The 56339-nt window shown below is 64.8% G+C and carries 52 protein-coding genes (2 of these 52 only partly in view); 31 read left to right on the top strand and 21 right to left on the bottom strand.

Going from position 1 to position 56339, the window contains the following annotated elements; genetic code table 11:
- The 5 genes in view from J5251_RS02135 to benA are tightly spaced (at most 53 nt apart) and all read right to left on the bottom strand, a layout consistent with a single transcriptional unit that may run on beyond the window.
- Positions 1-1836, bottom strand: the 5' portion of a protein-coding gene (locus tag J5251_RS02135) for a helix-turn-helix transcriptional regulator (RefSeq protein ID WP_208575041.1). Its footprint begins 840 nt before the window's first position; only the first 1836 of its 2676 coding nucleotides appear in the window; it begins with the start codon at positions 1834-1836; its stop codon lies beyond the left edge, outside the window.
- Positions 1837-1889: 53 nt separating this feature from the next.
- Positions 1890-2714 carry a 1,6-dihydroxycyclohexa-2,4-diene-1-carboxylate dehydrogenase gene (locus tag J5251_RS02130; protein ID WP_208575040.1) on the bottom strand — a complete coding sequence of 275 codons (825 nt, stop codon included), beginning with the start codon at positions 2712-2714 and terminating at the stop codon, positions 1890-1892.
- Entirely contained in the window at positions 2711-3745 is a 1035-nt protein-coding gene (benC, locus tag J5251_RS02125) for a benzoate 1,2-dioxygenase electron transfer component BenC (RefSeq protein ID WP_208575039.1), read from the bottom strand. Before benC ends, J5251_RS02130 begins: the two co-directional genes overlap by 4 nt.
- A 28-nt stretch (positions 3746-3773) precedes the next feature.
- A complete protein-coding gene (benB, locus tag J5251_RS02120) occupies positions 3774-4307 on the bottom strand; it encodes a benzoate 1,2-dioxygenase small subunit (RefSeq protein ID WP_139007136.1) in 534 nt (177 codons plus the stop codon).
- A gap of 24 nt (positions 4308-4331) precedes the next feature.
- Positions 4332-5747, bottom strand: coding sequence for a benzoate 1,2-dioxygenase large subunit (gene benA, locus J5251_RS02115; protein WP_208575038.1), 1416 nt, complete (start codon positions 5745-5747; stop codon positions 4332-4334).
- A gap of 318 nt (positions 5748-6065) precedes the next feature.
- Between benA and catA the strand changes: the two genes are divergently transcribed.
- Together catA and J5251_RS02105 are read left to right on the top strand one after the other, a co-directional pair.
- The gene (gene catA, locus J5251_RS02110; protein ID WP_139007178.1) at positions 6066-6914 is read left to right on the top strand and encodes a catechol 1,2-dioxygenase; all 849 of its coding nucleotides are present in this window, start codon (positions 6066-6068) and stop codon (positions 6912-6914) included.
- Positions 6915-7158: 244 nt separating this feature from the next.
- The gene (locus J5251_RS02105; RefSeq protein ID WP_208575037.1) at positions 7159-7872 is read left to right on the top strand and encodes an NUDIX hydrolase; all 714 of its coding nucleotides are present in this window, start codon (positions 7159-7161) and stop codon (positions 7870-7872) included.
- A gap of 18 nt (positions 7873-7890) precedes the next feature.
- Here J5251_RS02105 and J5251_RS02100 read toward each other — a convergent pair whose 3' ends face one another.
- Complete coding sequence (locus J5251_RS02100; protein ID WP_139007180.1) at positions 7891-8229, bottom strand: antibiotic biosynthesis monooxygenase family protein; 339 nt, start codon at positions 8227-8229, stop codon at positions 7891-7893.
- Positions 8230-8307: 78 nt separating this feature from the next.
- Between J5251_RS02100 and J5251_RS02095 the strand changes: the two genes are divergently transcribed.
- Positions 8308-8529, top strand: coding sequence for a PLD nuclease N-terminal domain-containing protein (locus J5251_RS02095; protein WP_208575036.1), 222 nt, complete (start codon positions 8308-8310; stop codon positions 8527-8529).
- Here J5251_RS02095 and J5251_RS02090 read toward each other — a convergent pair.
- Positions 8526-9131 (bottom strand): flavin reductase family protein, encoded by a 606-nt coding sequence (locus J5251_RS02090; protein ID WP_139007182.1) that lies wholly within the window; start codon positions 9129-9131, stop codon positions 8526-8528. The genes J5251_RS02095 and J5251_RS02090 overlap by 4 nt on opposite strands.
- Positions 9132-9195: 64 nt before the next feature.
- Here J5251_RS02090 and J5251_RS02085 point away from each other — a divergent pair, with 64 nt between their 5' ends.
- The 5 genes from J5251_RS02085 to J5251_RS02065 all read left to right on the top strand — a co-directional run bounded on the left by J5251_RS02085 (position 9196) and on the right by J5251_RS02065 (position 15754).
- Positions 9196-10074 (top strand): LysR family transcriptional regulator, encoded by an 879-nt coding sequence (locus J5251_RS02085; protein WP_208575035.1) that lies wholly within the window; start codon positions 9196-9198, stop codon positions 10072-10074.
- A 109-nt stretch (positions 10075-10183) separates the two neighbouring features.
- On the top strand, positions 10184-11167 hold the full coding sequence (locus J5251_RS02080) for an ABC transporter substrate-binding protein (protein ID WP_348272956.1): 984 nt from the start codon (positions 10184-10186) through the stop codon (positions 11165-11167).
- Positions 11168-11194: 27 nt separating this feature from the next.
- Positions 11195-12835, top strand: a complete 1641-nt coding sequence (locus J5251_RS02075; protein ID WP_139007185.1) for a thiamine pyrophosphate-binding protein — start codon at positions 11195-11197, stop codon at positions 12833-12835.
- A gap of 153 nt (positions 12836-12988) precedes the next feature.
- On the top strand, positions 12989-13969 hold the full coding sequence (locus J5251_RS02070; protein ID WP_208575034.1) for an ABC transporter substrate-binding protein: 981 nt from the start codon (positions 12989-12991) through the stop codon (positions 13967-13969).
- A gap of 228 nt (positions 13970-14197) precedes the next feature.
- A complete protein-coding gene (locus tag J5251_RS02065; protein ID WP_208575033.1) occupies positions 14198-15754 on the top strand; it encodes an acyl-CoA synthetase in 1557 nt (518 codons plus the stop codon).
- Positions 15755-15805: 51 nt separating this feature from the next.
- On the opposite strand, the gene J5251_RS02060 is transcribed toward J5251_RS02065, so the two are convergent.
- A complete protein-coding gene (locus tag J5251_RS02060) occupies positions 15806-16417 on the bottom strand; it encodes a PadR family transcriptional regulator (protein WP_208575032.1) in 612 nt (203 codons plus the stop codon).
- A gap of 196 nt (positions 16418-16613) precedes the next feature.
- On the opposite strand from J5251_RS02060, the gene J5251_RS02055 reads away from it, so the two are divergent.
- The 3 genes from J5251_RS02055 to J5251_RS02045 are packed head-to-tail and all read left to right on the top strand — an operon-like array spanning position 16614 to position 20160.
- On the top strand, positions 16614-17708 hold the full coding sequence (locus tag J5251_RS02055; RefSeq protein ID WP_171059501.1) for an aromatic ring-hydroxylating dioxygenase subunit alpha: 1095 nt from the start codon (positions 16614-16616) through the stop codon (positions 17706-17708).
- A gap of 33 nt (positions 17709-17741) precedes the next feature.
- Positions 17742-18755, top strand: coding sequence for a PDR/VanB family oxidoreductase (locus tag J5251_RS02050; protein WP_208575031.1), 1014 nt, complete (start codon positions 17742-17744; stop codon positions 18753-18755).
- A gap of 58 nt (positions 18756-18813) precedes the next feature.
- Positions 18814-20160, top strand: coding sequence for an MFS transporter (locus J5251_RS02045; protein WP_208575030.1), 1347 nt, complete (start codon positions 18814-18816; stop codon positions 20158-20160).
- A 117-nt stretch (positions 20161-20277) separates the two neighbouring features.
- Here J5251_RS02045 and J5251_RS02040 read toward each other — a convergent pair whose 3' ends face one another.
- Together J5251_RS02040 and putP are read right to left on the bottom strand one after the other, a co-directional pair.
- Positions 20278-21561 (bottom strand): MFS transporter, encoded by a 1284-nt coding sequence (locus J5251_RS02040; protein WP_208575029.1) that lies wholly within the window; start codon positions 21559-21561, stop codon positions 20278-20280.
- Between the two features lie 182 nt (positions 21562-21743).
- Positions 21744-23252, bottom strand: a complete 1509-nt coding sequence (gene putP / locus J5251_RS02035; RefSeq protein ID WP_279633607.1) for a sodium/proline symporter PutP — start codon at positions 23250-23252, stop codon at positions 21744-21746.
- Between the two features lie 422 nt (positions 23253-23674).
- On the opposite strand from putP, the gene J5251_RS02030 reads away from it, so the two are divergent.
- From J5251_RS02030 to J5251_RS02015, 4 genes are read left to right on the top strand one after another with little or no spacing between them, the layout of a single operon-like run.
- Positions 23675-25054, top strand: coding sequence for an extracellular solute-binding protein (locus J5251_RS02030; RefSeq protein ID WP_208575027.1), 1380 nt, complete (start codon positions 23675-23677; stop codon positions 25052-25054).
- A 4-nt stretch (positions 25055-25058) separates the two neighbouring features.
- Entirely contained in the window at positions 25059-25991 is a 933-nt protein-coding gene (locus J5251_RS02025) for a carbohydrate ABC transporter permease (protein ID WP_208575026.1), read from the top strand.
- A 3-nt stretch (positions 25992-25994) separates the two neighbouring features.
- On the top strand, positions 25995-26927 hold the full coding sequence (locus J5251_RS02020; RefSeq protein ID WP_208575025.1) for a carbohydrate ABC transporter permease: 933 nt from the start codon (positions 25995-25997) through the stop codon (positions 26925-26927).
- 27 nt (positions 26928-26954) lie between these two features.
- Complete coding sequence (locus tag J5251_RS02015; protein WP_208575024.1) at positions 26955-30077, top strand: alpha-mannosidase; 3123 nt, start codon at positions 26955-26957, stop codon at positions 30075-30077.
- Here the strand turns inward: J5251_RS02015 and J5251_RS02010 are convergent.
- Positions 30074-30682: a cob(I)yrinic acid a,c-diamide adenosyltransferase gene (locus J5251_RS02010; protein ID WP_208575023.1), complete on the bottom strand. Its 609-nt coding sequence runs from the start codon at positions 30680-30682 to the stop codon at positions 30074-30076. The genes J5251_RS02015 and J5251_RS02010 overlap by 4 nt on opposite strands.
- Positions 30683-30789: 107 nt before the next feature.
- Here J5251_RS02010 and J5251_RS02005 point away from each other — a divergent pair, with 107 nt between their 5' ends.
- Positions 30790-32487: a BCCT family transporter gene (locus tag J5251_RS02005; RefSeq protein ID WP_208575022.1), complete on the top strand. Its 1698-nt coding sequence runs from the start codon at positions 30790-30792 to the stop codon at positions 32485-32487.
- Between the two features lie 157 nt (positions 32488-32644).
- Here J5251_RS02005 and J5251_RS02000 read toward each other — a convergent pair whose 3' ends face one another.
- Positions 32645-33679 (bottom strand): NAD-dependent epimerase/dehydratase family protein, encoded by a 1035-nt coding sequence (locus tag J5251_RS02000; RefSeq protein ID WP_208575021.1) that lies wholly within the window; start codon positions 33677-33679, stop codon positions 32645-32647.
- 113 nt (positions 33680-33792) lie between these two features.
- On the opposite strand from J5251_RS02000, the gene J5251_RS01995 reads away from it, so the two are divergent.
- Positions 33793-34341 (top strand): acyl-CoA thioesterase, encoded by a 549-nt coding sequence (locus J5251_RS01995; protein WP_139007201.1) that lies wholly within the window; start codon positions 33793-33795, stop codon positions 34339-34341.
- Between the two features lie 57 nt (positions 34342-34398).
- Here the strand turns inward: J5251_RS01995 and J5251_RS01990 are convergent, their stop codons facing one another.
- Positions 34399-36012: an AMP-binding protein gene (locus tag J5251_RS01990; RefSeq protein ID WP_208575020.1), complete on the bottom strand. Its 1614-nt coding sequence runs from the start codon at positions 36010-36012 to the stop codon at positions 34399-34401.
- 129 nt (positions 36013-36141) lie between these two features.
- Positions 36142-36792 carry a LysE family translocator gene (locus tag J5251_RS01985; RefSeq protein ID WP_139007203.1) on the bottom strand — a complete coding sequence of 217 codons (651 nt, stop codon included), beginning with the start codon at positions 36790-36792 and terminating at the stop codon, positions 36142-36144.
- Between the two features lie 115 nt (positions 36793-36907).
- Between J5251_RS01985 and J5251_RS01980 the strand changes: the two genes are divergently transcribed.
- Positions 36908-37363, top strand: coding sequence for an Lrp/AsnC family transcriptional regulator (locus J5251_RS01980; protein ID WP_139007204.1), 456 nt, complete (start codon positions 36908-36910; stop codon positions 37361-37363).
- A 53-nt stretch (positions 37364-37416) separates the two neighbouring features.
- On the opposite strand, the gene J5251_RS01975 is transcribed toward J5251_RS01980, so the two are convergent.
- Positions 37417-38268 carry a LysR family transcriptional regulator gene (locus J5251_RS01975; protein ID WP_139007205.1) on the bottom strand — a complete coding sequence of 284 codons (852 nt, stop codon included), beginning with the start codon at positions 38266-38268 and terminating at the stop codon, positions 37417-37419.
- A 68-nt stretch (positions 38269-38336) separates the two neighbouring features.
- On the opposite strand from J5251_RS01975, the gene J5251_RS01970 reads away from it, so the two are divergent.
- The 3 genes from J5251_RS01970 to J5251_RS01960 all read left to right on the top strand — a co-directional run bounded on the left by J5251_RS01970 (position 38337) and on the right by J5251_RS01960 (position 40596).
- Positions 38337-39245, top strand: a complete 909-nt coding sequence (locus tag J5251_RS01970) for an EamA family transporter (protein ID WP_139007206.1) — start codon at positions 38337-38339, stop codon at positions 39243-39245.
- A 67-nt stretch (positions 39246-39312) separates the two neighbouring features.
- Positions 39313-39495 (top strand): PspC domain-containing protein, encoded by a 183-nt coding sequence (locus tag J5251_RS01965; protein WP_139007207.1) that lies wholly within the window; start codon positions 39313-39315, stop codon positions 39493-39495.
- 111 nt (positions 39496-39606) lie between these two features.
- Entirely contained in the window at positions 39607-40596 is a 990-nt protein-coding gene (locus J5251_RS01960; protein ID WP_139007208.1) for an LLM class flavin-dependent oxidoreductase, read from the top strand.
- Between the two features lie 25 nt (positions 40597-40621).
- Here the strand turns inward: J5251_RS01960 and J5251_RS01955 are convergent, their stop codons facing one another.
- A complete protein-coding gene (locus J5251_RS01955) occupies positions 40622-40816 on the bottom strand; it encodes a 2-hydroxycarboxylate transporter family protein (RefSeq protein WP_276608414.1) in 195 nt (64 codons plus the stop codon).
- A 269-nt stretch (positions 40817-41085) separates the two neighbouring features.
- Between J5251_RS01955 and hpaE the strand changes: the two genes are divergently transcribed.
- Both hpaE and hpaD read left to right on the top strand, forming a co-directional pair.
- Positions 41086-42606, top strand: a complete 1521-nt coding sequence (gene hpaE / locus J5251_RS01950) for a 5-carboxymethyl-2-hydroxymuconate semialdehyde dehydrogenase (protein ID WP_139007209.1) — start codon at positions 41086-41088, stop codon at positions 42604-42606.
- Between the two features lie 141 nt (positions 42607-42747).
- A complete protein-coding gene (hpaD, locus tag J5251_RS01945) occupies positions 42748-43821 on the top strand; it encodes a 3,4-dihydroxyphenylacetate 2,3-dioxygenase (RefSeq protein ID WP_208574682.1) in 1074 nt (357 codons plus the stop codon).
- Between the two features lie 102 nt (positions 43822-43923).
- Here hpaD and J5251_RS01940 read toward each other — a convergent pair whose 3' ends face one another.
- Positions 43924-44856 carry a LysR family transcriptional regulator gene (locus tag J5251_RS01940; protein WP_240793221.1) on the bottom strand — a complete coding sequence of 311 codons (933 nt, stop codon included), beginning with the start codon at positions 44854-44856 and terminating at the stop codon, positions 43924-43926.
- A gap of 154 nt (positions 44857-45010) precedes the next feature.
- Here J5251_RS01940 and J5251_RS01935 point away from each other — a divergent pair, with 154 nt between their 5' ends.
- The 5 genes from J5251_RS01935 to J5251_RS20240 all read left to right on the top strand — a co-directional run bounded on the left by J5251_RS01935 (position 45011) and on the right by J5251_RS20240 (position 51040).
- Entirely contained in the window at positions 45011-46381 is a 1371-nt protein-coding gene (locus J5251_RS01935) for an MFS transporter (protein WP_139006687.1), read from the top strand.
- A 52-nt stretch (positions 46382-46433) separates the two neighbouring features.
- The gene (locus tag J5251_RS01930) at positions 46434-47231 is read left to right on the top strand and encodes a 3-hydroxybutyrate dehydrogenase (protein ID WP_139006686.1); all 798 of its coding nucleotides are present in this window, start codon (positions 46434-46436) and stop codon (positions 47229-47231) included.
- A gap of 175 nt (positions 47232-47406) precedes the next feature.
- Entirely contained in the window at positions 47407-48186 is a 780-nt protein-coding gene (locus tag J5251_RS01925) for an electron transfer flavoprotein subunit beta/FixA family protein (protein WP_139006685.1), read from the top strand.
- 46 nt (positions 48187-48232) lie between these two features.
- A complete protein-coding gene (locus tag J5251_RS01920; RefSeq protein WP_139006684.1) occupies positions 48233-49213 on the top strand; it encodes an electron transfer flavoprotein subunit alpha/FixB family protein in 981 nt (326 codons plus the stop codon).
- Between the two features lie 54 nt (positions 49214-49267).
- A complete protein-coding gene (locus J5251_RS20240; RefSeq protein WP_244250761.1) occupies positions 49268-51040 on the top strand; it encodes a cytochrome b/b6 domain-containing protein in 1773 nt (590 codons plus the stop codon).
- An 85-nt stretch (positions 51041-51125) separates the two neighbouring features.
- Here J5251_RS20240 and J5251_RS01910 read toward each other — a convergent pair whose 3' ends face one another.
- The 3 genes from J5251_RS01910 to J5251_RS01900 are packed head-to-tail and all read right to left on the bottom strand — an operon-like array spanning position 51126 to position 53780.
- The gene (locus J5251_RS01910; RefSeq protein ID WP_139006683.1) at positions 51126-52316 is read right to left on the bottom strand and encodes an acetyl-CoA acetyltransferase; all 1191 of its coding nucleotides are present in this window, start codon (positions 52314-52316) and stop codon (positions 51126-51128) included.
- Positions 52313-53029, bottom strand: coding sequence for a CoA transferase subunit B (locus tag J5251_RS01905; protein ID WP_139006682.1), 717 nt, complete (start codon positions 53027-53029; stop codon positions 52313-52315). The genes J5251_RS01910 and J5251_RS01905 overlap by 4 nt, the downstream gene beginning before the upstream one ends.
- Positions 53030-53063: 34 nt before the next feature.
- Complete coding sequence (locus tag J5251_RS01900) at positions 53064-53780, bottom strand: CoA transferase subunit A (protein WP_139006681.1); 717 nt, start codon at positions 53778-53780, stop codon at positions 53064-53066.
- Between the two features lie 178 nt (positions 53781-53958).
- On the opposite strand from J5251_RS01900, the gene J5251_RS01895 reads away from it, so the two are divergent.
- Positions 53959-54747, top strand: coding sequence for an IclR family transcriptional regulator (locus tag J5251_RS01895; protein WP_139006680.1), 789 nt, complete (start codon positions 53959-53961; stop codon positions 54745-54747).
- 124 nt (positions 54748-54871) lie between these two features.
- Here the strand turns inward: J5251_RS01895 and J5251_RS01890 are convergent, their stop codons facing one another.
- Complete coding sequence (locus tag J5251_RS01890; RefSeq protein WP_139006679.1) at positions 54872-55381, bottom strand: CBS domain-containing protein; 510 nt, start codon at positions 55379-55381, stop codon at positions 54872-54874.
- Positions 55382-55611: 230 nt separating this feature from the next.
- On the opposite strand from J5251_RS01890, the gene J5251_RS01885 reads away from it, so the two are divergent.
- Together J5251_RS01885 and J5251_RS01880 are read left to right on the top strand one after the other, a co-directional pair.
- On the top strand, positions 55612-56295 hold the full coding sequence (locus tag J5251_RS01885; protein ID WP_240793219.1) for a hypothetical protein: 684 nt from the start codon (positions 55612-55614) through the stop codon (positions 56293-56295).
- Positions 56296-56325: 30 nt separating this feature from the next.
- A protein-coding gene (locus J5251_RS01880) for a Gfo/Idh/MocA family protein (RefSeq protein ID WP_240793218.1) crosses the window boundary here: on the top strand, positions 56326-56339 show its 5' portion. The gene runs 1036 nt beyond the window's last position; only the first 14 of its 1050 coding nucleotides appear in the window; the start codon lies at positions 56326-56328; the stop codon falls past the right edge of the window.

The following is a 56339-nucleotide window of genomic DNA, read 5'->3' as shown; positions in this document are numbered from 1 at the left end:
CCAGTGGAGCAGCGGCCGCAACAGATCCAGCTGTGCCCGCTCCAGCTTTGCGGTCGCGGCCCCGACGGTGGCAAGGGCGGCGTCCCAGTCACCCAGCATGAAATGGGTCCGTGCCAGCCAGGCGCTGGCCCACAACGAGATGCGCAGCGATCCGGACCGGTACTCTGTGGGCACGGCGGCCTCCAGCTGCATCCGCGCCGTTTCCGGATCGTCCAGCGCCAGCCGGGCCCAGCCGCTGCCCAGCAGGACCCGCTGGCTATGGGCGCCGGGAGGGGCGTCCGCGAGCACATGCTCATAGTGTCGGCGCGCGGCTTCGGGTTGGCCGGAGGCAGCAAGCCCCAGACCGATGATCGCTTCGGTCTCGATAGCGATCGGGCTGCCGGGCGCCGCCAGCTCGACGGCACGAGTGGCCCATTCGATGATGTCGGCGCCCCGCCAGCGGGCCAGCGCATGAATGACCTGGCGCTGGGCGATCTGGGCGCCGATCGCCGGGTCCTCGGGCGGCCGGCGCTTCCAGGCATTGTCCAGATGGAACTGCGCCTCGGCTTCCCGGCCGCGGCAGACGGCCAGATAACCCAGAACGCCGTCGCGCTCGGCCGTAGCGGGCATGCTTTCAAGCGCCGGAAGCAGGCGGATGGCCTGGACCAGCCGTCCGGCACCGACCAGGGCATCGGCCGCCCGTACCAACCGGCCCTGCCGGTTGCGCGCCTGCGTGCTGAGCCTGCTGGCCTCCAGCAGCGCGTCGGCGGCGGCCGCCCACGCTCCGGTCGAGGCTTGGCTGGCCGCAAATTCATCCAGTTTGCCCGCCAGCTCGTCGTCGGCGGCTGGAGCGGACCGCGCCAGGTGCCACAGGTGCAGGGCCTCATCAGGCAGCACCTCAGCGGCGTGGCGGTGCAGCTCGGCACGACGCAGTCCGGACAGCTGATCATAGACCGCGGCCCGGAACAGCGGCAGCCGGAAGTCGAGCAGGTGCGCATTGTCGGAAAACTCGGTCCGCAGCAGGCCTGTCGCCACGGCGGCATCCATGACGGCCAGAGGATCGGAAACCCCTGCGATTGCGGCGATGTCGAAAAGGTCTCCGGACTGGCCGATGATTGCTGTCGCCTCGATCAGTGCCCGGACTGCGGCGGGAACTTCTGCGAGCTGGTGCGCCACCTGGGCCGCGACGGCCGTCGAGGCCGGCAGCCGGCTGAGACCGTCCACCGCGGCACGTGCGGGCAGTTCCGGCAGCAGCTCGCAGACATAGCCGGGCAGCCCGCCGGTGTGGCGGCGGATCTGCTGCGCGGCAGGCCCGGACAGCTCCCGGCCGGTGAGGTGCTCGTGCAGCTCGCGGATTTCACCGGCGGACAGCGGCTCAAGCAGCAACCGGGTGATCCGGTGGCCGGACAGGTGGCGCGCCGTGGCGCGGTCGATCGCGGCGGTGCTGTCGAGGGTCAGCAGGACCAGCAGCGGACCCGAAGCCGGGTCTTCCGCCAGCTGGAGCAGCTCATGAATAGAATCGGCGTCGACCCACTGGATATCTTCAAGAACGACGGCGGCCGGTCCGTCTTCCCGGAGCCGGCCGAGCAGGTCCGCCGGATCGCTGCCCTGCGCCAGACGGACCAGGCCGGACCGGGGTGCGGACTCGACCCATTGCAGTCCGCCGGAGCGCAGGACCCGCAGTTCCGGATGGCCAGCCAGGAATTTTTCCAGCACAGCGCTTTTTCCAATGCCGCCGGGGCCGGACAGGACCACGGTCCTGGACCAGCCCTGCTTAACGTCCTGCAGGAGCTCCCCGAGAACGGAGAGCTCCTGCAAACGCCCGACAAAGAGGCTGTCGTAACTCCGGTAAACCATTGCCTACGAGCTTAGCCCGCCCGAGCTTAGCCCGATGGCGCCGAGGGCACCGATCAGCCCAGATCGCCGCCAGCCACGGGCAGGATGGTGCCCGTAATGTAGGACGCTTCGTCCGAGGCCAGGAAGACGATGGCCGCGGCCTGCTCGTCCAAGGTGCCGTAACGCTTGAGCAGCGAGGAATTCACCGTCTGGTCGACGATCTGCTGGTACCAGGCCTTTTCCTGTTCCTGCTCCGGTTCGGGTCCGCGCTTGACCTTGCGGGCCGGGGCCTCGGTGCCGCCCGGGGCCGTGGCGACCACGCGGACGCCGTGCTGCGCGGCTTCCAGAGCCAGCGACTGGGTCAGGGCATTGACGCCACCCTTCGCCGCCGCGTACGGCGCCCGGTTCACGCCGCGCGTGGCCACCGAGGAAACGTTGACGATCACGCCGGCGCCCTGTTCGATCAGCTGTGGCAGAGCCGCGCGGCAGGTCCACAAGGTGGGGAACAGCGAGCGTTGGATTTCCTTCTGAATCTCCTCGGCGGCATAGTGCTCGTACGGTTTGGCCCAGATGGTGCCGCCGACGTTGTTGATCAGCACGTCGATCCGGCCGAAGGCGGCGACGGCTTCAGACACAGCCGACTCCGCGCCATCGAACCGCTCCAGGTCGGCCGTCACGCTGCTGGCTTTGGCGCCGTTGGCACGGAGTTCCGCAGCCACCTCATGGACCAGCTCGGCGCGGTCCACCAGTACGACAGCGGCGCCCTCCGCACTGATCCGGCGGGCCACGGCCAGCCCGATGCCTTGCGCGGCGCCGGTAACGACGGCGATCTTGCCCTCGAACCGGCCCGGGAACACCTTGGGCGCACCTTCGGGCGTTGCCTCCGGGACACTGGTCATGCCGAGGCTCCGACCAGGTCCGCTGTGGGTGCCAAGGCGAACTTTTCGGAGTAGAAGTTCGCCGGGGTGATGCCTTCGGACTTCAGGTAGCCGCGCACTGCCTCGACCATGGGAGGCGGGCCGCAGAGGTAGACATCGACGTCGCCATCATTAACATGCGTCGGCTCGATCAGCGCGGTCACATAGCCCTTGTTCGGGGCCTCACTGTCCGGATCCGCCACGCAGTAGTCCCAGGTGAATCCCTCGATCGTCTCGGCGTAGTGGCGCAGCTTGTCCAACTCCACCAGATCCGCATCCGTGGTCACGCCGAGAATGAGATGTACCGGCTGGCCGGGCGCCGTCGTCGTCATGGTTTCGAGCATGGCCAGCAGCGGGGCCAGGCCGGTGCCGCCGCCGAGCAGCAGGGCCGGGCGCTTGGGCTCGCGGAGGAAGAAACTGCCCATCGGGCCGGTGAACTCCAGGGTGTCTCCGACCTTGGCCTCGTCGCTCAGGTAGGTGGACATGGCGCCGCCGTCGGTGATCTTGACGAGGAAGGAGATCTCTTCCACGTCCGGGCCGTTGCTGAAGGAGTAAGAACGCTCGACGCCGCGGCCGGGCACCTGGATGTTGACGTACTGGCCGGGCAAGTAGGACAGCGCGGCGCGGTCGCCGACGGACATGCTGAAGCCGATGGTGGTCGGCGAGTAGCGCTTGATGTCCGTGACGGTGCCAGTGTGCGTGCTGGCACCGGTCTTGGCCATGTCCGAGGTGGTGGGGATCTGCAGCACCAAGTCGCTCTTCGGCGTCATCTGGCACGGCAGCGCGTAGCCGGCGTCCGCCTCGTCGTCGGTGAGCGCCTCGTCAATGTAGTCGCCGCCGTCGTACGTACCGGACTCGCAGAGGGACTTGCAGGTACCGCAGGCGCCGTCGCGGCAGTCCAACGGAATGTTGATACGGGCCTTGTACGAGGCGTCCGCGACGGTCTCGTTGGGACCGCAGTTGATGAAGCGGGTGACGCCGTCTTCGAAGCTCAGTGCAACCTTGTAGGTCATGGGGGTGTTCCTTTCCGGATGCTTTGGATCAGATGTGGTAGATGTCCACGACGTGGTGGATGTAGTCGTTCTTCAAGACGACCTTCTTCTTGGTGATGACGGGCTGGCTGCCGCTGCAATCGAGCGTGTAGAAGGAGGTGCCGAAGTAGGTGTCCACGTTGTTGTAGCGGTAGTACAGGGTGAACCAGTTGAAGCGGATGTCGATGACATCGCCCCGCTGTTCGATGATTTCGACGTTGGTGATGTTGTGGCCGGTGCGCGGTTCGGGCAGGCTGGTGGCACTGGAGCGGTCGGTGCGGATCCGGAAGACCCGGTCCTCCAAACCGCCGCGGTTGGAGTAGTAGATCAATGAGATCTCGCGCTGCGGATCTTCGGTGAGCTCGTCGTCGTCGGCCCAGGCGGGCATCCAGAACTCGGCGTCGGGATGGTAGCAATCGAGCCACTTCTCGAACTCGCGGTCATCCAGGAAGCGGGCTTCCCGGTACAGGAACTGGCGGATCCGTTCGAGTTCGACCGCCTGTTCTTCGGCGCCCAGGGGGGTGGTGGTTGTTTCGGTGCTCATGATGGTGTTCCTTCCGCTCTCGCTCTAGTGTCCGCAGCCAGTTGACGTGCCGGCCTGCGCGGCGGCGGGGTTCGCGGCGCGTTCAGCGGCCTCGCGTTCCTCGGCCGCGACGGCGGCGCGCATCGTCTCGGCCCAGTAGCTGTGCTGGACGGGGTAGAGACCCTCATCTTCGGTCTTGGCGCCGCTGGAGATCGGGTTCAGGCCGATCTTCTTGGCCTGCTCGTCCGGGCCGTTGAGCTGGTGGGTCACGCCGCGGCTCATATCGTTCCAGGGGGCAGTTTCGGCCAGGTAGGTCTTCTGGCAGGAGCGGAACTCTTCCAGGTCGTCCGGGGTGGCCATGCCGGAAGCGTTGAAGAAGTCCTCGTACTGGCGGATCCGGTTCGCCCGCGCGGCGTCGGACTCGCCCTTCGGGGCGATGCAGTAGATGGTGACCTCGGTCTGGTCCACGGAGATGGGCCGGAAGTGGCGGATCTGCGAGGAGAACTGGTCCATGATGTAGACGTTCGGGTAGAGGCACAGGTTGCGCGAGGCGCCGACCATGAACTCTGCCTTCTCGGCGCCGAACTCCTGCGCGAGTTCTTCGCGCCGCTCGTACAGCGGGCGGTCTTCGGGGTTGCCCCACCACATCCACAGCAGCAGGTGGCCGTGCTCGAAGGAGTAGTAGCCGCCGCCCTGCTTGCCCCAGGTACCGGCGTCCATGGCCTTGGTTTCGTTGGCCGATTCGCCGGTCCCGCGCCGTGAGGTGGTGGCCGCATAGTTCCAGTGCGTGGCGGAGACGTGGTAGCCGTCGGCACCGTTCTCGGCCTGGACCTTCCAGTTCCCGTCATAGGTGTACGTGGAGGCGCCGCGCAGCACCTCGAGGCCTTCCGGCGACTGGTCGATCAGCATGTCCATGATCTTGGTGCTGTCGCCGAGGTGCTCCTCGAGGGGCTTGACGTCTTCCTTTAGCGAGCCGAAGAGGAAGCCGCGGTAGGACTCGAAACGGGCGACCTTGGTCAGGTCGTGCGAGCCGTCCTTGTTGAACTGCTCGGGGTAGCCGGCGTCGCGGGAGTCCTTGACCTTGAGCAGCTTGCCCTTGTTGTTGAACGTCCAGCCGTGGAACGGGCAGGTGAAGTTGTTGCGGTTATCGGTCTTGCGCCGGCACAGCATCGCGCCGCGGTGGCTGCACGCGTTGACCAGGCAGTTCAGCTCGCCGTCCTTCGACCGGGAAATGACCACCGGGGTCCGGCCGATGTAGGTGGTGAAGTAATCGCCCACATTCGGGATCTGGCTCTCATGCGCCAGGTACACCCAGTTGCCCTCGAAAATGTGCTTCATCTCGAGCTCGAAGATCTCCTCATCGGTGAAGATCTTGCGTTTGGCCCGGTGGATTCCGTTCTCGTGATCCTCGACGACGGCATCGTCCAGCGTCGCGCTGACATCGCTCAGTGCCTGGGTCATCTTCGTCTCCTTCATTTATGTCCGCGGCCACGCAACGTTGTGGTCGCTGTCACACGGGGTCTTGGCATTTAGCGACTACTCTTCCAGCCGGAGGCGCACCTCACACTAGGGGCGCCCCTAGGGTTGACCTAGGGTGAGATTGAAACGTTTTGCATCTTAATACAGCTACTTTTCGTATTTGTGCGTCCTAAATAATGTGGCTAGGGTTACAGGAACACGTTTTTCTGTACCGCCGCTCACTCAAAAGCGCCGGGCGTGGCTTGGGGAAAAGGGCCGCACCCGCGAGCGGTACCGCCATAGGAAAAGTAAGGAACCGACATGACACAGGAAACCCAGGCCACCGCAGCTGCCTCAGGCGCCAAGGCGACGGAGCGCTTTGCTGCCAACAAGAAGTTCGGCGGCGACACCAGCCAGGAGCGCGTCAACCTGCTGGCCTCGCGCCTGATCAAGGCCGTCAATGACACGGTGCTCGAAGAAAAGGTCACGTACGACGAGTACAACGCGCTGAAGGCGTGGCTGATCAAGGTCGGCGAGGACGGCGAATGGCCGCTGTTCCTCGATGTCTGGGTTGAGCACTCCGTCGAGGAAGTTGCCAACGAGAATCGTGAAGGCAACAAGGGCACCATCGAGGGCCCCTACTACGTGCCGGATTCACCGAAGCAGCAAACCCCGGCAACCCTTCCGATGCGCGATGATGAGCCGGGCACACCGCTGCTCTGGGAAGGCCGCATCACCAATGTCGACGGCGAACCGCTGGCTGGCGGCGAAGTGGAAATCTGGCACGCCGACGACCGGGGCTTCTACTCCCAGTACGCACCGGGCCTGCCCGAGTGGAACCTGCGCGGCACCGTCGTAGCTGATGCCGACGGTTACTTCCAGATCAACACCATGCAGCCGGCGCCGTACCAGATCCCGACCGACGGTGCTTGCGGCCAGCTCATCGCTGCGGCCGGCTGGCACGCCTGGCGTCCGGCCCACATTCACGTCAAGGTGAACGCACCGGAGCACCAGGAAATCACCGCCCAGCTCTACTTCGTCGGCGATGAGCACCTCTCCGACGACATCGCCTCGGCCGTCAAGCCGGAGCTCATCCTCGATCCGCAGGACAAGGCGGACGGCACCGGCCGCGAAGTCACCTACAACTTCGTGCTGGACCCGGCCAAGTAAACCTGGCCCAGACTGAGCAGCACCGCGAACGGAGTGATCCGTTCCCGGTGCTGCTGCATTTAAGCCTGCGAAGCGGATGTGTCCGGTTCGCCAGCCAGTCCTGCCATTCGGCGTCGTTCTTCGCCGCATCCCAGGAATGCGCCATCATGGATCGAGAGTACGCGCTGTTTCTGCATTGTCTGCGATACGGTCAAGCTGATACCGACAGTTGACGCCGCAGTGGCGGTAGTGGAAGGGACCGGCAATGACTTTAGTGGGGTCTGCGGCGACAGTCGTGCTGCTGCGCGATTCCCTGGCCGGACCGGAAGTGCTGCTGCTCGAGCGGCCCCGGCACACCGGTTCCTTCGCCGGCGCCTGGGTCTTCCCGGGCGGACGGGTCGATCCGGAAGACTACGCGGGTGCTTCCGCGAATGCCGATAACGACGACGGCGCGTACAGGCCCGGGGATGAAGCACACGAACTGGCCGCCGCCCGCCGCGCCGGAGTGCGGGAAACGCAGGAAGAAACGGGCGTGGCGGTTCCGCCGGAGAGTCTGGTCCACGTGTCCTGCTGGATCCCCCCGACGGAGGCGACGAAGCGGCTCAAAACCTGGTTCTTCCTCGCGCCCGCCCCGGAGCAGGAGATACAGCTGAACGAGGGCGAGCTGATGGACTACGCGTGGCTAACCCCCGCCGAAGCCCTGCGCCGTCATCGGGAAGCAATCATGCAGTTGGTTACGCCGACCTGGGTGACACTTCACTCACTGCTGCAGGACTCGACCGTGGCCGGCGCCCTGGAGCGGGCGTCCTCGGGTCAACCGGAGACCTTTCAGAGCCGCCGCCTTGCAGCCAGCGGCGGCAGCCAGGTGATTGTCTGGGCCGGCGACGCCGAGTACGGGCAAGACACTCTCGCGGCACAGGCGACCGGCAGGCACCGGCTGACGATGAACGGCCTGAACTGGATCTACGAGCGGAGCTAGCCAGGGGAGCTCACGCAATCAGGCGCTGGCAGTGTTGCCCGCGCTGCCGCCGGATACCTTGTAGCTCCACAGCTCCGCGGACATGCCCACCGGCTTCTGCGCCGGCGCACCCTCGCCGCCTTCCTGCGAGTGGCCGTGGCCGAAAGCCTTCGAGCTCTTCCACGCCTCGAAGGACTCCTCGTCCCGCCAGCGGGTAATAACCAGCCAAGTGTTGCGCTCGTCGGTAGGCTGCAGCAGTTCGAAGCCCTCGAAGCCGTCCTGGTTGTCCACGGCGCCGGCGCGGGCCGCGAAGCGCTTGGCCAGCTCGTCTCCGGAGTCGGCGGGTACGGTTATGGCGTTGATTTTTACGATGCTCATGGGCCTATTATGCTCGGCACCCCTGACCATAGACTGGGTCCAGCCCTATATGACGGCCCTTTATGACAGGAGCGCATGATGGCACGTAAGAAAACGTGGAAGGAACTCAACAGCGGCCAGAAGGCCAAGGGCGCGCTGATGATCGGCATCCAGTTGGGACTGCAGGCCGTGGCGCTGAAGGACCTGAGGCGCCGCTCCGCCGCGGAAGTGAACGGGCCGAAGGCGGCCTGGGCGGCCGGGACGTTCGTCAATTTCCTTGGCCCTATTGCCTACTTCCTTTTCGGCCGCAGGAAGGCTTAGCTTTTCGGCCAGTCGCGGTAGGGGATCCGGTCGATCGTGACGATCGGCCCCAGCCGGCTCCATTCGTTGAGCCCCAGCCTGGCCAGCGGCTTCAACTTGCGTGCCTCCGGATGTTTGCCGTCCATCATCTCCTGATTCACGACGGCGTGGCTCACCTCCCCGAGGACCAGCCACGAATTGCCCACCGGGATGATCCGGTGCAGCTTGCATTCAAGCGCTGCCGGCGATTCCGCGACCCTCGCCGGATGCACGGTGCGGCTCGGCTCCATCGCCAGCCCCACGGCGTCGAACTCGCTGATGCCTGCCGGAAAATTGGTGCCCGTGCCGTTGATCTCCGCGAACAGGTCTTCCGAGGCGAAATTGACCACGAATTCGCCGGTGGCCTCCACGTTGTTCAGCGAGTCCTTGCGCGCCGTCGGGGTGAATTGGATGATCGGCGGATCGGTGGAGGCGACCGTGAAGAAGGAGTGCGGGGCAAGGTTGGGGACGCCGTCGGCACTGAGCGTTGAGACCCAGGCGATTGGGCGCGGGATGACCACGGAAGTCAGGAACTTGTAGAAGTCCCGGGGACCGAGGTCATCAGGGGAGAAATCAACTCGCATGATTTCATAACACCATGGCTATGCACATCCGCGTAGTGCTCGGTACCGACTGGAGACGGCGACGATGGACCTAAACCTGCTGCGCACGTTCCTCTCCGTCTACGAGACGGGCAGCCTGACCCTGACGGCGCGGGCGCTGTTTGTCACGCAGCCTTCGGTCAGCCACACCTTGGCCCGGCTGCGGCAGGAGCTCGGCGACGAGCTTTTTGTCCGCGGCGGCCGACGGATGGAACCGACACCGTTGGCGCGCGAACTCTACCCGGTGTTCCAGGAGTCGGTCGGCAGGATCGACCTCGCCGTCGAAAGCGTCAGGTCATTCGACCCTGCGACGTCGGCGTACCGGTTCCGGCTCTGCCTTTCGGACCTGGGTGAGCTGGGTTTCTTGCCTCAGATCCTGCGCAGGATTTCCGCCGAGGCGCCGGAGGTGGAAATCGAAGTGGTTCCGATGGAAATTGCACACCTCGCTGAGTGGCTGGCCAAGGGGTCGGTGGACGCTGCCATAGCGTCCTGGCCCATCAGCGGCAGCTTCGAGAGCGTGCTGTTGAAAAGGGAAAACTATGTCTGTCTGCTGCGCAAAGACTTCCCGCTGGCCGGTGAACGCCTCAACCTGGCGGAGTTCCTCGCCGCGGGACATGCCATCGTGGCCCGCAGCACGGGACACCAGCTCGCTGAGCAGGCCATGGACGCGCTGGGCATCGTCCGGCGTTCCACCGTCATGGTCCACCATTTTGCGGTCCTGCCCGCCATTGTCTCTGAATGCAATTTAGCTGCCATCGTCCCGGAGTCTATGGCGGCCGGGTGGCTGCAGCAGTGGCCGTTGAAAATCGAGAGTTTGCCCTTCGACGTGCCGCCCCTCGAAGTGACGCTGCACCGGCGCGCGGCGGACCGGGAATCGGCGGCGTTGGCCTGGTTCCATCAAGCGCTGCTTGACGCCCTCTCGTGACTATTAGCCCTATCTATTTCAACTAGTCATATTATTCAGTGGTGTCATGAACCATCGCTTCCTAGACTGAAGCCGTCTGTGGACCTTCAGCTTCAACACAAGGGAGTGCATGATGAAACGACTGGGTGCCGCAATTTCCGCTGGAGCCTCGCTGGTCCTTTTGACCGCGTGCGGTTCCGGCTCGATGTCGGGGGCCGACAGCGGGCCTGCCAGCAGCGCTGCGGCCGCGGGCCTGACCGAGGTGACCGTCGGCGCGATCCCCATCGGCGACGTCGCACCGATCCACTTGGGCAAGGCGAAAGGCTTCTTCGAAGAGGAAGGCCTGGAATTAACCATCGAAAACACCACGGGCGGCGCGGTCGCGGTTCCCGGCGTGGTCAGCGGCAGCTTCGACTTCGCCTTCGGCAACACCGTCTCGCTGATGGTCGCCCGTGACCAGGGGCTGGACCTGAAATATGTCGCCAACGGAACAACGACGGCGGGTGGAGACGAAGGCGACTTTGCCGGCGTCGTTGTTGCAGAGGATTCGGACATTCAGACGGTCACCGACCTGGAGGGCAAGACGGTGTCGTCCAACAACCTCGCCAACATCGGTGATACTGCGGTCCGGACTGCGGTGGACAAGGCCGGCGGGGACGGTACCAAGCTGACCTTTGTCGAAGTGGCCTTCCCGGACGCGCTCGCTGCAGTGGAGAACGGGCAGGTTGATGCGGCGCTGATTCTGGAGCCTTTCCTGACGCCGGCGATCCAGAGCGGCGCCCGCGTGGTGTCCTGGCCGTACGCCGAGAGCCATCCGAACCTGGACATTGGCGGGTACTTCACCACTGAGCAGAAGATCGAGCAGGACCCGGAGATGGTGGAGAAGTTCACCGCAGCCATGAAGAAGTCAATGGAGTACGCGCAGGACAACCCCGAAGAAGTCCGCGAAATTATCGGCACCTATACGCAAATCGACAAGGACCTGCTGGACGAGATTGCCCTGCCGCGCTTTACCCCGGAGTTCCATCGGGACGCAGCCCAGACCCTGGGCGAAGCGGCCGTGAAGTACGGGACCATCGACAAGGCGCCGAACTTGGACGCGCTGCTGCCGTAGCCCACCAAACCATAGACAAGGATAGATATGAGAGTCGCAGAAGCTGTTGGACGCACCTTGGCCCAGTTGGGCATCGGACACGCATTCGGGGTCACCGGAAGCGGGAACTTCCACGTAACCAACGCCCTGATCGACGGCGGCGTGAAGTTTACGGCGGCGCGGCATGAGAATGGGGCGGCCTGTATGGCCGATGCCTACTCCCGCGCCAGCGGTCAGGTCTCGGTGCTCAGCGTGCACCAGGGCTGCGGACTGACCAATGCCATGACCGGAATCGGGGAAGCGGCCAAGAGCCGGACGCCTCTGCTGGTGCTTTCCGGCGAGACACCGCCCACGGATAAGGCCTCCAACTTCTGGATCGATCAGGAGGGTGCCGTTAGCGCCCTGGGGGCCAAGGTCGAGAGGATCCATTCTGCCCGGTCGGCAGTCGCGGACACGGTCCGGGCCTACCGGCTGGCCCGGGATGAGCGGCGGACGGTGCTGCTGAACCTGCCGCTCGATGTGCAGGAAGAGCAGATCGACTGGTCCTCGGATCAGGTGCCGGACATTGCGCCTCGGCTCGCCGCCGGCCCCTCGCCGGAAGCCGTGTCGCGACTGGCAGACCTGCTGGAGCAGGCCGAACGGCCGGTCCTCGTGGGAGGCCGCGGGGCCTTCGGCGCGAAGGCGGAAATCCGTGCGCTTGCAGCCAGGGCCGGCGCGCTGCTGACTACCTCTGCGGTGGGCCGAGGCTTGTTCAACCAGGACCCGTGGCACTTGGACGTGATGGGTGGCTTCGCCAGCCCGGTGACGGCCGAGCTCGTCCAAGGCGCCGACGTCGTTGTCGCCTTCGGCGCCAGTCTGAATCGCTGGACTTCCCGCAGCGGCTCCCTGCTGGAGTCCGCCACCGTCGTGCAGGTTGACGATACCGCCGAAGCCATCGGCTTCCACCGGCCGGTGCAACTGGGCGTGGTCGGAGATTCGGCTCTGGTCGCCGCAGCGGTGGACGCCGAACTGGAGAGGCGGGCGGTGAGTAAAACGGGCTACCGGACGGAGGACGTGGCGGTCCAGATAAAGGGCGGCGGGCGCTGGCGCGATGTCCCGTTCGATGAGATAGCGACAACGGAGACTATCGATCCCCGGACGCTGACCATCGCGCTGGATGACCTGCTGCCGATGGAACGAGTAGTGGTTCCGGACGGCGGAAACTTCAATGGCTACCCCGCGATGTTTTTCCAGATTCCCGATGAGCGCGGTTACTGCGTGCCGCTGGCATTCCAGTCGATCGGCCTGGCGCTGCCCTCCGCCATCGGTGCCGCACTGGCGACTCCCGACCGGATGGCGGTGGCTGGAATCGGCGATGGCGGTTTCATGATGAGCCTCACCGAACTCGACACCGCAGTTCGGCTGAAGCTGCCGATGGTCGCGGTGGTCTACAACGACAACGCCTACGGCGCCGAGGTCCACCACTTTGTCCACGAGGGCGCCTCAATGGAGACGGTGGAATTCCCGGAAACGGACATCGCCGCCGTCGCACGCGGTTTCGGCTGCACCGCGGTTACGGTGCGATCCGTCCAGGACTTGCAGGGTGTGCAGGACTGGCTGGATGGGGAGCGGACCACGCCGCTGGTGATTGACGCGAAGATCAGCTCCTTCCCGTCGTGGGTGCTGGCCCATACGTTCGGCGACGAATAGGGGGCATTCGCCCAAGGCGGTGCGTCACGATGCGGACAAGATCGCCTTGAAACGTTGACCGGCACTATGGCCATAGATATTGTGATGCGGGGCACACAATGAAGTCTTCGGCTGTGCCTTGCTTTGTTGGGAACCCGGGATTTGGAGAAGCAAGTGAAGAAACTTCGTGCAGCCTTTGCCCTGACAGCCGTGCTGGCCGTGACCGCCTGCGGCGGCGGCAGCCCTTCCGGCGAGGAAGGCGGCGGCGGATCGCCCGGTGCCGGCGGAGAGCTGACTCCGGTAAACGTTGGCGTCATCCCTATTGTCGACGTCGCGCCGATCTACCTCGGCGAAAAGGAAGGGTTTTTCGAGGAAGCCGGACTGGATCTTGAGCTGACCCAGGCGCAGGGCGGGGCCGCGATTGTCCCGGCCATCACCAGCGGGCAGATGGACTTTGGCTTCAGCAATGTCACCTCCCTGATCATTGCCCGATCCAAGGGGCTGCCCATGCAGATGGTCGCCAGCGGTTCGTCCACCAACGGGAACGAAAAAGAAGACTTTGCGGCCGTGATGGTCAAGCCGGACAGCGGCATCGAGGAGATCACGGATCTCGAGGGCAAGAAAATCGCGGTCAATACGCTGAACAACATCTCGGACTCCACCATCAGCGCCGCCGTCGAAGAGGCTGGCGGCGATCCTTCCACGGTGGACTATGTGGAAATGCCCTTCCCGGACATGCGGGCCGCGCTGGAGCAGGACAATGTCGACGCCATCGCCGCGGTGGAGCCGTTCCTGACCCTTGCACGGCAGGACGGGGCCGTTCCGGTTTTCTCCAACTACGCGCATCCGGTAGAGGATCTGACGGTGGCCGTCTACTTCACCTCGGACCAGATTGCCGAGCAGAAACCGGAAGTCACCGAGGCCTTCATTAGCGCAATGAAGAAGTCCCAGGCTTTCGCCGAAGAGAACCCGGACAAGGTGCGTGCAATCCTCCCCGAGTACACCCAGCTTGATCCCGCCGTCATTGAGGAGCTCACGCTGCCGAAGTTCGCACAGGAGGTGAACGCGGAATCCATCCAGGAGATTGCTGACATCTCGCTCAAGGGAGGTTTGATCGAGGAGATTCCGGACATGCAGGCACTGCTTCCGCGGTAAACGGAAGCACATCCGGTTCGCCGGAAGTCCAGCCAACGGGCACCGAAGCATCGTGTTTCGGTGCCCATTGCCGCGCCTGGGAAGCAAGTCGCAAGTGCTTTCACAACTATTGACTTTTTCAACGAATAAGTTCTACCGTGGGGATATCTTCCTGTGACTGCGCTCACGGGGTCTGTTGGCTGAGGGAAGTTTTCCGGTTTCGGAACATTGCGAAGGGTACGTGTAAGGATGCACAACCAAGGGTTGGGTTCATGGATTCACAAGCGCCGCGTTAAGTCTGCGGGCAAAACCGCCATCATCAGCAGTGCGGGCCAGTTGACGTATGACGAATTTGCGCTTCGCGTGGACCGCCTTGCCAGCGCCTTTGCCGAACGCGGTGTTGCGAAGGGTGAGCGAGTGGCCTACCTCGGCGAAAACCATGCGGCCTTCCTCGAGACGTTCTTCGCCTGCGGAACCCTGGGGGCAATTTTCGTCCCGCTCAACACACGCCTGGCACCGCCGGAGATCCAGTTCGCGCTGCAGGATTCCGGCAGCAGGGTCCTGGTCCATGCCCGCACGCTCGAGGGCCTCGCCGTCCGCGGAGGTAGGGAAACGGCAGTGACGCACCGGTTGATCGTCGAGGACGGGCTGACCGGCATGTCGCCGGACGAGGAGATCGAATCCGGCGCCGCCATCGAGCTTTTCGAGGATGCCATCGCTGCGGGCTCCGACGAGCACCGCGATGTGGAGGTCTCGCTGGGTGACCCGGCGATGATTCTCTACACCTCGGGAACCACTGGCCGGCCCAAGGGTGCCCTGCTGACGCACGGCAACATGACCTGGAACAGCTTTAACGTTCTGGTGGACTATGACATGGCCAGCACGGATGTGGCGCTGATGATCGCCCCGATGTTCCATGTCGCCTCGCTCGGCATGGGCGTGCTGCCCGCCCTGCTGAAGGGGGCCACGGTGGTCCTGGAGCCCAAGTTCGAGCCCGGCCGGACCTTGCAGTTGATCGAACAATACAAGGCGACGAGCATCAGCGGCGTGCCCACCACGTACCAGTTGCTCTGTGAGCATCCGGACTGGGACAAGACGGACATCAGTTCGCTGCAAAAGCTGACCTGTGGAGGCTCCGCGGTGCCGATGCGGGTGCTGGAAGCTTATGAATCGCGCGGCTTGTCCTTCACCGGCGGCTACGGCATGACGGAAACGGCGCCGGGAGCCACGAGCCTCGCGCCCAACAAATCGCGCGAGAAGGCCGGGTCGGCCGGACTGCCGCATTTCTTCAGTGACATCCGTATTGCGGATCCTGCCGGTAAAATCCTGCCCGCCCGCGAAGTCGGCGAAATCCAGATTTCCGGACCGAATGTCATCAAGGAGTACTGGAACCGGCCGGATGCCACGGCGGAGAGTTATGCCGATGATGTCTGGTTCAAATCCGGGGATATGGGCTATGTGGACGAAGAGGGCTACCTGTTCATTTCGGACCGGCTCAAGGACATGATCATTTCCGGCGGCGAAAACATCTACCCCGCCGAGGTCGAGCAGATCATTGTGGAGCTTGAGGCCGTCAGCAGCGTTGCGGTGATCGGTGTTCCGGATCCGAAGTGGGGTGAGGTGCCGCGGGCCATCGTGACCGTCCGGGAAGGTTTCAACCTGTCGGAAGCGGACGTCCAGAACCATCTGCGGGACCGGCTGGCCCGCTACAAGATTCCCAAGAGCGTGGTGGTCGTGGAGGACCTGCCGCGGACCGCCAGCGGCAAGATCCGCAAGGCCGACCTGCGCAAACAGTACTCCAGCTGATTCCGTCAGGGGAGTGAAGCTAGGACAGCTGATCCTGCCCGCCGGGCAGGGTCAGCTTTTCCTTGCGTCTGCGGTCTCCGGCTCCGTATACAGCTCGTCGATCAGGGCGAGGCCGCGGTTGGCCCAGGCGATCTCCTGCTCGGCCTGCGCTATCAGGCCCTCATAAGTGAACTTCTTGAAGGCGGCTGTCTTCCGGCGCTGCTCCGGCGGGACCTTGGCCAGGCGCCGGTTGAGCATCGGGCTGCCGCCTTCTTCGATTTCGCGTACCTTGTCGTGCCACTGCTGCAGCAGCTCCGTATGGTGCCGGATGTGCGCCAGTATCTGCTCTCGGGCCGCGTCCGGCTCCGCCCACTCCAGGTATGCGGCCTTCAAGTGTGCCGGGTCCCGTACTCGCGCGTAGTCCAAAGTTCCGTTCATCCAGGTCCGGAAGGCCTCCACGCCGGCTTCCGTGATGTGGTACTGCCGCTTCTTGCCGCGCTGGCCCCAGCTGATCTCCTCGCCTTCGAGCAGTCCGTCCTTCTCCATTCGCCGCAGCTCCGGGTAGATCTGCGAATCCGGTGCATGCCAGACATGGCCCACCGACGATTCGAACTCTTTGTAGAGGTCGTAGCCGGTCATCGGCTCAACTGTCAGCAGCGCCAGCAGGGCGTAGCGAAGACTCACGCGTCAACCTTTTCTCGTCGATGTGTTGCAAACCACTATATCCATAGATATGCTGTGTCCCACGGCACTAACTATGGAGATAGATAGTGGATCAGCCGCATAGTGCCGACCCAACTCTTATTCACCTTGTACTTATTCAATTCCGGGTCCCTTCTGTCATAGCAGATTAGAGGCCCGGTGACCGGAAGGAATCACCGTGACCGCAGTGCAGTCCACCAGTTCCACGACCAACAAGGTCCTGGGCCATCCCCTGAACGCCTGGTACGTCGCGGCCTGGGACCACGAAGTAACCCGCAAGCCCATGTCCCGCCGCATCGCGAACCGTCCGCTTGCGCTGTACCGCACCGAGGACGGCAAGGCTGTTGCCCTGGCGGATGCCTGCTGGCACCGCCTGGCCCCGCTGTCCATGGGCAAGACCATGGGCAAGGACGGGATCCAGTGCCCGTACCACGGCATCGTCTACAACTCGGCCGGCCGCTGCGTGTCCATGCCGGCGCAGGAAACCATCAACCCCAGCGCCACCGTACCCTCCTTCCCGGTGGTCGAGCGCTACCGCTATGTCTGGGTCTGGCTGGGCGATCCCACTAAGGCAGATCCGGACTTGGTGCCGGATATGCATCAGATGTCCTCCGAAGAGTGGGCCGGCGACGGCGAAACCATCCACGCCGACTGCAACTACCAGTTGGTGCTGGACAACCTCATGGACCTGACGCACGAGGAATTTGTGCACTCGTCCTCGATCGGCCAGGAAGAGCTCAGCGAATCCGACTTCGTGGTCACCCACGACGGCAGCACCGTCACGGTCTCCCGCTGGATGCACAACATCGATGCGCCGCCGTTCTGGCTGAAGAACATGCGGGACAAGTTCCCCGGGTTCGAAGGCAAGGTGGACCGCTGGCAGATCATCAACTTCCAGGCCCCCTCGACCATCAACATCGACGTCGGCGTGGCCAAGGCCGGCACCGGTGCCCCGGAAGGCGACCGCAGCCAGGGTGTCAACGGCTTTGTCATGAACACCATCACCCCGGAGACAGACCGCTCCTGCCACTACTTTTGGGCATTCATGCGCAACTACCGGCTTGAGAGCCAGCTGATCACCACCCAGTTGCGCAATGGCGTGCACGGAGTGTTCGGCGAAGACGAGGAAATGCTCAAGGCCCAGCAGGCGGCCATTGATGCCAACCCGGACTACGAGTTCTACAACCTCAACATCGACGCCGGCGGCATGTGGGTGCGCCGCCTGATCGAACGCATGCTCGAAGCCGAAGGACGCCTGGTCCCCACCGCGTAGGGGCAGGCCACACTTGAGACAGGTTATGAACTAATGGCAGCAACCAACATCGAGGTCTGGCAGCAGGCAACCGTGGTCGAGGCCCGGGCCATCGCCACCGACATCCAGCGCATTGTCCTGGAGCCCTCCCTGCCGAAGAAGGCGGAGCCGGGCTCGCACGTGGACCTGAAGGTCATGATCGATGGCGAACAGGACAAGCGTTCCTACTCCGTTGTCGAGTCCAGCGAGGACGGCAGACGCCTGGTCATCAGCGTGATGAAGGCCCCGCAGTCCCGCGGGGGTTCGCTCTTCATGCACACGCTCAAGCCCGGGGACATCCTGGAGATCACCCAGCCGCTGCAGAACTTCCCGCTCCGTGTGGGCGCCGGCCGCTACATCCTGCTGGCCGGTGGCATCGGCATCACGGCAATGATCAACATGGCGCGCGTGCTGAAGAACCTGAAGGCCAACTACACCTTTGTCTACGCCGGGCGGAACCGCGCAGCGATGGCATACCTGACCGAACTGCAGGAACTGCACGGCGACAACCTGGTAGTCCACGTCGATGACGAAGGCACCTCGCTGAAGGTGGACGAACTGGTCGCCTCGGCGGACATGGACACCGAGCTCTACATGTGCGGTCCCATCCGCCTGATGGACGTGGTCCGCCGCGCCTGGACCGAGCGGGAGCTGAACCTGCCGAACCTGCGCTACGAGACTTTCGGCAACTCCGGCTGGTACGACCCGGAAGAGTTCATCGTCCGGATCCCGCGGCTCGGCGTCGAGGCCAAGGTCGGCCAGGGCCGCTCCATGCTGGAGACCTTGGAGGACGCCGGCGTGGACATGATGTTCGACTGCCGCAAGGGGGAATGCGGTTTGTGCGAGGTGAGGATCCTGGAACTCGACGGCGCCGTGGACCACCGCGATGTGTTCTACTCCGAACGCCAGCAGCACGCCGCGGCAAAGATGTGCTGCTGCGTCTCCCGCGCCGTCACCTCCAAGACCGGAGCCAAATCGGACGCCGACCCGCGCCGGGGTCCGGCAGTCGTGACCATCGAAGTCTCCTGACCCAAGCCAGCGGGACGTCCCCCAATTTCGAGACACCTTTCGAGAAGGACAGTAGTAAATGGAACTGCGCGAGCGGATCAATAAGTCAGCCATGTCTCCTTATCAGTGGCTGATCATCGGACTGTGCGTCCTGCTGAACGCACTCGACGGCTTTGACGTCATGGCCATGGCCTTCACCGCCACCAGCGTGACCAACGATTTCGGCCTCAGCGGCACCGAGCTTGGCCTGCTGCTCAGTGCCGGACTCGTGGGCATGGCCATCGGCTCCCTGGTGCTGGCACCCTTTGCCGACGTGGTCGGACGCCGTCCGATGATCCTGGTTTCGCTGGCCCTGGCGGCAGGCGGCATGTTCCTGTCCGCGCTGGCCAACTCTGCCGTGGAACTGGGGTTGTGGCGGGTGGTCACCGGTCTGGGGGTTGGCGGCATCCTGGCCTGCACCAACGTCATTGCGAGCGAGTACTCTTCCGACCGTTGGCGAGGCCTGAGCATCGGCATCTATACCGCCGGCTACGGTGTCGGTGCCACGCTGGGCGGCATGGCGGCCGTGTCGCTGCAAGGCAGCTATGGCTGGCGGTCGGTCTTCGTCTTCGGCGGCATTGCCACCGCTGCGGCGCTGGTGCTGCTGGCGGTTCTGCTGCCCGAGTCCGTGGACTTCCTGCTGACCCGTCGCCCGCGCAATGTGGTGGACCGGCTGAACCGGATTGCCCGCCGCGTCGGCCAACCTGCGATCACGGCTCTCGCCGACATCCAGGGGGCAGCGGGACCGGCCAAGGGACGTAACAAGGTGGGCGACCTGCTGGCTCCGGCGAACCGTCGGACCACGCTGTTGATCTGGGTGGCGTTCTTCGCCACGATGTTCGGTTTCTACTTCGTCAACAGCTGGACACCCCGGCTGCTGGTCGAAGCCGGCATGACCGCCGAGCAGGGCGTGGTGGGCGGCCTGATGCTGACGCTCGGCGGCACCTTCGGCTCCATCCTGTATGGCGTGCTCGCGACGAAATGGAGCAGCCGCGGCGTGTTCATCTGCTTCGCGGTGCTGTCGGCGGTGGCCATGGTGCTGTTCATCAACTCGGCGGGCATCCTGATGCTCGCGTTCATCGCCGGTGTGGGTGTCGGCATGCTCATCAACGGCTGCATCGCCGGCCTCTACACCGTCACGCCGGCACTCTACGCCACCGAAACGCGCAGCACCGGCGTGGGCTGGGCGATCGGTATCGGGCGCATCGGCGCCATCGTTGCCCCGATGATCACGGGTTCCCTGCTGGATGCCAACTGGAGCCCGGTCCAGTTGTACCTGGGTGTCGGCGCGGTAGTTCTGGTTGCCGCCGTCGCGGTCCGCCTGCTCGGGCCGGTCCGCGAGAGCAGCGCCGCCCGCTCCGAACTGACCCGCGCCTCCGCCAAATAGGCAAACAGTTAAAGACACAAAAACAACGGCGGCTCCCGCCTTTGGCGGGCGAAGCCCCGGCTTCGCCAGCATCCAGGCGAGGGCCGCCGTCGACGTTATGGATAGAGGGTGGGCTGGCTACGCTTCGGCCGGTTCGTCTGCCGGGGCCAGCGTCCGTTCCAGCGGGTGCTCGATTTCGTTCCGCAGCATCCGGCCGCAGGCAATCGCGATCACGGACAGCACCGGCGACGCCAGCCCGACCAGCAGGAAGATCAGCCAGATCGGAATGATCTCGCCCAGTGGGCCGGCCAATGCCATGGACACCGGCATCAGCGCCAGCGAGACGAAGAAGTCGAGGCTGGAGATGCGGCCGAGGAGGTGGGACGGGACGCGGCGCTGGAGCAGCGTTCCCCAGATCACCATGCCCGCGCTGCCGGTAGCACCCATGACGAACAACGCGCCGGCCATGACCCAGAAGCTGTCGGTGAAGCCGAGGATTGCCAGCGGCATGATGCCGGCACCCCACATCATGATCATCACGCTGAGGTAGCGGCGGGGGAGCGGCAGCGAGGCCGTCACCATGGCGCCGACCGCCCCGCCTGCTCCGAAGATGCCCAGCAGGAAGCCGAAGGTGCTGGCATCGCCGCCAAGCTGTGCGGCCACGGCGAAGGGCAGCAACACCTCGATTGGGCCGATGAAAATGAGCGTCGCGACCACTGCCCACAGCAGTGTCCACAGCAGCCAGGGCGTCTTGACCGTGTAGGCGACGCCTTCCTTCAGGTCCGCCAGGACGGAACTCTTGACCGGCGTGGCCGGGCCGCCTTCCGGGACAGGTTCGGCGCCGAGGAAAGACAGGATCACCAAGGCTGCGAGATGGCAGAAGCTGATCCAGCCGATGGCTGCGGCAGGCGAGAACGCCGCCACCACCATGCCTGCGGCGGCAGGACCGGCGGCCTGCTGCAGCAGCGGCCGGATAGTTCCTTCCATGCCGTTGGCTGCCAGCAAGTCATCCGCGGGCAGGATCCGGGGCAGGATCGCCGAGTAGGCCGGGAAGAAGAACGCAGCACCCACGCCCAGCAGGAAGGCGGCGGCCGCCAGATGCCACAGCTGCAGCCGGTCCGTGAGCGCCAAAAAGCTGACTGCGCCGATGGCGGCCAGGTTGACTGCCTCCACGGCCAGGATGAGCCGGCGCCGCGGCAGCCGGTCGGCCGCGATGCCGCCCAGCAGCACAAAAGCCAGCAAGCCGACGCTCGAGCAGGTGGCCACGATGGACAGTTCGGCCGGACCGCCGCCCAGGTGGATGACCTGGTACACCATGGCGACGGCCCACATGCCGGTGCCGAAAATGGAGATCGCCAGGGCTGCGATCAGCACGCGGTAGTTGTGGTGTGCAAAGAGGCGCAGGGCGCGCGGCACGGACATGGGTGTTCCTCGGATGGTTGAGCGGAGTACCAGTATCCGCCCAAGTGATTGGGAAAATAAAATCACTGGTTGTCGCTGGCGGGGAAAACGTCCGACGGCGGCACTTGGTGAGTGCCGCCGTCGGACGTCTGCTGGGTTCAGGCGCCGGAAGCCGCTTCAGCGGGAGCGGCCGGCGCCACCGGTTACCGCTCCGCGGCGGCCACGGGTGCCGGAGCCGGGGCATTGGCCCGGCCCACGGCTTCGTCGAATTCCGTCTCGATCTCGGCATTGGGCTTGTAGGTCATCAGGCTGACCACCACCGCGACGACCACGTTCAGGATGAAGCCCGGAACAATCTCGTACATGGTCTCCGTCAGCGCCGAATTGCCCCACCAGAAGACGGTGACCGCACCGGCAACCATGCCGGCAAGGGCGCCGGGCATGGTGAGCTTGCGCCAGTAGAGCGAGAGGATGACTGTGGGGCCGAAGGAGGCGCCGAAGCCGGCCCAGGCGAAGGCGACCAAGCCAAGGATCGTGTCGTTCTGGCTCCAGGCCAGGGCCATGGCGATGAGGGAGACGACCAGTACGCCCATCCGGCCCAGCATCACCTGGGCCTTGGCCGAGGCCTGCTTCTTGCTGATGATCTTGTACAGATCCTCGACCAGAGCCGACGAGCAGACGATCAGTTGGGACGACAGGGTGCTCATGATCGCGGCCAGCACGGCAGCGAGCACCATGCCGGCGATGAACGGGTGGAAGAGGATCTGGGCGAGATCCAGGAACACGGATTCCGGATCCGCGAGCGTGGCGTCCGGATTCTGCTGGAAGTAGGCGATGCCGACGAGGGCCGTGGCGACGGCACCAAGAACGGTCAGAATCATCCAGCCGATGCCGATGCGGCGGCCGGCCTTGGCGTCGGCGGCCGAGCGCATCGCCATGAAGCGGACAATGATGTGCGGCTGGCCGAAGTAGCCCAGCCCCCATGCAGCCGCCGATATGCCGGCTACCAGTGTGCCGCCGGCGAACAAGCTCAGGAAGTTCGGATCCACCTCGCGGATCGAGTCGAAGGTTGCGCCGATGCCACCGGTGGCGAAGACGCCCACGATCGGGACGATCAGCAGGGCGAGGAACATCAGGATGCCCTGGGCCACATCCGTGAACGTTGCGCCCATGAAGCCGCCGAAGAGCGTGTACAACACGGTGACGCCGCTGACAACCAGCATGCCGGTCAGGTAGCTGGAGCCGAAGGACGCCTCGAAGAACACGCCGCCGGCCACCATGCCGGAGGAGACGTAGAAAGTGAAGAAGGCGAGGATAATGACGCCGGAGGCGACCCTGAGGATATGGGTCTTGTCCTTGAGCCGGTTATCGAAAAAGCTCGGCACCGTGATGGAGTTATTGGAGACCTCGGTGTAGGCGCGCAGCCGGGGAGCGACGAACTTCCAGTTCAGCCAGGCTCCGATGGTCAGGCCGATGGCGATCCAGGCTTCGAACAGGCCTCCGACGTAAAGTGCGCCCGGCAGGCCCATCAGGAGCCAGCCGGACATGTCGGAAGCGCCGGCGCTCAGGGCAGCCACTCCCGGATGCAGGCCGCGGCCCGCGAGCATGTAGTCGTCGAGGTCGTCGGTGCGCCGGAAAGCCCACCATCCGATGGCAAGCATCCCTGCCATGTACAGCGCCATGGCAATGATCTGATATATCTGGTCGTTCACGAGGTGCGTCCTTCCGGGGTGACCGGGTGGGTGAGTGAGCCTGTCCAGTATTCCAGCGACTTGCATGTGACGCCAATAACGATGACCCGTCTGCCCATTCCCACTGAATGTGCTCCTGTTCCAGCTGCACTGCAGTCCCGGTCGTTCGCCAGCGCGGGCGTAAACCTCAGCTTCATTGGGGGATAACCGGTTCACGACCGCCCGCGGGCTTGGTTTCGGTGCCCCGGAATTCCTTGTGTGCCAGCAGTGTCTCCAAATCCATCATGACGCTGCGGACATGCGGATGGTTTTGCAAGATCACGTTTCGGATCCAGCCATTGGTTACTCCATTCGATGGAGGTAGCATCGAGCCATCGTGCGCATCAGGCTTCGCTGCCCTTGAGATCGTGACCGGCATCCAGCCTGCGGATCAAAGGAGAACCATGCGTGGCACCAGGAGCACCTCCGTCAAATCATCGTTGTCACTGATTGCAGCCGGCCTGCTGATGCTGTCCGGCTGTTCTGCCGGTGGCGGGGGAGGGGATGCGGGCGCAGGCGACGAGGCCACGCTGCGCATTGTGTACCAGAAGTCGGGTGAAGGTTCGCCGCTGGACACCTTGATGCAGGACGTCAAGACCCAATTCGAAGCCGAAAACGGGAACGTGACCGTCCAGTTGGAACCGGTTGAAGGCAGCGACGAGGACTACGCCACCCGGTTGGCGCTCTCGCAGCGATCGCCTGATACCGCGCCGGACGTGTTCTACGAAGATACATTCAAGGTGCGCTCCGACGTCGACGCCGGGTACCTGCTCAACCTTGATCCGTACCTTGAACAATGGCCGGACTGGGAACGCTTCAACGACGGCGCGAAAGCGGCGGGCGTGGCCGACGACGGTGCCACTTACGCAGTCCCGCTCGGCACCGACACGCGGGTGATCTGGTACAACAAGAACGTCCTGGAGGCCGCAGGGGTGGAGGTGCCATGGGCGCCGAAGAGCTGGGATGACATCCTGGCAGCCGCACGCCAGATCAAGGAGTCCCAGCCGGACGTTGTCCCCTTCAATATGTACGCCGGTACGGGCACCGGCGAGGGTACCGTCATGCAGAGTTTCTACGAATTGCTGTACGGCACGGACAGCCAGCTCTATAACGAGGACCAGCAGAAATGGGTGGTCGGTTCACAAGGTTTTGTGGATTCGCTGTCCTTCTTGGAGACGCTCTACGACGAGGAACTCGCGCTGACCCCGGCCCAGGCGCTGGATCCGAACATCTGGCAGGCTGTCTTCGGCGAATACCTGCCCGAAGACCGGATGGGCGGCGTGGTTGAGGGCTCCTATTCGCCGAGTTTCTGGCAGGAGGGAGGCATGTTTGAATGGGCCGATTACGGTGACGTGATGGGCGTGGCGCCGTTCCCCACGCAGAACGGCCAGGAGCCCGGCGCGGTCAGCATGTCCGGGGGCTGGACACTGGCCATCGGAGCCAACTCCCAGAATCCGGACCTGGCTTTTGAATTTCTCAAGACGGCGATGAGCCAGGAGAACCTGCTGAAGTACACGGTCGACAACTCGCAGATCGCCGTTCGTTCGGACATCGCCGAAGACTCAACATATTTGGAGTCGAACCCGTTCGTGGCCGACGTCTCCGAAGTGGTGGACGTGACGCATTACCGCCCCGCCACCAGCGACTACCCGGAAATCTCGACGGCGGCGCAGCAAGCGACGGAAGCGGTGATCACCGGGGAGCGCAGTCCGGACGAGGCCGCGGCGGACTACGACGCTGCCGTGCGGGACATCGTCGGAGCTGACAACGTCGTCGAAGAGTGACCCCATGACCGCCGGGACCAGCACGCGGCCCGTGCGCCGGCCTGGCACCGGACCGGGACACGGGAACAGCGGCAGGACTGGTTCGCTGTGGTTGAAGCTACTTCCTCTGGCCCCGGCGATCGCGCTGCTAGGGATTTTCCTGGCAGGGCCGATCATCTTCTCCGTCTACGGGTCCTTCACCAACGCCGCGCTGACGGGCAAAAATGCAAAGGACCCGCAGTTCATCGGGCCCGAAAACTACGCGGACCTGTTCCGCGACCCGAACTTTCCGCAGTCCCTCTGGCTGACAGTGCTGTTTGTGTTCGCTTCGGCCATCGTGGGGCAGAACCTTCTTGGACTAGGAACCGCGCTGCTGGTGAACAAGGCAACCAAGGCGGTTGCCGCCGTCGTCAGTGTCTGTGTGGTGGCGGCATGGGTGCTGCCGGAAATCGTGGCGGCCTTTGTGGCTTACGCGTTCTTCTTCCGGGAAGGCACCCTGAACCAGTTGACGGCAACCGTCGGGGTCGCCCCGGTGGACTGGCTCTTCGAACATCCCATGCTTGCAATTATCCTGGCCAACATCTGGCGGGGAACCGCGTTCTCCATGATGGTCTACCAGGCGGCGCTGAACGATGTGCCGCAGGAAATCAGCGAGTCGGCGATGATCGACGGCGCCGGCGGGGCGCTGCGGCTCTGGTACATCACGCTGCCGATGATCCGGCGCAGCATCGCCACGAACCTGATGCTGATCACCTTGCAGACTCTGGCGGTCTTCACTTTGATCTACGTGATGACCGCGGGCGGGCCGTCCCGGCGCAGTGCCACGCTGCCGGTCATGGCATATGAGGAAGCCTTCCGGTACAGCAACATCGGCTACGGTACGGCAATCGCCGTCGTGATGATCCTGATCGGAGCGGTGTTCTCCGTTGTGTATATCCGTCTGCTGAAGGAGAAGTGAGCAATGTCCCCGACACCGGCAGCAACGCCTGCTCCGGCAACTGCGGCCGCCACTTCGCCCGCCCCTGCCATGGGACGGGAGCGGCGGCCGCGTCCCGGCTTGTCCGTTTCCTCCGCCCGCAGGTCGGCGTCAAAGACGCTGGCCAATGCGGTGCTGATCCTGCTAGGGCTGTGTTTCCTGATCCCGTTGAGCTGGCTGGTGTTGGCGTCGTTGGACCCCGAGGCCGGTTATACCACCGAGCTGCCGAAGACTTTCACGCTGGATAACTTCGCCGCGGTGCTGACCCCGGAGCTGGCGTTTGTGCCGCTGCTGAACAGCCTGCTGCTCTCGGCCGGGGCCGCTGCGCTCACCGTGGTTGCGGCAGTGCTGGCCGCTTACCCGCTGTCCCGGTACCAGCTGCGCTTCAACAAACCGTTCCTCTACACGGTGCTGTTCGGCACCTGCCTGCCGATCACCGCCATCATGGTCCCGGTCTACAGCCTGTTTGTGCAGCTGAACCTGCTGGACTCGTTGCCGGCCACCACGTTTTTCATGGCCGCGACATTCCTGCCGATGGCCATCTGGATGACCAAGAACTTCATGGATTCGGTCCCCATCAGCCTGGAGGAGGCAGCCTGGATGGACGGCGCGTCCTCGATGAAGGCGCTCGCCCATGTGGTGGTGCCGCTGATGCGACCGGGACTGGCCGTGGTCTTTATCTTCGTTTTCATCCAGGCCTGGGGGAACTTTTTTGTGCCGTTCATCCTGCTGCTCTCCTCCGGCAAGCAGCCCGCAGCCGTGAGCATCTTCCGCTTCTTCGGCCAGTATGGCACCGTGGCGTACGGACAGCTTGCCGCGTTTTCCATTCTCTATTCGATTCCCGTGATCCTGCTTTACGTACTGGTCTCGCGCGGCATCGGCGGCTCGTTCGCCATGGCCGGTGCGATGAAGGGGTAGTTCGTCGCGTAGTCCTAAGGAGTGTTTATGCACGACAACCGGTTACTGGTCGAGGCGCGGATCCAGCGGTTCATGACGGAGCGGCTCGCAGCCCAGCTCTACCGGGAAGCTGTCCCGCTGCGCGTCGAGGCGTGGGCCTGCCCGGACGAGCCGGTTCCCTGCTCGGAGGCGATGCTGCAGCAATTCGAGCCCTTTGACGTGGGCGGGGCCTGGGGGCTGCCGTGGGGGACCACCTGGTTCCGGTTCTCCGCCCAGGTTCCCGCGGACTGGGCCGGAAAGTACGACGGCGGTGCCCGCCTTGGCAGGGAAGGCTCCGTTGGGCTGCCCGCGGGGGAGATCGATGGCGCCGCGCGGCTGGAGGCGGTGATCGACCTCGGTTGCACTTCCCTGCTGCCCGGCTTCCAGGCCGAAGGAATGGCCTACCGCCCGGATGGCAGCATCATCAAGGGCGTTGAACCGCTGAACATGCATGTCCCGCTGGATCCTGGACCTGACGGCAGGATTGAGTTTTATGTGGAGGCGGCGTCGAACCCAAACGTCGCGGATGGATTCCTCTTCGCACCCACACCGCTGGGGGACAAGGCCACCGCCGGGAGCGAGCCGCAGAACGTGCTGGCCCGGGCGGACCTGGCGCTGCTGGATGTGCAGGTGTGGGAACTGCTGCAGGACTTCCGGACGCTGGACGGGCTGATGCGAGAGCTGCCCGAGGACCTGCCTCGCCGACATGAAATCCTGCGGGCACTGGAACGGGCGCTCAATGCCGCCGACCCGCAGGACCTCGCCTCGACGGCTTCGGCGGTGAGGGCCTGCCTGGCCGAAGTGCTCAGCGCGCCGGCGTATGCCAGCGCGCACCGCATTTATGCCGTCGGCCATGCCCACATCGACAGCGCCTGGCTCTGGCCGGTGCGTGAGACCGTGCGCAAAGTGGCCAGGACGTTTTCCAACGTGCTGGACCTGATCGAGGAGCACCCGGATTTCGTGTTCACCGCCTCGTCGGCCCAGCAGTACGCGTGGCTGAAGGAGCACTATCCCGAACTGTTCGAGCGGGTGGCCGTAGCCGTGCGCGGCGGCCGCTTTGTGCCGGCCGGCGGCATGTGGGTGGAACCGGACACCAACATGGCCGGCGGGGAGGCCTTGGCCCGGCAGTTCGTGGCCGGCAAGCGCTTCTTTCTGGAGAACTTCGGGGTGGAACCACTGGAGGTGTGGCTGCCGGATTCCTTCGGCTACTCCGGTGCGCTACCGCAGATCGTCAAGGCCGCCGGTTCCCGCTGGTTCCTGACACAGAAGATCTCCTGGAACGACACCAACCGCTTCCCGCACCACACCTTCCAGTGGGAGGGGATCGACGGCAGCCGGATTTTCACGCACTTCCCGCCTGCGGACACGTACAGCTCGGACATCTCCGCGGCACAGTTGGCCCATGCCCAGCGGAATTACCGCGAAAAGGGCCCCGCCAACACCTCGCTGTTGCCTTTCGGCTGGGGCGACGGCGGCGGCGGGCCCACGCGCGAAATGCTCGCGGCGGCCTTTCGGACGGCAGATCTCGAGGGTTCACCGCGGGTGCAGCTCTCCTGTCCGGAAACGTTCTTCCGCACGGCCGAGGCAGAGTATCCGGAGCCGCCGGTCTTCTCCGGCGAGCTGTACCTGGAGTTCCACCGCGGCACCTATACCTCGCAGGCGCGGACCAAGCGGGGCAATCGGCGCAGCGAGCATCTGCTGCGCGAGGCCGAGCTCTGGGCCACCACGGCGGCCATCCGCAAAGGTGCGCCGTATCCCTACGACGAGCTGGAGCGTGCCTGGCAGACGGTGCTGTTGCAGCAGTTCCACGACATCCTGCCCGGCTCATCGATCGCCTGGGTCCATCAGGAGGCCGAGCGCAACTACGCGTGGGTGGCCGAAACGCTGGAAGGGCTGATCGCGGACGCCCTCGCCGCCATCGTCAATCCGGACAGCGGCCGGCTCAGCGTCAACGCCGGTCCCTACCCAATAGCCGGGGTGCCCGGGCTGGGCGGCGGCACGCCAGCCGGGGCTGTGCCGGTCCGGCTGGAACACGGCGAGGGCGGATGGACCCTGCGCAGTGAAGCGCTGGAACTGACAATCGACGACGCCGGACTGCTCACCTCGCTGCTGGACCGCGGCGCCGGGCGGGAGCTGGTACCGGCCGGGCTGGCGGGCAACCTGTTCCAGGTCTTCCGCGACATGCCCAACCAGTGGGATGCTTGGGACCTCGACGAGCACTACAAATCGACCGTGGCAGAGCTGCGCAAAGCCGACTTCGTGGAACCGCTCGAGACAAACGAGGTGCCCGGGCTACGGATCCGCCATTCGTTCGGGGACTCCGTGCTGACCGAGCAGATCCGGCTAAGCCAGGACGGAACCGCCGTCGAACTCGAAATTGAGGTGGACTGGCACGAGCAGCAGAAACTGCTCAAGCTGATGTTCCCGCTGGACGTGCACGCGGACCGCGCCGCCTCGGAAATCCAGTTCGGCCATATCTACCGGCCTACCCACAGCAACACGTCCTGGGACGCCTCCCGCTTCGAAACGGTGGCGCACCGCTGGATCCACGTGGCCGAGCCCGGCTATGGCGTGGCCCTGGCTAATGACGCCACGTACGGTTACGACATCGGCCGCGCCGCGCTCGCTGACGGTGCCGGCACGTACACGTCCGTCCGGGCATCGCTGCTGCGTGCGCCGCTGTTCCCGGATCCGGGGGCGGACCAGGGACGGCATCCCTTCCGGTTCTCGCTGCGGCCCAACGCCGGGATACCCGAAGCCGCGGCCGAAGGGTACCGGCTGAACCTGCCGCTACGCATAGTCAACGGATCGGCGCGCGGCACCGGTGCGGGCGCCGAAGCCAATGACGCAAGCGTCGGGCTCAAGCCGCTGTTCGCCGTCGATAATCCCGCAGTGGTCATCGAAGCGGTCAAGCTGGCCGAAGACCGCAGCGGTGATGTGGTGATCCGCTTGTACGAGGCGCACGGCGCCCGGGCCGAAGCAGTGCTGCAGCCCGACTTTGATTACGACGGCGTGGCCGCCACTGACTTGCTGGAGCGCGAGGTTCCGGCGGGCTGGCTCCAGGACGTGGACTCCGGAGCCCGGTTGCGGCTCAGGCCCTTCCAGCTGGCTACCCTCCGGTTCCGCCGCTAGTGGCTTTCACCATCGGTCTCTTCCGGGTTTTCGGCCGGCATCGAGACGGAAGATTCCGGCACCCACATCACGTCGCCATGTTCGGCGTTGGCCCCGCGCGCCATCACGAACAACAGGCCGGAGAGTCGGTTCATGTAGCGGGCGCACTCCACGTTAACCGTGTCCGGGTGTTCTTCGACGGCACGCCAGACGGCAACTTCGGCGCGCCGGACAACGGAGCGGGACTGGTACAAGTGTGCTCCGGCCAAGGTTCCGCCGGGCAGGAGCATGCCGCCCAAGTCACCGGCTTCCTGCTCGAAATGCTCAATGGCGCGCTCGATCCGCTCAGTATGGCCGGGAATGATCCGGGCCAGGGCCGGCGTGGGACTGTTGGTCGGAATGCTGAGATCCGTGGCCAGGTCAAACAGGTCATTCTGCACGCTGACCAGCGTTGCTGCCAGATGCGGCGGCAGGGTGCCTCCGGCCAGCGTCACGGCGATCGAGGCGTTCGCCGCATCGCACTCCACGTACGCGACGACCCTCACATCCGTCTTGGGAATCGTGCCATGTCCGCCGAAGTCCGTTTGGCCGGAGTCGCCGCTGTGCGTGTAGCCTAGCTCGTTCATGGCTGCAACTATACTAACGATAGATTCCGGGGCAGAAGTGGCAAGCGTTGAACAGGGCTTAGTCCCGTTGCAGCAAAGCAGAACAACACGGACCAGCGAGGGTTTCCATGCGTGAACATCAAGCGGGTAAATCACCGGAAGCGCGATTGGGTGATGCAGTCTCCGACACTCCGGCCCATGGATGGGCCGGCATAGACAAAACTGTTTTCGGCGTCTCCTTGGTGATCGTCGTCGCCGTCTGTATTCTCGGCATCTTTTTCACAGAGGCCATAGAGGGGGCTGCTGGCGCGGCCCTCGGCTGGATCACCAGTACCTTCGGCTGGCTCTTCATCCTGGCCGCCACCGGATTCGTTGCCTTTTCCCTGGTCCTTGCATTCGGGCGGTACGGCAACATCCCGCTCGCCCGGGAAGGGGAGGGACCGGAGTTTTCGACGCTTTCCTGGATCGCCATGATGTTCAGCGCAGGCATGGGCATTGGCCTGATGTTCTTCGGTGTCTATGAACCGGTCACGCACCTCGCCACGCCGCCGCCGTTTGTGGCGGCGGAACCGGGCAGCGAAGCGGCAGCGAGCTCGGCCATGGCCTACACCTTGTTCCACTGGGGACTGCATCCGTGGGCCATCTACTCAGTAGTGGGCCTCGCATTGGCTTATTCCACCTACCGGATGGGCCGCGGCAACCTGATGAGCTCGCCGTTCCACTCCCTGCTGGGCAAAGAAAGGATTGAGAAGGGCTGGGGCAAACCGATCGACATCCTCGCTATCATCTGCACGAAATTCGGTTCGGCAACCTCGCTGGGGCTGGGCGCTTTGCAGATTGCCGCGGGCCTGACACTGCTGCAGACGGGCGAGTTCGACGACGACCCAGGGGCTGCGCTGCCCATCATCATCATCTGTGTCCTGACTGTAGGCGTGGTCTTCTCGGCGGCCAGCGGCGTCTCCAAGGGCATTAAGTGGCTGAGCAATACCAACATGATCCTGGCCGCCGTCCTACTGGTGTTCGTTTTCGTTGTCGGGCCTACGGTGTTCATCCTTGACCTGTTGCCTAACTCCATCGGTACATACCTGTCCAGCCTGATGTCGATGAGCTTCCATTCGGCGGTCTTCGGCGGCGACGAGTGGCTTGCAAGCTGGACCATCTTCTACTGGGCCTGGTGGATTTCGTGGACGCCGTTCGTTGGCACCTTCATCGCCCGGATCTCGCGTGGCCGCACTATCAAGGAATTTGTCCTCGGCGTGCTGCTGGTTCCCACCGCGGTCAGTATCATCTGGTTCACCATTTTCGGCGGCGCCGGCATCAACGCGCAGTTGGGCGGGCTGGACATCGCCGGTAGCGGCAGCGAGGCGGCAGGGTTCTTCGCGTTGCTGCAGCAGTATCCGTTCTTTATCGGCGCGGCGATTGTGGTCATGGTCCTGACCGCAGTATTCTTCGTCAGCGGCGCCGATGCCGGCTCCCTGGTGCTTGGCACGTTGTCCTCGCGGGGCAAGAAGGAACCCTGGAAACCGCTGGTCATCATGTGGGCAATCCTCACCGGCGCGGTGGCAGCGGTCCTGCTCTTTGTCGGCGGGCTGGGCGCGTTGCAGACGTTCACCATTCTGGCAGCAACGCCGTTTGTGCTGATCATCATGGGTCTCTGCGTCGCTCTCTATGCGGACCTTCGGAAGGACCCGTTGCGGCAACGCCGGATGGGGCCGGTCCGGGGAGCAACTGCCGTACCGACCACGGTTCCCTTTGCCCAACCTGTAGAGACGGGCTCCATCGATATCGTCGACAGCCCGACGAAGAGGGAACCACACGACAAGTAACGGCCGCCCGAAGGCACCGGTATTTGAGTAGCACAGACAGTTCAACGGCGGCATCCGAACCCGGCCCCAGCCCCAAGGGGACTGCCGGGACCGGGCGGATGCCGCCGTCGTCGTTGTTGCTGGTTGGGAGGCGTGTTCACGGGGTGGCCCCGCGCGACTAGCGTGGGTGCAGCGATGGAGAGCCGGTAACGCCCTGGCCTGCAGCCAGCCCGTCAAGCACCGACTGCAGCGCTTCGATGGAGCTGTACTGCGGGGTCCAGCCGAGTTCGGTGCGTACGCGGTCCGTCTTCATGATGGGTGCGTTCCGGGCCATGTCGATCCAGCCCGGGTCCGAGGCCTGCAGCCGCACTGCCCAGGAGAGGCCCACGGCAGCACGGATCAGTCCCACCGGTACATTCAGCACCCGCCGGGCGCCGAGCATGCCGCCGAGCAGTTCGGACGTAAACACCGGATCAGCCGCGACATTGAACGCGCCGCCGGCGCGCTGGTCAACCACCCGCCAGTAGGCATCGGCAATGTCGTCCGCATGGACCACCTGGAACTTGAACGCCTTGGGGATCGGCAGCAGCGGAATCCGGAGTTTGTTCAGGAGGACCTTGGGGATGAGCGGGCCGAGGAAATAGCGCCCAATCTGGGCGCCAGCGTCGTGCTGGAAGATGAGGCCGGGCCGCAGCCGCGCCACCAGCACCTCCAGATGCCGCCGCTCGAATTCGTCCAGCAGCAACTCCTGCTCGCCCTTGAACCGGCTGTAATGCGAGGAAGCTATACCGCGGGCAGGCCAGCTTTCATCCACGGGCCGGTCCTTGTCCGCCGGGCTGTAGGCGCCGACCGACGAAGCGCAGACAAAGTGCCGGACTCCCGACTCCGCGGCGGCCGCCAACGCGTTCGCAGTGCCGTGCACGTTGACCCGGCGCATGAATGGTTCATCGTGGTTGGGCTGAAGTACCCAGGCCAAATGGACGACGGCGTCGCAACCGTTGAGTGCCTCGGCCAGCTGTTCACGCGCAGTGTCAGAGGCGACGTCGACGGAATGCCAGGTCACGCCGTCATACGGTTCCCTTGGCATCTCCGGCAGGCGGCGCGCGATCCCCACGATCTCCAGACCGTCCGGGTCTGCAGCCCTCGCCTGCTGCATGCGGCGCAGCAGCGCGGTTCCCACGTTTCCGGTAGCTCCGATCACGGCGACTCGCATGGCGGCCCTCCTGAAGGAATCAGATGCCCTTACCCTACGCGGCGCGCGGCCGGCGCAACAGGGCCATGGCCAAGTTCGCACCCCCCCAAGTTACCAACGGGTAGCATATGGGCATGCATCTGCTTCTGCGCACCCTGTTCCATTTGTTCCGCTCCCGCCGCCGGCCGAAACTCGGCATCTGGGACACCTCCTCGCTGCCGCTGCGTGTGCTGCCCTCTGACGTGGATATGGCCCTGCACATTAACAACGGGATGTACTTCTCGCTGATGGATCTGGGCCGGTTCGACCTGATGGTCCGCAGCGGAATGTGGGCCGTGATGCGCCGCAACGGCTGGAACCCGATCGTCGGCGGGGAGACCATCAGCTTCCGCAAGCCGCTGAACCTGGGGGCCAAGTACACCATCGAATCGAAGATCATCGGGTTCGACGAGCGGGCCATCTTCTTCGAGCAGCGCATGGTCAGCGGCGGCGAAATCTACGCCCGCGCCTACATCTGCGCGCGCCTGGTCTCCAAAGAGGGCCCGGTCAGCAACGAAGAGATCTTTGCGGAGACGGGCCAGCCGCCGGCGGAACTGGTCCTGCCCGAATGGATCCACGAGTGGCGGCTCAACAACTCGCTGCCCAGTACCCGCCGCCCCGCGCCGCACGCCTGGCTCAAGTAAAGACCTCTAACGACGACGGCGGAGTGCGCGTCTCCCGTTCGCCCGGTCGCCCGGCGGTTATTCTTTGGCGTGCTGGGCCCGGAGCACGAACCGCTGCAGCTTGCCGCTGGGGGTTTTCGGCAGCTCTTCGACGAAGTGGACCGTCCGCGGGTAGGCGTGCGCGGCGTACTGCTGCTTGACCAGCTGCTGCAGCTCGGCCTCCAGTTCATCCGAGGCCCGTAAAGGATCCCTCAGCACCACGTATGCCTCCAGCCGTTCGCCCCGGAGCTTGTCCGGCACACCGATGACAGCGCTTTCCTGCACGAGCGGATGGGTGGCGAGCACGGATTCAACCTCGAACGGGCCGATCCTGTAGCCGGCCATGATGATCACGTCGTCGTCGCGCGAGGAGAAATAGGTGTAGCCGTCCTCGTCCAGCTGCCCGGTGTCCCCGGTGTAGTACCAGCGGCCGTCCGGGCTGAACCGCCCGGCGGTTTTGGCAGGATCGTTGGTGTAGCCGTTGAACCAGAACAGCGGGCTGGCCGGAACATCCAGCGCCACCCGACCCTTCACGCCGGGAGCCGCGGCCTCGTCGGAGTCCATCTCCAGCACCGTGCTGGTGTAGCCGGGCATGGCAAAGCCCATGGACCCCGGCCGGACTTCACGGGCGGCCGATTCCTCCCAGCAGTTGATGATGCACATGCCCATTTCGGTCTGCCCGTAGTGGTCGCGGACCGCCGCTCCAAGGTACTTTGCGGACCAGGCGATGGTGTCCGCATCCAGGGGTTCGCCGGCGCTGGAAGCGCGGCGGACGGAGAGGCCCTCGATGCCCTCGGGCCGGGCGGCGCGCATGGAGCGGAAGATGGTGGGGGCCGCGGCGAAGTTGGTGACCTTGAAGTCACGCAGGATCTGCCAGCACAGCTCCGGATCGAAGCCGCTGCGGAGCAGCAGGTTGCGGCGGCCGGCATACAGCGGCGCCAGCAGCCCGTAGTACAACCCGTAGGCCCAGCCCGGATCCGCCACGTTCCAGAAGACATCGTCCTCGCGCACGTCCAGCCCGTAATGCAGGTAGGCGTGGAAGGCCTCCAGCGCCCTGACGGGGACAGGAACGCCCTTGGGCTCGCCCGTGGTTCCGGACGTGAAGATCTCCACCAGCGGGTCATCGAGCGAGCGTGCTACGGCGGGGAAACCCGTGCTTTCCGCGTCGAGCAACGCGCTCAGGTGCGCCGCGCCGTCGTCGTTATTTACGGTCTCGGCGCCGGCGCCGGCGACGATCACCTGCAATCCGAGCTTGTCCCGCAGGCCATCGAGCTTCTGCAACTGGGCCGCGTCGGCGATTACGACGGAGGCGCCGCTGCGGGACAGCCGCACCTCGATGGCGGGTGTAGCGAACGCGGTGAACAGCGGGACGTGCACCGCGCCCAACCGCCACAAACCCAGGAGAACCGCGACCAGATCCGCGCTCTTGCCCATCAGCGTTGCCACCCGGTCGCCCGGCTGCACACCCAGGGCCGCAAAGGCGGCGGCGGCCTGCTCGGAGCGGTCCTTCAGCCAGCCATAGCTCAGGTCCGTCGAGCCCAGATCCGGCTCGATTACGGTGAACGCGGTGTCGGCCGCCGGGTGCCGGTCGCAGAGCAGTTCGGCTGGTTTCACCGGTTCGGTCAACTGTGGCACAGCGGCTGGCTCTGGCATGAAGGACTCCGTTTGTGACCGCCGACATGGCGTGGGCTCAACCGTAGCCAGGTCGCGGGCGCACTGCGGGACGATTCCAACAACGACGGCGGTGCCTGCCTTGGCAAGGCAGCACATCGCGGGTGGCGGCTAGGCGAAGAAAGCCAGCAAAGGACCGGCCTGCTCCCACAGGAGGGCGGCGCCCAGGACGATCATGATGGTGCCGCTGGCCAGGGTGACCCGGCCGGCGGCGGCCGGACGCGAGGCGAGCAGCTTCCGCGATGCCAGGGCAACCAGGGTGTAGACGAGGGCGGCAGCCGCGACAAAGGACAGACCCAGGATGCCGGACTGGACGGATGCGGGCAGTGAGGCCTGCGGGCTGACGAACTGCGGTACCAGCGCCACATAGAGCAGCAGGCCCTTGGGGTTAATGCCGCTGGTCCCCATCCCGCGGAAGAACGTTGCCACCCGGCCCGTGGTGCGGGGCGGGTTGTCCGTTCCGCCGCTGCTGAAGCTGGCGGCGCGCCAGTTCCTGGCCGTGCTGATTCCCAGCCAGAGAAGATACACGGCGCCGGCGACCGTCAGCCAGCCCAGAAGGGACGGCTGGCTGGCGATGAGGGCCGCGAGTCCGGCGGCGACCAGCAGGGTGTGCAGCACGTAGCCGCTGCACAGCCCGGCAACTGCCGGGGCGAAACTGCGCTGGCCCAGGCCGGCCGCAATCGAATAGGCCCAATCGGCTCCCGGGGTGCAGGCCAGCGTAAAGGCAACAATGGCGAAGCCGAAAAACAGCTGCTGATCCATGGGAAAACTCCTGCTCGAAGGCGTGACTGGCTAGCTGGAATAACCGTATGGAAAAACCGTTGAGAAGTGCTTACCTTTTTATTGCCGAACTGCAGGGATGGAGTAAGATTCTTGCGTGATAGACAAGATTGATAGAAGTATTTTGCGCAGTCTCCAGCAGGATGGGCGAAGGACTGCCACCGCGCTCGCCAGCGACATCGGACTGACCGTAGCGCCCTGCCACCGCAGGCTGCGCGAGCTGGAGTCCTCCGGCGTGATCCGCGGCTACCGGGCGGACATAGAGCCGTCCGCCGTCGGTCTGGGTTTTGAGGCCATCGTGTTTGTCACCCTGCGCCAGGTGGACCGTGCCACGCTGGCGGAGTTCGAGCGCCAGGTCATCGCGAACACGCACATTATTGAAGCGGAGCGGCTCTTCGGCGACATCGACTACCTGCTTAAAGTGGTCGCTGCAGATCTGCCCGCCTACCAGCACTTCTACGATGAAGAGCTCTCCGCGCTTCCGGCGGTGGAGCAACTGACCTCCACCATCGTCATGAAGAATCTCAAGGCGGGCGCGGGATTGCCGCTCTGACGGACACGATGGCGGTGGAGCGCGGGTGGGTGGTGGCCCGGAGAGTCCGGCGGTCAGCTATAAAGCTCGGTCAGCAGTTTGACGATGGCACCTGTTTCGCCCGACGGGCGGGATTTCGGCCAGGCTGCATAGACCGGCAGCGCGGGCGCGTCCCGAACCAGGCGGTAGGTCAATCCCGGTCTGCGGTACTGGTGCATGGTGGCCTCGGCGGTGATGCCCCGGGCTTTGCCACTGCTGATGACCGTCAGCCAGTCATCGATGTTGCTGATGCTGATGGTGGATTCGGGACGCCCGTCTGCCGGCCACAATTCAATGTTCGTGCTGCCCGTGCGTAGGTCGAGCGCAACCGTGCCCTCGGCGATCTGGGCCAGGGTGACGGTCCGGCGTGAAACCAACGGGTCGTCCGAAGCCATCGCACAGTAGCGCTTTTCGAAGCCAATGCGCGCCATATCGAAGGCTTCGGGATCGGGCTCCCGCCGGAGAATTGCCAGGTCGGCTACCCCTTCGGTTAGACCGGCAGTTGAGGTATTGGTGCGGATGAGCCGCAGCTCCGTATGTGGATGCGCATCCGCCCATCTGCGCTGAAACTCCACGGTGTGCTTCCCGAGGGCCGACCAGGCGTACCCCAGCCGGACGACCGCATTTTCCGACCGCGCGTCCCGCTCCAGATCGTCGAGGACCAGCAGGAGGCGGCGAGCCTGATTGAGCGTTTTCTCGCCGGCTGGAGACAGTTCCAGCGAACGTGTTGTGCGATCGACAAGCCGGACGCCGAGCTCGCCTTCAAGGCTGGCCAGATTGCGCGAGACCGAAGCCTGCGAGACTCCGAGCTCGATGGCCGCGTCGGTAAAGCTGCCCGTTTCGGCGAGGGCAACCAAACAGCGCAAGTGGCGGATCTCAACACTCATGCGCTCAGTGTATAAGTCGCCCGGCCCATGCATTTCTCGAACCGTTGCTGGACGGGAACGATGGCCACATGACGGCAAACGGCAGCACGAAGAAGCGCGGGTGGGCCGGCGTGCTCACCCTGCTCGGAAGCACATTGTCGAACCAGACCGGAGCCGCGGTCGCTTCCCTCGGCTTTCCGCTGATTGGGCCGGTGGGAGTCGTTGCAGTGCGCCAGTTTGTCGCCGCTGCTCTGTTGCTGCCGACCGTCCGGCCACGCCTGCGCAACTTCACCCGCCGCCAATGGTGGCCCGTCCTGCTGCTGGCTCTGGTTTTTGCCACGATGAACCTCAGCCTGTACTCCGCCATTGAGCGTATTGGGCTCGGTCTGGCCGTTACGCTCGAATTCCTCGGCCCGCTCGCCGTTGCGCTCTTCAGCTCCCGGAAGGTCGGCACAGCAATCGCCGGCCTTTTCGCCGGGGCCGGCGTGGTGATCATTACCTGGCCCGAGCCTTCGACCGACTACCTTGGCATCGGGCTGGCGCTCATTGCCGCGTGCAGTTGGGCATCGTACATTTTGCTAAACCGCTCTATTGGACACCGCATTCCGGGGATCGAAGGAACCGCGGCCGCGACGGGAGTGTCGGCGCTGCTGTTCGTACCGGTGGGCATAATCCTCTTCCTGAACAATCCGCCGAGCTTTTTCGCCATTGCCTGCGCAGCGACTGCCGGCGTCATGGCATCCGCCGTGCCCTACGTAGCCGACCTCATCGCCTTGCGTCACATATCAACCCACGTCTTCGGACTGCTGATGAGTGTGAACCCCGTCTTCGCCGCGGTGATCGGGATGCTCATGTTGGGCCAGGCCTTCGGGGCAACCGAGTGGCTCGGCACGGTGCTGATCGTCTGTGCCAACGTAAGTGTCTTGCTGCTCGGTGGCCCTGATAAAGATGATCCGGCGTCCGCGCAGGCATCGACTGGGATCCGTATCCGGGCTTAAACTGCTGCGGTTCAGTAGTTCCGAGGCAATTGTTCACGGCATAGCAATACGCGCGTAGCCTGAAATCATGAACTCTACGTTGGTTCGGCCCCGCAGTGGCAAAATGATCGCCGGCGTCTGCGCCGCGCTCGCCGCCCGGTTCGGAATTCCAAAGCTGCTTGTACGGATCGGGTTCGTGATCTTTGGCCTGGTGGGCATCGGCGAACTCGTGTACATCCTGCTGTGGATCATGATTCCCAAAGCACCCTGAGCGGCTCCAAAGTGCAGCCGCAGAAATAAGCTGGGCGCCGGCGTCGTTGTCCATGGTGTACCCGGGCAACCATGCCCGGAAATGCGCGTCTGACGAAAGGCTGGCTTACCAGTGACTGTTCCTCTTTCCATCCTCGATCTGGCAACCATTGGCAAGGGTGAGACGGTGCGGGACAGCCTTGAGGGCAGCGTCGCCCTCGCGCAACGGGCCGAAGAGCTGGGCTACCGCCGCATCTGGTACGCCGAGCACCACAACATGTCCTCGATCGCGTCCTCGGCGACCAGCGTGCTGATTGCCCATGTTGCCGCGCACACGGAGATCATCCGGCTGGGCGCCGGCGGCATTATGCTGCCCAACCACGCGCCGTTGACCATCGCCGAGCAGTTCGGCACGCTGGAGACACTGCACCCGGGGCGGATCGATCTTGGCCTGGGCCGCGCGCCGGGCAGCGACCAGAACACCATGCGCGCGATGCGCCGTGACCCGATGAGCGCCGAGAGTTTTCCGCAGGACGTGCAGGAGCTCCAGGGCTACCTGATCGGGCAGACGCGCATTCCCGGCGTGGAGGCGACGCCGGGCAAGGGCACCAATGTGCCGCTGTACATTCTCGGGTCCTCCCTTTTCGGCGCCAAGCTGGCCGCCGCGCTGGGCCTGCCTTACTCCTTTGCCTCCCACTTCGCGCCGAACGCGCTGCGGGATGCGGTGGCTGCGTACCGCCGCGAATTCCAGCCCTCCGAGCAGCTGGCCGAACCGTACGTGATCGCGGGCGTGAACGTCATCGCCGCCGATTCCAACGAAGATGCCCAGGCGCAGCTCCACATCACTAAGCGCTCCCGCGTCTCGCTGCTCTTCGGCCGCGACCGGACGTTCACCGACGAGGAAGCGGACATGATCCTCGAGTCCCCGCAGGGCCAGCACATCGAACAGATGGTGAAGTACTCCGCGGTCGGCACGCCGGAAGCGGTCAAGGAGTACTTGGACGGCTTCGCCAAGCATGCCGACGCCGACGAGCTGATTGTCGCGCACCAGTCGCCGACGACGGCGCAGCGGCTCCGCTCGGTGGAGCTTACGGCCGAGGTGAGCGGTCTGGTAGCCGCCTAGTAGTCATCGGTTTCTTATTTCCGTTTCACAGGGCCAGCATTGGCACCATTAGGGAGGTAAGGAACAGCACCAAGGTGCCGCCGATGCGGTTGGTGATCGCCGCAAACGGCATCAAGTGCATACGCTCGGAGCCGCTGAGGACTGAGAGGTCACCGGATCCGCCGGTGCCCGGCTTGACGAGTCCGGGGACGATCGCCACCTCCACGAAGTTGAACTTCACCAACAGGCTGCGACGACGAAACGCACATTCCAACGTGCAGACGGACAGACGGACAGACGGAAGGGCCGGAATAGGGCAAGCTGACCGCAAAGCGCCGGAAAGACAGTGCTGAGACTCGTAGGAGACTGAGTGTCTCCATGGCATAGGCGTCGTGAGCTATTGACAGCAACGCGTGTGTTCGGTCACCATGGATCGTATACGATTTCAAATCCGAAACGTTCTCGCCCTTGGAAGAAAACCCCTTGAACGAGGGGGGAAGGATCACGCCCGTGAGCAAGCACTTTGTCCCGGAGAACCTGCCCGACCACATCCAGCACTACATCGATGGCAAGTTCGTCGACTCCATCGGTGGCGAGACCTTCGAGGTCCTGGATCCGGTATCCAACCAGACCTACGCCACGGCCGCCTCCGGCCAGACGGAAGACGTTGACCTCGCCGTCGCGGCCGCCAAGCACGCCTTCAAGGAAGGCCCCTGGCCGAAGATGCTGCCCCGCGAACGCTCGCGAGTGCTGCACAAGATCGCCGATATCGTCGAATCGCGTGACGACGAACTCGCCTACCTCGAGAGCTACGACTCCGGCCTGCCGATCACCCAGGCCAAGGGCCAGGCCCGCCGCGCCGCAGAGAACTTCCGCTTCTTCGCCGACCTTATCGTCGGGCTGGAGGACAACGCGTTCAAGGTGCCCGGTCGCCAGATCAACTACGTGAACCGCAAGCCGATCGGCGTCGCCGCCCTGATCACGCCGTGGAACGTTCCTTTCATGCAGGAGTCGTGGAAGCTCGCCCCGGCACTCGCGACTGGCAACACCGTGGTCATGAAGCCGGCCAGCTACACGCCGCTCTCCGCCGCGCTGTGGCCCGAGATTTTCCGCGAGGCGGGTGTGCCCGAGGGAGTCTTCAACCTGATCTTCGGATCCGGTGGCGTCGCGGGCGACTACCTCGTGAAGCACCCGGATGTGCCGATCGTCTCGTTCACCGGTGACAGCTCGACCGGTGCCACCATCTCGACCGCGGCCGCCCCCCAGTTCAAGAGCCTCTCGCTCGAGCTTGGCGGCAAGAGCCCGGCTGTTGTCTTCGCCGATGCCGACATCGAGGCCGCCCTCGACGCCACTGTTTTCGGTGTGTTCAGCCTGAACGGCGAGCGTTGCACCGCCGGCAGCCGCGTGCTCGTGCAGCGCGACATCTACGACGACTTCGTAGCTCGCTTCGCCGAGCGTGCGAAGAACATCGTGGTGGGTCTCCCGAGCGATCCCGCGACTGAGGTCGGTTCGCTCGTGCACCCGAACCACTTCGACAAGGTCATGAGCTACATCGAGATCGGCAAGTCCGAGGGCCGCCTCCTCGCCGGCGGCGGTCGTCCCGAGGGTTTCCCCACGGGCAATTACGTTGCACCGACAGTGTTCGCCGACGTCGCCCCTGATGCCCGGATCTTCCAGGAGGAAATCTTCGGGCCGGTCGTCGCAATCACCCCCTTCGACACCGATGAAGAGGCGCTCGAGCTCGCGAACAACACCAAGTACGGCCTCGCGGCCTACGTCTGGACGACGAACTTGAAGCGCGCGCACAACTTCGCGCACGCCATCGAATCGGGCATGGTGTGGCTGAACTCGAACAACGTGCGCGACCTGCGCACCCCGTTCGGTGGCGTCAAGGCCTCGGGCCTCGGACGCGAGGGCGGCTACCGCTCGGTGGACTTCTACACCACTCAGCAGTCGGTGCAGATCACCCTCAACGAGGCCCACTCACCCAAGTTCGGCGTTGAGGTCAGCCGGGAAACCGGCGACGCCTAATTGCCTGTCCGGCTTGCTCCGGCCGCTTGACGGGGCTGACGCCGAGTCCAGACCTCCGTCGCTAGCGTCGGCCCCCGAGGGGAGTGGGCCAAGGTCCATGGGCCCACTCCCTCACCAATCCAAAAATTCTAAGGAATCATCATGAGCAACGAAATTCCCAAGCCCAGTGTCCCTGCTCCGGACATTGTCCGCTGCGCGTACATGGATCTGGTCGTCACCGATCTGGCCAAGTCCCGCGAGTTCTACGTGGACGTCCTCGGCCTGCACGTGACCGAAGAGGACGAGAACACCATCTACCTGCGCTCCCTGGAGGAGTTCATCCACCACAACCTGGTGCTGCGCAAGGGCCCGGTCGCCGCCGTGGCTTCGTTTGCCTACCGGGTGAAGTCCCCGGCCGAAGTGGACGCCGCCGAGGCCTACTACAAGGAACTCGGCTGCCGCACCGAACGCCGCAAGGACGGCTTCTCCAAGGGCATCGGCGACTCCGTCCGCGTGGAGGACCCGCTGGGCTTCCCGTACGAATTCTTCTACGACGTCGAGCACGTCGAGCGCCTCACCCAGCGCTACGACCTCTACAGCGCCGGCGAACTGGTCCGCCTGGACCACTTCAACCAGGTCACCCCGGACGTGCCCCGCGGCCGCAAATACCTTGAGGACCTGGGCTTCCGAGTCTCCGAAGACATCAAGGATTCCGACGGCGTCACCTACGCCGCCTGGATGCACCGCAAGCAGACCGTGCACGACACCGCCCTCACCGGCGGCGACGGCCCGCGCATGCACCACGTTGCCTTCGCCACGCACGAGAAGCACAACATCATCCAGATCTGCGACAAGATGGGCGCCCTGCGCATTTCGGACCGGATCGAACGCGGCCCCGGCCGCCACGGCGTCTCCAACGCGTTCTACCTGTACATCCTCGATCCGGACGGCCACCGCATCGAGATCTACACCCAGGACTACTACACCGGCGACCCGGACAACCCCACCGTCACCTGGGACGTCCACGACAACCAGCGCCGCGACTGGTGGGGCAACCCGGTAGTCCCCTCCTGGTACACCGAGGCCTCCCTGGTCCTGGACCTGGACGGCAACCCCCAGCAGGTCATCAAGCGGACCGACGCGTCCGAAATGGCCGTCACCATCGGGGCCGACGGCTTCTCCTACACCCGCGAGCCGGGCGAAGAACGCGGCTTCAAGGTCGGTGCCCAGCTGTAACAAAGCTGTAGCACGGTCCGGCGGCGGGATGCGGCACACAGCCGCACCCCGCCGTCGTGCACTTAACCGCTTCTGCGGCCGGCGAGGTGCCCGCCGTCGTAGTCAGTAATCCAGAGGTTCGCGGCCCAGCAGGGCGTCTTCGACGGCGGCCGTTCGGCGGCGCAGGGCCTCGGCTACAGCAGCGACGGCGGGCTGGCGCAACGAGTCCGGGCGCAGCACCATCCAGTAGGGGAGACGTTCCTGGAAGTCCTCGGGCAGCAACCGCACCAGGTCCGGGTGGCGGTCGGCCATAAAACAGGGCAGGAAGCCGATCCCAGCGCCAGCACGGGTGGCCTCGACGTGGACGAAAACGTTGGTGGAACTGAGTGAATCCAGCATGCCGGGAACCAGTCGCCGCGGCGCATCCAGATCATCCACCTGCAGCATCGAATCGACGAAGTACACCAGTCCATGCTCGCTGAGTTCCGCGACGCTCGCGGGCGTGCCAAAGTCCTCTAAATAGCGGCGCGAGGCATACATTCCCAGCATGTAGTAGCCCAGCTGGATCGCTTCGGCGCGGTGCACCTGCGGCTCGCCGACCACCACTTCCAGGTCCAGCCCGGAGCGGTGCTGCAGCGCTCGTCGGGTCACGTTCACGATTTCCACGCTGAGGTTCGGATGCTTCCTGCGCAGCTGTGCCACCGCCGGCGCGATGATGAACGCGCTGAAGCCATCGGTAGCGGAAATGCGTACGACGCCGGCGATCTGGTCCGCTTCTTCCTCGCCTTCGTTGATGGTGGCCACCGCGGACTCTACGTCCTCGGCGGCCCGCACGGCCCGGCGACCCAGATCGGTCAGTTCCCAGCCTCCCACGGTGCGGGCGAGCGTCCGGCCGCCGAGGCTCTTCTCCAGCGCGGCAATCCGGCGCGACACGGTGGTGTGGTTCAAACCCAGGCTCTCGGCCGCCGTCGTAAATCTTCCGGTCCGCGCCACGGCAAGCAGGATCAGCAGATCATGGGGGTTCGGGGCGGCGGCACCGGGGGACTGGTGGTTCATATCTGCAATTGTGCACTCGATCTCTGCGCAACTGGTCATTGATGCACAGCACTGGCTGTGTCCATACTCGGTAGAGCCGTCCTGTGTGCTGGAACACAGGACCCCCGCAACGCCGATGTCAACGCTGACACCTGCAGAACAAAGGAGTGCGCCGATGAGCGTCAACAAGCCGACATCCCCGGAAACGGAGAAATCGGGACTGAAAAAGATTGTGGCCGCCTCAATGGTGGGCACGGTGGTGGAGTGGTACGAGTTCTTTCTCTACGCCACGGCCGCCTCGCTGGTCTTCGGCCAGTTCTTCTTCCCCAATGCCAACACGGAGCTGGACGGCATCATCGCGGCCTTCCTGACCTACGCGGTGGGCTTCATCGCCCGTCCGCTCGGCGGCATCGTCTTCGGCCAGATCGGCGACAAGCTCGGTCGCAAGCACACCCTGCAGGTCACCATCATCATGGTCGGCGTGGCCACGTTCCTGATGGGCTGCCTGCCCGGCTTCAACTCCATTGGCTACTGGGCGCCGGCCCTGCTGGTGATCCTGCGCTTCGTCCAGGGCTTCGCCGTGGGCGGCGAGTGGGGCGGAGCCGTCCTGCTCGTGGCCGAGCACAGCCCGAACAAGTCGCGCGGGTTCTGGTCCAGCTGGCCGCAGGCCGCCGTTCCGGTGGGCAACCTGCTGGCCACCCTGGTGCTGCTGGGCATGTCCTGGATCCTCCCCTCGGACCAGTTCCTGAGCTGGGGCTGGCGCGTGGCCTTCTGGGTGTCCGCGTTCATCGTCATCATCGGCTACTACATCCGCACCCACGTCAACGAGGCACCGATCTTCCTGGAGGCACGCGCCCAGGTGGAAGCCGACAAGGCCGTCAGCTACGGCGTGATGGAAGTTGTGAAGAAGTACCCCAAGGGCATCTTCGGCGCCATGGGCCTGCGCTTCGCCGAGAACATCCTGTACTACATCATCGTCAGCTTCACCATTGTGTACCTGAAAACCGTGCACGAGTACGATACGAGCCAGTTGCTGCTGGCGCTGCTGGTGGCCCACGTCATTCACTTCATTGTGATTCCGCAGGTCGGCCGGCTCTCCGATGCCTTCGGCCGCAAACCGGTCTACCTGGCCGGTGCGGTGCTCGGAGCCAGCTGGGCGTTCTTCGCCTTCCCGATGTTCGATACGCAGAACCCGTTCATCATCATCGCCGCCGTGACTATCGGCCTGTGCTTCCACGCGCTGATGTACGCGGGCCAGCCGGCCATCATGGCCGAGATGTTCCCCACCCGCATGCGCTACTCCGGCGTCTCCCTGGGCTACCAGGTCACCTCGATTGTTGCCGGCTCGATGGCGCCGATCATCGCGACCGCGTTGCTGCAGGACTTCGGTTCCTGGGTCCCGGTGGCCATCTACGTGGCGGTGGCCTGTGCCATTACCGCGGTCGCGGTGATCACGCTGAAGGAAACCCGGGGCGCTTCCCTGCACGACATTGACGACGCCGACGCCCGCAAGCATGGACTGAACACGGCCCGGGTCAGCAACTGAGCCCCTCCACGCTCGCAATAAGCACCAACCTGCTCTACGTAAGGGAACTTTCATGACCAAGGAAACCGACCAGACCAACGAGCCCGCCGCCCAACAACTGGCGGGCAAACGGGCCCTGGTTACCGGCGGCGCCAGCGGGATCGGTCTGGCCGTGGTGCATGCACTCGCGGCCCGCGGCGCCCACGTGGTCGTCGCGGACGTGGACCAGGCCGGCGCCGACGCGGTGGCCAAGGAAGTCGGCGGCTCAAGCTGGGCAGTCGACTTGTTGGACCCGTCGGCCGTCACCGACGATCGGCTCACTGAGGCGCTCGACGGCGTGGACATCCTGGTGAACAACGCCGGCATCCAGCATGTCAGCCCGATCCAGGACTTCAACCCGGAGGACTTCCGGCGGATCCTGACGCTGATGCTGGAGGTCCCGTTCCTGTTGGTCCGCGCGGCACTGCCGAAGATGTATGCGCAGGGATTCGGCCGGATCATCAACGTCTCCTCCGTGCACGGGCTGCGTGCCTCCCCGTTCAAGTCCGCCTACGTCACCGCCAAGCACGGGCTCGAAGGCCTGTCCAAGGTCACCGCCCTGGAAGGCGGCGAGTACGGCGTGACCAGCAACTGCGTCAACCCCGGCTACGTCCGCACGCCGCTGGTGGAAAAGCAGTTGGCGGACCAAGCTCGGGTCCACGGCATCCCGGAATCCGAGGTGCTGGCAAAGATCATGCTGACGGAAAGCGCCATCAAACGCTTGGTCGAGCCGAAGGAAGTGGCCTCGCTGGTGGCCTGGCTCGCCAGCGACGAGGCGGCCATGGTCACGGGCGCCAGCTACACCATGGACGGCGGCTGGTCCGCGCGGTAAACGCGCTTCCTGCAACAAAGTTACGTACGACGTCGGCACTTAGCTGGGTTTTCCACCTACCTGAGTGCCGGCGTCGTTTTGTTGCGGTCACGCTCTGGAGCTCGTCGAGTGCGCCGGGCAGGGGCAGATAGACTGCTGATAAACCGGACCAACTCGTGAGTAAGGAGAGCCCGTCATGAAGATTGTCGTGTTGGCCAAGCAGGTGCCGGACACTTGGTCGGACCGCAAGATCAACCTGGAAACCGGCATGCTGGACCGGGAAGCCTCCGAACCGGTGCCGGATGAGATTAACGAGCGTGCCCTGGAAGTCGCGCTGCAGTTCAAGGACGCGAACCCCGACGCCGAGATCGTCGCGCTGTCCATGGGACTGGAAGACACGACCAAGACGCTGCGCAAACTGCTGTCGATGGGCGCCGACTCGGCCGTGTTGGTCACCGACGCCGCGCTGGCAGGATCGGACATGGTCCAGACCTCGCGGGTGCTGGCGGCTGCAGTGCAGCGGATCGCCCCGGACCTGCTGGTGGCCGGCAATGAGGCCACAGACGGCCGCGGTGGAATGATCCCGGCGATGGTCGCGGAGATTCTGGGCTGGCCGGTGCTGCCTAGCCTGGATGAGGTGACTATCACCGCCGAGGGTGTCTCCGGGACAACGCAGGTCGACGGCGGATCGCTCAGCCTCAGCTCCGGACTGCCGGCAGCCATCTCTGTCACGGAGAAGTCCGCGGAGGCGCGTTTCCCGAATTTCAAGGGCATCATGCAGGCCAAGAAGAAGCCGATGGAAACTTGGTCCCTGGCTGAGCTGGGCATTGAGGCTGGCCCTGATGCGGCCCCGGTTCGCTCCGTGATGGTCTCCGCCGCGGCGCGCCCACCGAAGGAAGCCGGTCCGAAGGTCGTCGACGACGGCACGGCGGCCAGCCAGCTGGCCGAGTTCCTCGCCGCCCAGCGGTTGATCTGACCGCACACCTGACTTGATGACTTGAATGACCGGAAGGGCAAGCATTATGGGAAACATCCTGGTACTGATCGAAACCACCGGCGCCGGTGCGTCGAAGCCGACAGCGGCCAGCCTGCTCGGCGCAGCCGCAACCATCGGCACGCCGGTGGCCGTGGCGGTGACCCCGCCCGGGCAGGGCGCGGAGCTGGCCGCGCAGCTGGGCTCGCTGGGCGCAGCCCATGTCTACCTGGCCGAATCCGACACGGCGAACACCGAGCTGGGCACCGCGGAGGTCGGGGCCCTCGCCGACGCCATAAAGGAGTACTCTGCCCAGACGGTGTTGGTGTCGAATACCAATGACTCCAAGACTGTCGCCGGGAGGCTGGCGATCGTCGCCGGCGGCTCCGTGGCCGCCGACGCGGTCGGAGTGCGCTACGACGAAGAAGGGCAGGAGGTCATCGTTCAGCACTCGGTGTTCGGCGGCGACTTCACCACGGAGTCCACGATCGAAGGCGGACTCATGATCGTCACGGTGCGGCCGGGATCGATCGATGCACGGGCCGAGGCAGTGTCCGATCCGCAGGTCAAAACCGCTCCAGTGTCTACCGCGGTTGCCCCGGGAGCGCGGATCGACCAGATTCTGGACGCGCCGGCCCAGACTGACCGGCCAGCGCTGCGGGGTGCCCAGGCTGTGGTCTCCGGCGGGCGCGGACTTGGCTCGAAGGAGAACTTCGCCCTGGTCGAGCAGCTCGCAGACAGTCTCGGCGCCGCGGTCGGTGCGTCCCGGGCAGCCGTGGACTCGGGCTACGTGCCCCAGTCGTTCCAGGTGGGGCAGACCGGCGTCTCAGTGACCCCGGACCTCTATGTGGCACTGGGGATCTCTGGTGCCATCCAGCACCGCTCCGGCATGCAGACGGCTAAGACGATTGTGGCCATCAACAAGGACGGGGACGCGCCGATTTTCGAGATCGCCGACTTCGGTGTGGTCGGCGATGTCTTCACCGTGGTACCGCAGCTGATCGACGAGATCAACGCCCGCCGTGGCTGAGGGCGCGGCCGGACCTGCTGTAGCTGAATGACCGTCCCGGAGGCGAGAGGCACGATGACCAATGAGAACAGCGCGGCTGACCCAGCCCCGCGACGTCAGCGTATGGCCGGATACCGGCCGCTGACACAGGCAACTCGGCAGGATCAGCAGCCTGCAGCCGCTGACGACGTCGACGTCGACGTCGCTGGCACGCTGCCGGCCTCGACTGAGAGTCCGGCGGCACCGGAGGCGCCAGTCTTGCAGCCGCCGAAACAGGCCGCGAGTCAGGCCTCGGCCCCGTCCCCTGCACAGAATGCGACTGCCGCGCCGTTCCAGGGGACTCAGGCAGCAGCGGCCGCCCCGGCGAAGAGACAGCGAATGGGCGGCTATCGGCCCTCGCCGCATGTGGAACAGGGTACGGACGACGCCGGACCGGCTGCCGAGGCGCCGGAGCCGCCGAAGACACCCCAGCCAGTGGCCCCGGTGCGCAAGCAGCGCATGGGGGCTCAGCCCGCCGCTTCCACCACTGCAGCACCTCCGGGTGCGGCACCCGCCGATGCGCCGCCTGCTACTCCTGTGCGGAAGCAGCGCATGGGGATGACGCCGTCGACTTCCGGGCAGGAACCTGCAGCAACACCATCGGGCAAGACCCGGATGGGAGCAGCCCCGGCACCGGCCGGATCCGCTGACACCAAACCCGGCACCGCTGGCGGCACCCGCCAGCGTATGGGCGCTATCCACGGGCAGGAAGCCACCGCAGCCGCAAGCCCCGCTCCTGCCCAACGTGATTCTGCCGCGCCAACCCGCGCGCGAATGGGGACACCGACACCGACCCCGCCCTCCACACCGACCGCAGGAGGGGCGGCCAAGAGCGGTTCCGGATCGGCTCCGCCTACAAGCTCGAACCGGCCCGCCCCGTCCGGTGGAGCCACCAATGCGGGCGAACGCCCGGCATGGCTTAAGCCGGTGGTCGTGACCGCCGTCGTACTGGTGCTAGCTCTGGTCGCGGTGCTCGCTGCCCGCTGGCTGCGGAGCATGGGGCCGGTGCAGGAGTTCATCGCGGCCTACGACGGCCATGCGTCCCAGCCGGATGGCGCGCCGGTGGGGTTGCCGGCATGGCTGGGCTGGCAGCACTTCTTGAACATGTTCTTCATCGTGCTCATTATCCGGACGGGTCTGCAGGTCCGTACCGAGCGCAAGCCTCCGGGTTACTGGACGGCGAAGCAGGACTCGTTCTTCTCTCCGAAGGGCAACATCCCGAAGAAGGTTTCCCTGTCCCAGTGGCTGCACCAGAGCCTGGACGTGCTTTGGGTGCTCAACGGGCTGGTGTTCATCGTCCTGCTGTTGGCCACCGGGCAGTGGATGCGCATCGTGCCCACCAGCTGGGACATTTTCCCGAATATGCTCTCGGCCGGCATCCAATACGTTTCCCTGGACTGGCCGACAGAGAACGGGTGGGTGCATTACAACGCGCTGCAGGTCATGACGTACTTCATCACCGTGTTCATTGCCGCGCCGCTGGCGATCATCTCCGGTATCCGGATCTCGACCTGGTGGCCGGAGAAGGCTGCCGGGCTCAACCAGGCGTACCCGGTGGAGTGGGCCCGGGCGATCCATTTCCCGGTGATGATCTACTTCGTAGCCTTCACCCTCGTGCACGTGTTCCTGGTCTTCTTTACCGGGGCCCTGCGCAACCTGAACCATATGTACACCTCGCGGGACATCGTGGACTGGTGGGGGCTGATCATCTTCGTACTCTCCCTGGTGGCCATCGCGGCAGCCTGGTTCCTAACGAAACCGCTTTGCACCACACCCGTCGCCGCCCGGATGGGCAAGGTCTCCAAGTAAAGACAAGTAGCTGAAGGGCGAAGAGCCGCCATCCCGCCTGGGCAAGGGGGGATGGCGGCTCTTACTTTTGCAAACGACCCGGGTCCTATACCGCTTCGAGCACGCTGACGTAGTTGGCGATGGCGAGGCCGCCCATGTTGTGTACGGCTGCACGGCGCGCACCGGGCAACTGCATTTCGCCGGCGGTGCCGCTGAGCTGCATGGCAGTGACTACGTGCTGGGAGACACCCGTGGCGCCGACGGGGTGGCCCTTGGCCTTGAGTCCGCCGGAGAGGTTTACGGGCAGTTTGCCGTCCCGGTAGACCCAGCCTTCTTCGATGGCGCGGCGGCCTTCGCCGGCAGGAGTGAGGCCCATGACTTCGTACATGATCAGTTCTGCGATGGTGAAGCAGTCGTGTACTTCGGCGAAGTCCAGCCCGTCCTGCTCGGTACCTGCCATCGCCAGGGCGCGCTGCCAAGCGGCGACGCTGCCCGCGAACGCGGTGGGATCGCGCTTTTCCACGGGCATGAAGTCATTGGCTTGGCCGAATCCTGTGAGCCGTACCGGTGCAGTTGCCGACGACGACGGCGCGGTGCCTGTTGTTAGCACGAGGGCGGCGGCGCCGTCGGATACGGGGGAGCAGTCCGTGCGGCGCAGCGGTTCGGCGACCATCGGGTTCTTGTCCGAGACTCTCCGGCAGAACTCTTCGCCGAGGTCCTTGCGCAGCTGGGCGTAGGGGTTCAGCACGCCGTTGCGGTGGTTCTTGGCGGCGATCGAGCCGAGCACATCCCCCGCCGAGCCGTAGCGTTTCTCGTAGTGCTTGGCGGTCTCGGCGAAGAGTCCGGCGAAGCCGGTGGTGGAGGACTTGCCGGCCATGTCGTAGTCGGCACCGAGCAGCGCCGCTCCGACTACGTCCGGACCTGCCTGCGTCATTTTTTCGGCCCCGATGACCAGCACGTTCCTCGCGGTGCCGGCCAGCAGCGACTTGGCGCCCTGCTGCACGGCTGCCGAACCGGAAGCGCAGGCATTCTCCACCCGCGTTGCCGGGACGTTGGCCAGGTCGTCGGAGACCTGCAGGGCCAGCGACGAGGCGAAGCCCAGGGGCAGCATGCCGGAGTTGAACTGGCCCAGATAGATCTCGTCGATCTGTCCCGGTTCCAGTCCGGCGTTGGCGATGGCTTCGCTGGAGACCTGGACGATCAGGGATTCCAGCGTCTCGTCGGTCAGTTTGCCGAACCGGGAGTGTCCCCAGCCGGTGAGCAGAATGTCCTTGCCGAACTGTTCCTGCAGGCTCATCGCTGTGCTCCTTCCAAGGCTGCGGCTAGCTCCGCCTCGAGCCCAGGAGCGACCGTGAAGGGGGCCTCGGTCTTGTCCCGGACCTCTTCGAGGGTGACTCCGGGCGCCAGTTGCGTCAGTACCAGTGACAGGTTGCCGCCGTCGTTGTTTGCGGTGTCGCCGCCGTCGTTAGTGATGTCGAAGACGGCCAGATCAGTGATGATGCGGTTGACTACGCGGACGCCGGTGAGCGGCAGCGAGCATTCCCTGACGATCTTGGGTGTGCCGTCCTTGGATACGTGGTCGGTCAGTACGACCACGCGAGGTGTGCCGGCCACCAGGTCCATGGCACCGCCCATACCCTTGACCATCTTGCCCGGAATGGTCCAGTTGGCCAGGTCGCCGGCTCCGGAGACCTCCATGGCGCCGAGGATGGCGACCTTCACATGCCCGCCGCGGATCATGCCGAAGGACGTGGCCGAATCGAAGATTGACCCGCCGGGCAGCACGGTAACGGTTTGCTTGCCGGCGTTGATCAGGTCCGCGTCTTCCTCACCCTCGTAGGGGAACGGACCCATGCCGAGCAGGCCGTTCTCGCTTTGCAGCACCACCCGCACGCCCTCGGGCAGGTTGTTCGCCACCAGGGTGGGGATGCCGATGCCGAGGTTGACGTAGTCGCCGTCGTTAAGTTCGGTGGCAGCGATAGCGGCCATCTCGTCTCGTGTCCAAGCCATGGTTTTCTCCTTAAGTTCGTGTCCGGTGGTCTGCTCAGGCGCCGACGGCGGCGGGCCGCGGGCGGACAGTGAGCTTTTCGATGTCCTTGGCGCGTCCGCTGGCCTGGACGAGGTGCTGGACGTAGACACCCGGGGTGATGATGTGGTTGGGGTCCAGCTGGCCGGGTTCGACGATGACTTCGGCCTCGGCGATGGTGACGCGGCCGGCGGTGGCTACCACCGGATTGAAGTTGCGGGCCGTGTAACGGTAGATCAGGTTGCCGTCAGTGTCTGCGGTGTGCGCGTGGACTAAGGCCAGGTCGGCGACGATGCCGCGTTCCTGGACGTACAGTTCGCCGTCGAATTCTGCGTGCGGCTTGCCCTCGGCGATCTGGGTGCCGACGCCGGTCTTGGTGTAGAACGCGGGGATGCCGGCCCCGCCGGCGCGCAGCCGTTCGGCCAGCGTGCCTTGTGGATTGAACTCCACATCCAGGGTCCCGGCGAGGAACTGCTCGGCGAAGAGCTTGTTTTCACCCACATAGGAGGCGAGGACTTTACGGACCTGGCCGGACTCGATCAGCACACCCAGCCCCTTGCCGTCGATGCCCATGTTGTTGGAAACGACTGTGAGGTCCTTGACGCCGGAGTCGCGGACGGCATCGATCAGGTCGGCCGGGATGCCGCTGAGTCCGAAACCGCCCACAGCGATGGTCATTCCGTCATGCAGCACACCTTCCAGTGCCGCCGTGGGTCCTGCTGCCAGTTTGGACATGCTTCCTCCTCGTTGAGTGTCTGACGCCCTGAACGCCTTGTTGTCCATGTAGTGGACATGTGGTTTACCTGCAGGCTAGCGGGGGTGTCACCGAGGCGTCAAGAGGATTGTTTTCGTGCATTTCACACTGTGGACAAGCGCCAGTAGACTGTCCATATTGTGGATCGAAGGGAGTGAAATGGCGGAGAAAACTGTGCAAGGGGCGCAAGTGGTCGGGCGTGTGGCTCAGTTGTTGCGCATCGTTGGACGCTCCCCTGAAGGAGGTGCGGCGCTTCCGGCTATCGTTGAGGCATCGGGGCTGACGCGGCCCACGGTCTACCGGCTACTGAACTCGCTGGCGGCCGAGGGGCTGCTGGACCATCATGCCGAGACGGGCACCTGGCATTTGGGCCCGGAGATCTATGTCCTCGGAGCTGTCGCCTCCAACCGGTACGCCATTGAGGACCTGGCGCGGCCGAGCCTGCAGCGGTTGGCGGATGAAACCGGCGAGAGCGCATTCCTTTCCATCAGGCGCGGTGACGAAACGGTGTGTCTGCTCCGGGTCGAAGGCAGCTTTCCGGTGCGCTCATTCGTTTTGCATGAAGGTGTCCGCTTTCCACTGGGAGTTGCTTCCGCCGGACTAGCCATCATGGCCTTCCTCCCGGAAGAGGAGGTGGACCGGTTGCTTGACGACGGCGGTGTGCGCGCCGCGCGTTTTGGACCGGCCCATACCGCAGAACGGATCCGGGCGAACTTGGAAGCGACCCGTCGCAACGGCTACACGGTGAATCCCGGACTCATCCTTGAGGGCAGTTGGGGGATGGGGGCCGCCGTTTTCGACCGCCACGGCAACCCGGCATGGGCTCTGTCCCTCACCGGCATCGAGCAGCGGTTCCGCCCGGAACGGCAGGAATTCCTCGGGAAGCTTCTGCTTGAGGAGGCGCACAAGATCACCCAACAACTGGGCGAGCACGCCAGTGGGCGCTGAACGTTTGATGCTCGAGGCCGGTACTAGACCTTAAAGCTCTTGCGTTGGCATCAGGCGGCCGGCCGGTCAGGGTTCTGCGTCTTCCCAAACGTCGAGGACGCAGCGCCGGCGCGCCGGGACCGGTTCAGGGGCCCGTGGGCTGCTCGTGCAGGACGAACCTCTCGCTGTCCGCCCCGCATTTGGGGCAGGCCTTGGGCGGGTGTTCACCCCTCACCGGTTCGCCGCAGGCTCCGCACATCCACTCGGTTGCCAGCAGCGCCACGATGTCCGCGCGGCTGACGATCCCGACCAGGCGCCCGTTCTCCAGCACCGGAACGCGCACGATCCATTGGTTGACCAGCAACTTCCGGATGTCCGAGATGGCGGTGTCCGTGGTCACGCTGATCACGGAGCTGGTCATGACCTGGGCCGCGGTGACGCCCGGAGTCGCCAGCAGGTCGTACTCGCTGACCAGCCCGACCACATGCTGCTCATCGTCCACTACCGGTACGGCGCTGATGCGGTGTTTGCCCAGCAGCTGGGCGACGTCTTCGATCAGTGCTTCGGCGACAACGCTAATGACCGGCGTTGTCATGATGTCGCGTGCGGTTACCGGGGCATGGGAATCCACCAGCAAGCCACCTTCCTGGACCATGCGGCCTAGGCCGCAGAAAGATCCGATCGGCCGGAACGGGGAATGCCTCGCTGCGCTTCCCCTGACCTTCAGCCTAGCCAGCCGCCTGCATTTAGCAAGGGGTCGACATACGTTGTGGATGCCTCCCCCGGGCGCCAGCCAGCGTATATTTCCTCCCAAGGGGACGTTTCGACGGGCCGACGGGCCGGCCGGCCAGAGCTAACTCGAGGCGGTGACGGAAGGAGCTGGAATTGGAACAGATAGCTACGACGGCGGGACGCGGCTTTGCGCTCCTGTTCCGAGGAATCAAAGCCCTCCGCCCCGAGCGCCCGATCCATCCGGAAGGCGTCAGCCTCACCGGGTCGGCCGACAGGCTTCCGCCCGGACGGCGAAGCGGGATATCGTGGCTCGATACTCCCGGTACCGTCCAAGTCCAGGCACGGCTGTCGCGATCGATCGGCCTGCCCGAACCGCTGCCGGACATCATCGGGCTGGCCCTGCGGGTACTGGCAGACCCAGGACCCTTCGATGTACTGCTCGCATCCACGGGGATGTCCGGAGCCAGCCGTTTCATCCTGACGCCGCACAGATTCGCGTCGGAGCCAGCATTCACCACCTTGATGCCGTATCAGAGCAGCCGCGGGCCGGTGCTGCTGGCGGCCCGTACTCTGGACTCCGCGTTCAGGCTCCCCGCGAAACCGGAGGCCTTCCGGCGGGCACTCGGGGACCGCGTCTGGACGCTGGGGCTTTACCATTCCGCACTCCGCGGGCCATGGACCCGGTTCGCCACTATGTCCTTGTCGCTTGATGCAACCCAGCAGGACACGGACCGGCGGTTCGATCCGCTACTGCATCCACTGCCCGGCGCCGGCACCTACCGTTGGACCCGATCCCTGCGCGAGCCTTCCTACACAACGGCCCGCGAGCCGCGCTAACAGCGCTCCCTTCCCCGTAAGATGGCGCTCGTGACCCACGTTGA

This window comes from Arthrobacter crystallopoietes, assembly GCF_017603825.1.
GTDB classification, from domain to species: Bacteria; Actinomycetota; Actinomycetes; order Actinomycetales; family Micrococcaceae; genus Crystallibacter; species Crystallibacter crystallopoietes_B.
This window is presented reverse-complemented; position numbering and strand designations above follow the sequence as displayed.

Bases quoted from the DNA above. Each gene is read 5' to 3' on its own strand.
- benC (WP_208575039.1), bottom strand. From the start codon at position 3,745: ATGACCTACAAGGTTGCACTGAGCTTCGAAGACGGCGTCACCCGCTTC.
- J5251_RS02015 (WP_208575024.1), top strand. From the start codon at position 26,955: ATGCACGACAACCGGTTACTGGTCGAGGCGCGGATCCAGCGGTTCATG.
- J5251_RS01890 (WP_139006679.1), bottom strand. From the start codon at position 55,381: ATGGTCCAGGAAGGTGGCTTGCTGGTGGATTCCCATGCCCCGGTAACC.
- J5251_RS02005 (WP_208575022.1), top strand. From the start codon at position 30,790: ATGCGTGAACATCAAGCGGGTAAATCACCGGAAGCGCGATTGGGTGAT.
- J5251_RS01925 (WP_139006685.1), top strand. From the start codon at position 47,407: ATGAAGATTGTCGTGTTGGCCAAGCAGGTGCCGGACACTTGGTCGGAC.
- J5251_RS02000 (WP_208575021.1), bottom strand. From the start codon at position 33,679: ATGCGAGTCGCCGTGATCGGAGCTACCGGAAACGTGGGAACCGCGCTG.
- J5251_RS01900 (WP_139006681.1), bottom strand. From the start codon at position 53,780: ATGTCCAAACTGGCAGCAGGACCCACGGCGGCACTGGAAGGTGTGCTG.
- J5251_RS20240 (WP_244250761.1), top strand. From the start codon at position 49,268: ATGACCAATGAGAACAGCGCGGCTGACCCAGCCCCGCGACGTCAGCGT.
- J5251_RS02050 (WP_208575031.1), top strand. From the start codon at position 17,742: ATGGCAGCAACCAACATCGAGGTCTGGCAGCAGGCAACCGTGGTCGAG.
- J5251_RS01895 (WP_139006680.1), top strand. From the start codon at position 53,959: ATGGCGGAGAAAACTGTGCAAGGGGCGCAAGTGGTCGGGCGTGTGGCT.
- J5251_RS01920 (WP_139006684.1), top strand. From the start codon at position 48,233: ATGGGAAACATCCTGGTACTGATCGAAACCACCGGCGCCGGTGCGTCG.
- J5251_RS01940 (WP_240793221.1), bottom strand. From the start codon at position 44,856: ATGAACCACCAGTCCCCCGGTGCCGCCGCCCCGAACCCCCATGATCTG.
- benB (WP_139007136.1), bottom strand. From the start codon at position 4,307: ATGAGCACCGAAACAACCACCACCCCCCTGGGCGCCGAAGAACAGGCG.
- J5251_RS02075 (WP_139007185.1), top strand. From the start codon at position 11,195: ATGAGAGTCGCAGAAGCTGTTGGACGCACCTTGGCCCAGTTGGGCATC.
- J5251_RS01995 (WP_139007201.1), top strand. From the start codon at position 33,793: ATGCATCTGCTTCTGCGCACCCTGTTCCATTTGTTCCGCTCCCGCCGC.
- benA (WP_208575038.1), bottom strand. From the start codon at position 5,747: ATGACCCAGGCACTGAGCGATGTCAGCGCGACGCTGGACGATGCCGTC.
- J5251_RS02105 (WP_208575037.1), top strand. From the start codon at position 7,159: ATGACTTTAGTGGGGTCTGCGGCGACAGTCGTGCTGCTGCGCGATTCC.
- catA (WP_139007178.1), top strand. From the start codon at position 6,066: ATGACACAGGAAACCCAGGCCACCGCAGCTGCCTCAGGCGCCAAGGCG.
- J5251_RS01985 (WP_139007203.1), bottom strand. From the start codon at position 36,792: ATGGATCAGCAGCTGTTTTTCGGCTTCGCCATTGTTGCCTTTACGCTG.
- J5251_RS02095 (WP_208575036.1), top strand. From the start codon at position 8,308: ATGGCACGTAAGAAAACGTGGAAGGAACTCAACAGCGGCCAGAAGGCC.
- J5251_RS01910 (WP_139006683.1), bottom strand. From the start codon at position 52,316: ATGAGCCTGCAGGAACAGTTCGGCAAGGACATTCTGCTCACCGGCTGG.
- J5251_RS01965 (WP_139007207.1), top strand. From the start codon at position 39,313: ATGAACTCTACGTTGGTTCGGCCCCGCAGTGGCAAAATGATCGCCGGC.
- J5251_RS02085 (WP_208575035.1), top strand. From the start codon at position 9,196: ATGGACCTAAACCTGCTGCGCACGTTCCTCTCCGTCTACGAGACGGGC.
- J5251_RS01930 (WP_139006686.1), top strand. From the start codon at position 46,434: ATGACCAAGGAAACCGACCAGACCAACGAGCCCGCCGCCCAACAACTG.
- J5251_RS02090 (WP_139007182.1), bottom strand. From the start codon at position 9,131: ATGCGAGTTGATTTCTCCCCTGATGACCTCGGTCCCCGGGACTTCTAC.
- J5251_RS02100 (WP_139007180.1), bottom strand. From the start codon at position 8,229: ATGAGCATCGTAAAAATCAACGCCATAACCGTACCCGCCGACTCCGGA.
- J5251_RS02030 (WP_208575027.1), top strand. From the start codon at position 23,675: ATGCGTGGCACCAGGAGCACCTCCGTCAAATCATCGTTGTCACTGATT.
- J5251_RS02080 (WP_348272956.1), top strand. From the start codon at position 10,184: ATGATGAAACGACTGGGTGCCGCAATTTCCGCTGGAGCCTCGCTGGTC.
- J5251_RS02040 (WP_208575029.1), bottom strand. From the start codon at position 21,561: ATGTCCGTGCCGCGCGCCCTGCGCCTCTTTGCACACCACAACTACCGC.
- hpaD (WP_208574682.1), top strand. From the start codon at position 42,748: ATGAGCAACGAAATTCCCAAGCCCAGTGTCCCTGCTCCGGACATTGTC.
- J5251_RS02020 (WP_208575025.1), top strand. From the start codon at position 25,995: ATGTCCCCGACACCGGCAGCAACGCCTGCTCCGGCAACTGCGGCCGCC.
- J5251_RS02130 (WP_208575040.1), bottom strand. From the start codon at position 2,714: ATGACCAGTGTCCCGGAGGCAACGCCCGAAGGTGCGCCCAAGGTGTTC.
- J5251_RS02065 (WP_208575033.1), top strand. From the start codon at position 14,198: ATGCACAACCAAGGGTTGGGTTCATGGATTCACAAGCGCCGCGTTAAG.
- J5251_RS02010 (WP_208575023.1), bottom strand. From the start codon at position 30,682: ATGAACGAGCTAGGCTACACGCACAGCGGCGACTCCGGCCAAACGGAC.
- J5251_RS02045 (WP_208575030.1), top strand. From the start codon at position 18,814: ATGGAACTGCGCGAGCGGATCAATAAGTCAGCCATGTCTCCTTATCAG.
- J5251_RS02025 (WP_208575026.1), top strand. From the start codon at position 25,059: ATGACCGCCGGGACCAGCACGCGGCCCGTGCGCCGGCCTGGCACCGGA.
- J5251_RS01905 (WP_139006682.1), bottom strand. From the start codon at position 53,029: ATGGCTTGGACACGAGACGAGATGGCCGCTATCGCTGCCACCGAACTT.
- J5251_RS01990 (WP_208575020.1), bottom strand. From the start codon at position 36,012: ATGCCAGAGCCAGCCGCTGTGCCACAGTTGACCGAACCGGTGAAACCA.
- J5251_RS01935 (WP_139006687.1), top strand. From the start codon at position 45,011: ATGAGCGTCAACAAGCCGACATCCCCGGAAACGGAGAAATCGGGACTG.
- J5251_RS01975 (WP_139007205.1), bottom strand. From the start codon at position 38,268: ATGAGTGTTGAGATCCGCCACTTGCGCTGTTTGGTTGCCCTCGCCGAA.
- J5251_RS01970 (WP_139007206.1), top strand. From the start codon at position 38,337: ATGACGGCAAACGGCAGCACGAAGAAGCGCGGGTGGGCCGGCGTGCTC.